30 protein-coding genes and 1 pseudogene are annotated in these 43152 nt (G+C 62.0%); 11 read left to right on the forward strand and 20 right to left on the reverse strand.

Annotated features, from left to right (window positions below):
- Window positions 1-32: 32 nt before the first annotated feature.
- The 6 genes from HMPREF3120_RS06890 to HMPREF3120_RS06915 form a co-directional block, all read right to left on the reverse strand.
- Window positions 33-806, reverse strand: a complete 774-nt coding sequence (locus tag HMPREF3120_RS06890; protein ID WP_070451621.1) for a type 1 glutamine amidotransferase — start codon at window positions 804-806, stop codon at window positions 33-35.
- Complete coding sequence (locus HMPREF3120_RS06895; protein WP_070451622.1) at window positions 799-2085, reverse strand: Mur ligase family protein; 1287 nt, start codon at window positions 2083-2085, stop codon at window positions 799-801. The genes HMPREF3120_RS06890 and HMPREF3120_RS06895 overlap by 8 nt, the downstream gene beginning before the upstream one ends.
- Before the next feature lie 10 nt (window positions 2086-2095).
- Window positions 2096-3079, reverse strand: coding sequence for an exonuclease domain-containing protein (locus tag HMPREF3120_RS06900; protein ID WP_070451624.1), 984 nt, complete (start codon window positions 3077-3079; stop codon window positions 2096-2098).
- Window positions 3080-3092: 13 nt separating this feature from the next.
- Window positions 3093-4298 carry a hypothetical protein gene (locus HMPREF3120_RS12155; RefSeq protein WP_070451626.1) on the reverse strand — a complete coding sequence of 402 codons (1206 nt, stop codon included), beginning with the start codon at window positions 4296-4298 and terminating at the stop codon, window positions 3093-3095.
- A 59-nt stretch (window positions 4299-4357) separates the two neighbouring features.
- Complete coding sequence (gene leuA, locus HMPREF3120_RS06910) at window positions 4358-6169, reverse strand: 2-isopropylmalate synthase (protein ID WP_070451628.1); 1812 nt, start codon at window positions 6167-6169, stop codon at window positions 4358-4360.
- A gap of 147 nt (window positions 6170-6316) precedes the next feature.
- Entirely contained in the window at window positions 6317-7147 is an 831-nt protein-coding gene (locus tag HMPREF3120_RS06915) for a DMT family transporter (protein ID WP_070614348.1), read from the reverse strand.
- Window positions 7148-7238: 91 nt separating this feature from the next.
- On the opposite strand from HMPREF3120_RS06915, the gene HMPREF3120_RS06920 reads away from it, so the two are divergent.
- Together HMPREF3120_RS06920 and HMPREF3120_RS06925 are read left to right on the forward strand one after the other, a co-directional pair.
- A complete protein-coding gene (locus HMPREF3120_RS06920; RefSeq protein ID WP_070451630.1) occupies window positions 7239-8504 on the forward strand; it encodes an aspartate kinase in 1266 nt (421 codons plus the stop codon).
- Between the two features lie 13 nt (window positions 8505-8517).
- Window positions 8518-9546, forward strand: a complete 1029-nt coding sequence (locus HMPREF3120_RS06925; RefSeq protein WP_070451632.1) for an aspartate-semialdehyde dehydrogenase — start codon at window positions 8518-8520, stop codon at window positions 9544-9546.
- Window positions 9547-9549: 3 nt separating this feature from the next.
- Here the strand turns inward: HMPREF3120_RS06925 and HMPREF3120_RS06930 are convergent, their stop codons facing one another.
- From HMPREF3120_RS06930 to HMPREF3120_RS06965, 8 genes are read right to left on the reverse strand one after another with little or no spacing between them, the layout of a single operon-like run.
- A complete protein-coding gene (locus HMPREF3120_RS06930) occupies window positions 9550-10980 on the reverse strand; it encodes a YkvI family membrane protein (RefSeq protein WP_070451634.1) in 1431 nt (476 codons plus the stop codon).
- Between the two features lie 9 nt (window positions 10981-10989).
- Window positions 10990-11529, reverse strand: coding sequence for an RNA polymerase sigma factor (locus tag HMPREF3120_RS06935; RefSeq protein ID WP_070451636.1), 540 nt, complete (start codon window positions 11527-11529; stop codon window positions 10990-10992).
- 12 nt (window positions 11530-11541) lie between these two features.
- Window positions 11542-11853, reverse strand: a complete 312-nt coding sequence (locus tag HMPREF3120_RS06940) for a Na+/H+ antiporter subunit G (protein ID WP_070451638.1) — start codon at window positions 11851-11853, stop codon at window positions 11542-11544.
- Window positions 11853-12119: a cation:proton antiporter gene (locus tag HMPREF3120_RS06945; RefSeq protein ID WP_070451640.1), complete on the reverse strand. Its 267-nt coding sequence runs from the start codon at window positions 12117-12119 to the stop codon at window positions 11853-11855. Before HMPREF3120_RS06945 ends, HMPREF3120_RS06940 begins: the two co-directional genes overlap by 1 nt.
- Complete coding sequence (locus tag HMPREF3120_RS06950) at window positions 12120-12557, reverse strand: monovalent cation/H+ antiporter subunit E (RefSeq protein ID WP_070451642.1); 438 nt, start codon at window positions 12555-12557, stop codon at window positions 12120-12122.
- A complete protein-coding gene (locus tag HMPREF3120_RS06955; RefSeq protein WP_070451644.1) occupies window positions 12557-14062 on the reverse strand; it encodes a monovalent cation/H+ antiporter subunit D family protein in 1506 nt (501 codons plus the stop codon). Before HMPREF3120_RS06955 ends, HMPREF3120_RS06950 begins: the two co-directional genes overlap by 1 nt.
- A complete protein-coding gene (locus HMPREF3120_RS06960) occupies window positions 14062-14523 on the reverse strand; it encodes a sodium:proton antiporter (RefSeq protein WP_070451646.1) in 462 nt (153 codons plus the stop codon). Before HMPREF3120_RS06960 ends, HMPREF3120_RS06955 begins: the two co-directional genes overlap by 1 nt.
- A gap of 3 nt (window positions 14524-14526) precedes the next feature.
- Window positions 14527-17436, reverse strand: a complete 2910-nt coding sequence (locus tag HMPREF3120_RS06965; RefSeq protein WP_070451647.1) for a DUF4040 family protein — start codon at window positions 17434-17436, stop codon at window positions 14527-14529.
- Window positions 17437-17557: 121 nt separating this feature from the next.
- On the opposite strand from HMPREF3120_RS06965, the gene HMPREF3120_RS06970 reads away from it, so the two are divergent.
- The 3 genes from HMPREF3120_RS06970 to HMPREF3120_RS06980 all read left to right on the forward strand — a co-directional run bounded on the left by HMPREF3120_RS06970 (window position 17558) and on the right by HMPREF3120_RS06980 (window position 28780).
- On the forward strand, window positions 17558-18964 hold the full coding sequence (locus HMPREF3120_RS06970; RefSeq protein ID WP_070451650.1) for a hypothetical protein: 1407 nt from the start codon (window positions 17558-17560) through the stop codon (window positions 18962-18964).
- A 139-nt stretch (window positions 18965-19103) separates the two neighbouring features.
- Window positions 19104-25391, forward strand: coding sequence for a G5 domain-containing protein (locus HMPREF3120_RS06975; protein WP_083284820.1), 6288 nt, complete (start codon window positions 19104-19106; stop codon window positions 25389-25391).
- Between the two features lie 170 nt (window positions 25392-25561).
- The gene (locus tag HMPREF3120_RS06980; RefSeq protein WP_070451652.1) at window positions 25562-28780 is read left to right on the forward strand and encodes an alkaline phosphatase; all 3219 of its coding nucleotides are present in this window, start codon (window positions 25562-25564) and stop codon (window positions 28778-28780) included.
- 6 nt (window positions 28781-28786) lie between these two features.
- Here the strand turns inward: HMPREF3120_RS06980 and HMPREF3120_RS06985 are convergent, their stop codons facing one another.
- The 6 genes and pseudogenes from HMPREF3120_RS06985 to HMPREF3120_RS07005 form a co-directional block, all read right to left on the reverse strand.
- Complete coding sequence (locus HMPREF3120_RS06985; RefSeq protein WP_070451654.1) at window positions 28787-29518, reverse strand: hypothetical protein; 732 nt, start codon at window positions 29516-29518, stop codon at window positions 28787-28789.
- A 1771-nt stretch (window positions 29519-31289) separates the two neighbouring features.
- Window positions 31290-31535 (reverse strand): annotated as a pseudogene (locus HMPREF3120_RS11740) (leucine zipper domain-containing protein); the annotation flags it as partial.
- 97 nt (window positions 31536-31632) lie between these two features.
- Complete coding sequence (locus HMPREF3120_RS06990) at window positions 31633-32469, reverse strand: ABC transporter ATP-binding protein (protein WP_083284822.1); 837 nt, start codon at window positions 32467-32469, stop codon at window positions 31633-31635.
- Complete coding sequence (locus HMPREF3120_RS06995) at window positions 32466-33380, reverse strand: siderophore-interacting protein (RefSeq protein ID WP_070451656.1); 915 nt, start codon at window positions 33378-33380, stop codon at window positions 32466-32468. Before HMPREF3120_RS06995 ends, HMPREF3120_RS06990 begins: the two co-directional genes overlap by 4 nt.
- Complete coding sequence (locus tag HMPREF3120_RS07000) at window positions 33377-34984, reverse strand: ATP-binding cassette domain-containing protein (RefSeq protein ID WP_246815438.1); 1608 nt, start codon at window positions 34982-34984, stop codon at window positions 33377-33379. Before HMPREF3120_RS07000 ends, HMPREF3120_RS06995 begins: the two co-directional genes overlap by 4 nt.
- Window positions 34981-36585 carry an ATP-binding cassette domain-containing protein gene (locus HMPREF3120_RS07005; RefSeq protein WP_070451673.1) on the reverse strand — a complete coding sequence of 535 codons (1605 nt, stop codon included), beginning with the start codon at window positions 36583-36585 and terminating at the stop codon, window positions 34981-34983. Before HMPREF3120_RS07005 ends, HMPREF3120_RS07000 begins: the two co-directional genes overlap by 4 nt.
- Before the next feature lie 50 nt (window positions 36586-36635).
- Here HMPREF3120_RS07005 and HMPREF3120_RS07010 point away from each other — a divergent pair, with 50 nt between their 5' ends.
- The 6 genes from HMPREF3120_RS07010 to HMPREF3120_RS07035 all read left to right on the forward strand — a co-directional run bounded on the left by HMPREF3120_RS07010 (window position 36636) and on the right by HMPREF3120_RS07035 (window position 43128).
- Window positions 36636-37235 carry a TetR/AcrR family transcriptional regulator gene (locus HMPREF3120_RS07010; protein ID WP_070451658.1) on the forward strand — a complete coding sequence of 200 codons (600 nt, stop codon included), beginning with the start codon at window positions 36636-36638 and terminating at the stop codon, window positions 37233-37235.
- A gap of 36 nt (window positions 37236-37271) precedes the next feature.
- Window positions 37272-38297, forward strand: a complete 1026-nt coding sequence (locus HMPREF3120_RS07015) for an ABC transporter substrate-binding protein (protein WP_070451660.1) — start codon at window positions 37272-37274, stop codon at window positions 38295-38297.
- 71 nt (window positions 38298-38368) lie between these two features.
- The gene (locus HMPREF3120_RS07020) at window positions 38369-39316 is read left to right on the forward strand and encodes a FecCD family ABC transporter permease (protein ID WP_070451662.1); all 948 of its coding nucleotides are present in this window, start codon (window positions 38369-38371) and stop codon (window positions 39314-39316) included.
- The gene (locus HMPREF3120_RS07025; RefSeq protein ID WP_070451664.1) at window positions 39313-40308 is read left to right on the forward strand and encodes a FecCD family ABC transporter permease; all 996 of its coding nucleotides are present in this window, start codon (window positions 39313-39315) and stop codon (window positions 40306-40308) included. The genes HMPREF3120_RS07020 and HMPREF3120_RS07025 overlap by 4 nt, the downstream gene beginning before the upstream one ends.
- A gap of 479 nt (window positions 40309-40787) precedes the next feature.
- A complete protein-coding gene (istA, locus tag HMPREF3120_RS07030; RefSeq protein WP_083284823.1) occupies window positions 40788-42425 on the forward strand; it encodes an IS21 family transposase in 1638 nt (545 codons plus the stop codon).
- Window positions 42426-42582: 157 nt separating this feature from the next.
- A complete protein-coding gene (locus HMPREF3120_RS07035; protein WP_246815439.1) occupies window positions 42583-43128 on the forward strand; it encodes an ATP-binding protein in 546 nt (181 codons plus the stop codon).
- The last annotated feature ends 24 nt before the right edge of the window (window positions 43129-43152 follow it).

A 43152-nucleotide genomic window follows, 5' to 3' on the forward strand; every position in this document is an offset into this window, starting at 1 on the left:
TGAAAAACACCAACCACGGGGCAATGGACCAACTATTTGGCGAGGCGTTCCCGACGTAGTTGGGCAACATCCTCGAGATCAAGCGGAGCCAACTCCGCAAGCGGCACGTCCAGCGCGCGTGCAATGAGCAAATCCGCCAACTGCGGGTTTCGCGCGAGCGCCGGACCGTGCATGTATGTGGCGATCACGCTGCCCTGCACCACGCCATCCACTTTCGCGTCTGTGCGTGTGGCGGTGCTCGGTGCTGCGGTTGCGGCAGCACCAGCACCGGCAGGCACACCGTTGCCGACGCCGCGCGTCACCACACCCAGCGCCTCCGCCTCAGGGCCGAGCACGGTGGCGCCCATGTGGTTCTCAAAACCAGTTAGCGGCTCGGTCAGTTCGGCGGTGATGCCGGCCTGCGTCGGCTCGGACAGGAGTTCGCCCGTCGCGCGGGTATCCAACGGCGACGTGGTGATGTCCAGAAGCCCCACGCCCTCAACCTCCTCGCCATGCGCACGGAACGTATGCCCCAACACCTGCAAACCGGCGCACACCGCGAAGACCGGACGACCATCAGCGGCAGCCGCCTGCAGCCCCGGCGAGGCGTTCAGGCGGGCAGCGGCGATCAACTGGGCGGAGTCCTCGCCGCCGCCGAGGGTGTAGATGTCACAGGTGGCGGGGATGTCGTCGTTAAGCAAAAAGCGCTCGATGTGCACATCGAAACCACGCAGACGCGCACGCTCACGCAACACCAACGCATTGCCATCATCGCCGTACGTGCCCAACACGTCGGGCAACACAAGACCAATGGTGAGTTTAGGCACGGTAATCCTCCTGCTTCGACAGCGCGCGGCGCAGATTCAGCAACGCCGTGTAGTTGGCCAACACCTCCACGCGACCCGGAGGGCAGGCACGAATCGCCTCCACAGGGTCGGGGATGCGCTCGTGGTCAATGCCGCCGTACGTCAGGCGCACCGCAAGGTCAGTGGCGCGCTCGCCGGCGGCGACGACGTGGGTGTCGCCGAAATCCTCGAACTTCACGTCCCACAGCCACGAGACGTCCTCGCCGTCGCCCTGCTTGGCGTTGACGGCGATGACCACGCCGTCGGCGTCGCGGTCGATCATCGACAGTGCCTCCTGCCAGCCGGCGGGATTCTTGGCCAGCAGCAGGTGGATGTCGTGTTCGCCGAGGTGGACGGTGGTGTAGCGACCGGCGACGTTGTCCACTTCGCTGGCGGCGCGCACCGCGTCGTCGAGCGGCACCCCGAAGGCCTCGACGGCGCACGCGATGGCTTGGGCGGCGTTGCCCCGGTTCGCGCGCCCGGGCAGTTTCAGGTCGAGTACCGCCGCGCCTTGAGGGGTTTGCAGGGCGTTGTCGGTGACGGTGTACTGCGGGGTGGGGCGGCGGAATTCGCGGCCGTCGGGGAGTGGTTCGACGGCGTACCAGTCAGTTTCTTCGTCGTGCGTGACGGAGGAACGCACGATGTGCCCGCCGGAGCGTGGGTTGGTCACGGAGTCGCCGAGCCAGCCGGCGCCCGCGGCGACCCAGATGACGTTGGGGTGGTCGTAGGCGATTGAGGAGATGAGCACATCATCGCAATTAGCGACGACCACCGCATCCGGATGCGCCATCACCGCCCCACGTAGCGCGCGTTCGATGGAGTTGATCTCGCCGACGCGGTCCAATTGGTCGCGCGTGAGGTTCAGCAGGACGAACGCTTTCGGCTGCAGGCGCTCGGCAACTTTGGGGACGTGCAGTTCGTCGCACTCGAGCACGATGGCCTCCGCGTCTTTGCCGGCGAGGAGGGCGGAGATGATGCCGGCGTCCATGTTGTCGCCGCCGTCGTTGGTGGCCACGGTGTGTTTCGTGCGCACGGCGCCGGCGAGCATGCGGGTGGTGGTGGATTTGCCGTTGGTGCCGGTGACCAGCACGGTGGGGCGGCCGCCGCCGAGGGTGGCCATGATGTTCGGGTCGATCGCGCCTGCGACGAGGCCGCCGATCATGCCGCCGGCGCCGCGTCCGGTGGCGCGGGAGGCTGCGGTGGCGAGGTTGGCTGCGGTCGTCGCTAGGCGTGCCCGGGCTCGGGAGATGGGTCCTTGCATGCGCACAAGGCTACTCTGCGGGGGTCATGTCTCCTAGTAGGCGGACGAATTCGTCGCCGGAGACGACGGGGATGTTTTTGCGGTCGGCGTGCATGGCTTTGCCGCGCAGTTCGGCGCCGTGGAGTTTGGCGTCGGAGACGGCGACGGAGGTTTCGCGGGTGAGTTTTTCGCGGTAGGTCAGGCCGGCGCGCATGGCGGCGTCGATGAGGTCGTCGGGGTTGCGGGTGATGTCGTCGGAGATGACGAATTCCATGCCGGGTTTGAGCCCGTCGTTGCCGAGCGTGCCGGGGTTGGTGGTGAGTGCGGGGGCTTTTTCGGCGTCGACGCGTATGGCGCTTCGTTGGAGGCCGAATTTGTCGCCGGTGAGGTCGGCGGGGTTGCAGGTGGCGGGGTTGTCGGCCATGTGGAGGTACATGGCGATGAGTTTGAGGGTTTGTTCGCGGGAGAATTCGGCTTCGGGGGTGTGCGCGCGCTCAAGCGATGCGGTTGCGGGTGGGGATGCGACGCCAATCATGTTGGCGACTGCGTTGATGCGGGTGTCTGTGGGGATGTGGCCATTGCGTTGCGACGACGCCAGCACGTCCACAATCATCTCCGGCCGCGGCACGTGTCCGACGCGTTGGCGTCGTTTGTTGCCTCGGCCGCGGCGTGAGCGGTTGGCGCGGGCGGCGGCGTTCATGGCACGTTTCGCCTCGGAGACGATGAAGCCCCAGGTGGTGGGGGCGTCGTGGACGATGAGGGTGCGGCCGTCGAGAAGTTTGTCCAGCGTGCGCAGGTGGCGGGAGAAGCGTGGCGCTTGGGCGAAGTCGTGTGGGGTGAGGCCGTGGGTGTGGGCGGGGCCGGGGTCGGTGCCGGGGTTGATCACGGCGTGGAAGTCTTCGCCGATGCGGCCGGAGGCGTCGAAGGTGACTGCGTCGATGGTGAGCAGGCGTGCGGTGGCCGGGTGGATGCCGGTTGCCTGCACGAATACTGCGACGAAGGGGTAGTCACTCATTGTTCAGAGGGTACTACGGCTCGGTGACCTCATACAGCGGGCGGTCGAGCGGGGCGTTGGATCGGACTTTGAAGCCGCCGATGGAGTATTCGTATGGGCGTGGGTCGGGCGCCGGGGCAGGTGCGGGTGCGGGGGCAGGAGCCGGTGCTTGCTCTTGTGCCGGAGCGGGTGCGGGTGCGGGCGCAGGCGCCGGGGCAGGTGCGGGAGCGGGCGCAGGTGCCGGTACGGGCAGTTGCTGCTGCGGGGTGGGCACGCGCACGGCGGGGGCGCTTGGCGCGGGTGCTTCGGAAGGCTCGGGCGATTCCGATGACTCCGACGCCTCCGACGGTTCGGACGTCTCGGGCGTCTCCGACTCAGACGATTCCGACGATTCCGACGTGGTCGTGTTGGTGACGGTTTCGGGGAAGGGGGAGACGGAGCTTTGGTCTTCGCGCCAGGATGCGCTGATCATGGTGGTGCCGACGACGGTGACGGCGACGGCGATGACGGCGGCTCCGGCGGCGACGAGTCGGCCGGCGATGCCACTGTTGCCTGCGGTGTCGAGTTCGGCGTTGTCTTCGGTGTCGGCGGCGAGGGCTGCGGCTTCGGCGTCGACGGTGGCGAAGAATCCGGTGTCGTTCTCGCGTGGCAGGGCGGGCAAGAATGGCAGGGGTGAGATGTTGAGGTCGCCGGTGTGGGGTGCGGCGTCGATGGTCAGCGTGTGTCCGTCGGCGGTGCCGCGGGCGACGACGGTGAGGTCGCGCGCGGTGAGGTCGGCGATCGTGTCGGCAAGCTCCGGGGCCTCTAGCTTTGCGACGACCCGCCCATCGACCGACACGTCCCCATCCGGAGCAATGACGGCGAGGACTTGGGCGGGGTGCTGGTCGGTCTCGTACGGGCCGACCGCGTACGTCTGGCCGCTGGGGAGGAGGACCCAGGGGGCGCGGGGTGGTTCGTTGGTGGGGATGGAGAGGCTGGGGACGGCGAGGTCGAGGACGATGTCGTTGCCGTCGATACGCGCGCGCACTTGGGGTGCGAAGCCGTGGCGGGCGATGTGGTCGAGGTCGGCGCGGCGTCCGGCGCTGAGCGTGCCAACCACGGCGTCACCGCGCAGTACCTCGAACCCGCCTCGGTCGAGGGGGTTGAGGGTGGCGGTGAAGGGGGTGGCGGTGGGGTCGTCGATACGCGGTTGCTCGATGGGGACGTCAAATCCCCCACCGGGTACCGCGTACGTTCGCATCCGTTCTCCTCACCGCCTGTAAAGGTGTGCCCAAGTATAGACCTCTTGGGCAGGGCGGCCTAGTTCTTGACGTAGGAGCGGTTCACAGCCGACACGATCGCTTCGAGGGAGGCACGTGTGGTGGAGCCGGCGATGCCTACGCCCCAGGCGGAGGTGCCGTCGACGTCGGCGTAGATGTAGCAGGCTGCGTCGGCGTCGTCGCCTGCGGTGCGGGCGCGCTGCGAGTAGTCCTGCACTTCGAAGTCAATGCCGATTTGCTCGAGTGCGTTGGCGAATGCCGCGATGGGGCCGTTGCCGGAGCCTTGCACTTCTCGACGAGCCCCCTCGTACGACACCACCGCCGACACGCGCGTGTCTTCGCCCTCTTCTTCGGCGGCGTCGATGCGGTAGGACGCCAGGTCCAGCGGGGTGTCCAGGTCGAGGTACGTCTGAGCGAAGATGTCCCACATGTTCTTGGAGTTGACTTCGCCGCCTTCGGAGTCGGTGATGTTTTGCACCACGGCGGAGAATTCGGGCTGCATGGCCTTGGGCATGTTGATGCCGTGGTCGGTCTTCATGATGTAGGCAACGCCACCCTTGCCGGATTGGGAGTTGACGCGGATGACGGCTTCGTAGGTGCGGCCGACGTCCTTCGGGTCGATGGGCAGGTAGGGCACTTCCCAGGTGGTGTCGCGCAGTTCGTCCCAGGTGACGTCTTCGCTGGTGGCGTCGGGGCGGACGGTTTGGGCGAGCGCGTCGAGGCCCTTGTTGATGGCGTCTTGGTGGGAGCCGGAGAATGCGGTGAAGACGAGGTCGCCGCCGTATGGGTGGCGCTCCGGCACGCGCAGTTGGTTGCAGTATTCGACGACGTCGCGGATGCGGGTGATGTCGGAGAAGTCGATTTGGGGGTCGACGCCTTGGGTGAGCATGTTCAGGCCGAGGGTGATCAGGTCGACGTTGCCGGTGCGTTCGCCGTTGCCGAACAGGCAGCCTTCGATGCGGTCGCCGCCGGCGAGGTAGCCGAGTTCGGCTGCGGCGACGCCGGTGCCGCGGTCGTTGTGGGGGTGCAGTGACAAGATCACGGCCTCGCGGTTGGCCAGGTTGCGGTGCATCCATTCGATGGAGTCGGCGTACACGTTGGGGGTGATCATTTCCACGGTGGCGGGCAGGTTGATGATCATCGGGTTGTCGGCCGTGGCGCCCATCTTTGCGACGACCGCGTCGCAGACCTCCTTCGCAAACTCCAACTCGGTGCCCGTGAAGGATTCGGGGGAGTATTCCCAGCGCCAGTTGGTGTCGGGGTAGTCGGCGGCGATGGTTTTGATCAGTTCGGCGGCGTCGGTGGCCAGGGCCTTGATCTGGTCGCGGTCCTTGCGGAACACCACGCGGCGTTGCAGTTTGGAGGTGGAGTTGTAGAAGTGGACGATGACGTTCTTCGCGCCTGCGCAGGCTTCGAACGTGCGGCGGATCAGGTGCTCGCGGGCTTGGACGAGGACCTGGATGGTGACGTCGTCGGGAATCATGTCCTTTTCGATGATCTCGCGCACGAAATCAAAGTCCGTCTGCGATGCGGAGGGGAAGCCGACCTCGATCTCCTTGAACCCCATTTCCACCAGCAGGTTGAACATGCGGCGCTTGCGTTCGGGGCTCATGGGGTCGATCAGGGCTTGGTTGCCGTCGCGCAGGTCAACCGCGCACCACTGTGGCGCGTGCGTGATTTTCTTGTCGGGCCAGGTGCGGTCCGGCAGGGTGATGTCTTCTACCTCTTGGGCGAACGTCAGGTAGCGCTCGACTGGCATTTGGGAGCCGCGCTGCTTGTTCCAGGCGGGTTGGCCTTCGTTGCGTGGGCCGGAGGGGGTTTGGATTTCGCGGGGTGCAAAGAAGTCGGACATTGTTTGGTTCCTTCATTGTCGGGGGTGGGGGTGTCCACGGCCGGCAATGAGAAACTCCGCGACGGGGTGCCGGCCGTGTTAGTGGGCCTGATTCCCGCCGCGGCGTAGAAGGAGAAGCGTCCGTTGCGACATGCGTCACACCCTACATCACTTTATGGAAACGCGTGTGAGGAATGCCGCCGAGATGAGCATCACGCTTATCGACGACCCCACCAACACGTACCCCAACACCGACTGGTGCCTGAAGCTTTCACCCAGCAACGTCAGACTGAGCGAGAACGCCAGCAGGGGTTCGACGATCTTGGAGGCTGGCAGGGAGGTGGCCAGGTTGCCGGCGGCGAAGGCGTATTGCTGCACGATGGTGCCGGCGGTCGCCGCGACCAACATGGCCCACAGTTGCCAGGAGGCGAGCAGTCCAGAGATGCCGCCGTGGACGAACGCGTCCACGGCCACCTTGGAGAACACGGCCTGGAAGCCGAACATGGCGCCGCAGATGATGCCGTCGATGAGTGCGCGGGTGTTGGGGCGTCGTCGAGAAGCAATGGCCAATGCGAGTATGGAGACCACCGCACCGACCCCCACCACGGTGGCCCACTCCCAGGTCGCGGGCTCGCGCTCGCCGGGGATGGGGCGGCCGAACACGATCACACTCGCCACACTCGCGGTGAGGACGATCGCCCAAAACGCCTCCGCCTGGTGCATCCGGCGATGCTCCGCGCGCGCCGAAAACACCAGCGTGAGCATGAGGGAGAGCGCCAGGATCGGCTGCACTACCAGCAGGGTGCCAAACGCTAACGCCGCGGCCTGGAAACCGTAGGCGAGAAACGCCAGCCCCATCGACGCCCACCACGCCGGCCGACGCATGGATTTCACTACGGAACTTCCGTCGCGCATGATCCGGTGGCGCCACACGGTGCCCGCCGCCATCGTCGCCGCGGAAAGCAGCGCGAAGACAACGGCGAGAAAAATACTATGCACGGTGAATGATATTAGCGAGAGACGCCAACCAACGCTTTTGGGACGCTATTCTTGACCGTTGGAATGCACGAAGGATCCGTGGGAGGCTGACATGGCACTGATTGTCCAGAAATACGGAGGATCTTCGTTAGAAAGCGCCGAGCGCATCAACGCGGTCGCCCGGCGCATTGTGGAGACGCGCCGGGCAGGAAACGATGTGGTGGTGGTCTGCTCGGCAATGGGTGACACCACCGACGAACTGCTCGACCTGGCAGCACAGGTCAACCCGACCCCGCCGGCACGCGAGATGGACATGCTGCTCACCGCAGGCGAGCGCATCTCCAACTCGCTGGTTGCCATGGCGGTCGACGCGCTGGGGGAGAAGGTGCAGTCCTTTACCGGCTCCCAGGCCGGCGTGATCACCACGGAGCGCCACGGCAACGCCCGCATCATCGAGGTCACGCCCGGGCGTGTGAAGGAAGCTATCGACGAGGGCAACATCGCCATCGTCGCCGGCTTCCAGGGCGTGAACCGTGAAACGAAGGACGTCACCACGCTTGGCCGCGGCGGCTCCGACACCACCGCCGTCGCGCTCGCCGCCGCATTGAACGCCGACGAGTGCGAGATCTACTCGGACGTCGACGGCGTCTACACCGCAGACCCGCGCATCGTGGCCGACGCCCGCAAACTGGACAAGCTTTGCTTCGAGGAGATGCTCGAGCTGGCCGCCAGCGGTTCCAAAATTCTTGTACTGCGCAGCGTCGAGTACGCGCGTGCCTTTAACGTGCCCCTGCGGGTGCGCTCGTCTTACAGCAACGACACCGGCACCCTGGTCGCCGGAGCATTGGAGGATATCCCCATGGAAGAAGCAGTTCTCACCGGTGTGGCCACCGACGATTCGGAAGGCAAGATCACCATCCTGGGCATCACCGACGAGGTGGGCGAGGCCGCCAAGGTGTTCCGCGCGCTCGCGGACGCTGAGGTGAACATCGACATGGTGATCCAGAACATCTCCAACATCGAGGACAACAAGACGGACATCACCTTCACCCTGCCGAAGGCCAGCGGCGCCGCCACCATGGAACTGCTGCGCGCCATGCAGGTCAACGAAGGTTGGGACGACATTACGTACGACGATGAGATCGGCAAGGTATCGCTCGTCGGCGCCGGCATGAAGTCCCACCCGGGCGTGACCGCTGATTTCTGCGACGCGCTGCGCGACGCGGGCATCAACATCGAGATGATCACCACCTCCGAGATTCGCATCACCGCCGTGGTGCGCAAGGCCGACGTGGCCGAGGCGGCGCGCGCGATCCACTCGAAGTTTGACCTCGGCGGCGACGAGCCGGCCGTGGTGTACGCAGGCACTGGACGTTAAGGAGTTTTTGTAGATGACCACGCTTGCTGTTGTTGGCGCGACTGGCCAGGTTGGCCGCGTGATGCGCGACATCCTCACCGAACGTAACTTCCCGGCGGATAAGGTGCGCTTCTTCGCGTCGCCGCGCTCTGCCGGCAAGACGATTGAGTTCCGCGGCGAGGACATCGTCGTCGAGGATCTGACCAAGGTCACGGAGGAGTCCGTCGCCGACGTGGACATCGCCCTGTTTTCCGCCGGTGGTTCCACGTCGCGCGAGTGGGCGCCCGTGTTCGCGGCGGCCGGTGCGACCGTGGTGGATAACTCCTCGGCGTGGCGCAAGGACACCGACGTCCCGCTCGTTGTGTCTGAGGTGAACCCGGAGACGGTGAAGAACCTGGCCAAGGGCATCATCGCTAACCCGAACTGCACCACCATGGCCGCGATGCCGGTGCTCAAGCCGCTTCACGACGAAGCCGGGCTGCGCACCCTTCGCGTCTCCTCCTACCAGGCCGTTTCCGGCTCTGGCCTCGCCGGCGTGGATACGCTGGCGAACCAGGTCGCCGAGTTGGGAGACCCGCACGTGCTGGTGCGTGACGGTGTGACCGACAAGAACAGCGATTTCGGCCCGTACGTCGCCCCGATCGCGTTCAACGCCCTGCCGATGGCGGGCTCGATTGTCGACGACGGCACCTTCGAAACCGACGAAGAACAAAAACTGCGCAACGAATCCCGCCGCATCCTGGGCATCCCGGAACTCAAGGTCGCAGGCACCTGCGTGCGCATCCCGGTGTTCACGGGGCACACGATGGTGGTGCACGCGGAGTTTGACAAGGAAATCACCCCGGAGCGTGCCGCCGAGGTGCTCGAGGGCGCGCCGGGCGTGCGCGTCGTCGAGGTGCCCACCCCGCGCGAGGCAACGGGTATCGACGACTCCCTTGTCGGCCGCATCCGCCAGGACCAGACCATCGACGGCAACCGCGGCCTTGTGTTCGTGGTCTCCGGCGACAACCTGCGCAAGGGTGCCGCGCTGAACACGATCCAGATCGCCGAGCTGCTGGTCTAGCCGCTAGAGGCGGCGCTCCTCTTCCTCGCGCTCGGCGGCTTCGGCTGCCTCCTCGGCGGCGATCATGTCGTCGACGGTGCTGTCGTTCCACGGCTCGTCCGGGTTCGCCTTGTATTCCTCGGCCGACACGGGCTCCGTGTAGGAGATGTAGACCAGGTCGGAGGGGCTTTCGCGGTCTTCTTCGTCGTAGTCGATCTCGTCGTCGTCGAGAAGCTCTTGCGCAACTTCCTCCTCGAGTGCCTCGACGAGTTCCTCCTCATCCACGTTGGACTTGGACGTGATGTACTCGAGTTCGCGTTCCTCGTTCTTGGTAAAGCGCTCGCTCGGGTCCATCTTCTTGCGCGTCAGTTCCAGGGCGCGGCGGCGACGGTCGCCTTCCTTGCGCAGTTTCGGGATGCCGCGAAGCCACGCCAGGGTCATCACGGTGATCAGCAGGATGCCCAGGTAACCCAGGATCGGGTAGACGGTGGACACCAGCGACTGGAAGCCCACGAACGACAGGGCGAAGCCAATCAGGCAGGCGGCGACGAAGATGAGGCGGAATCGTTCTTCGCGGCCGCGGGCGAGGCGCTTGCCCAGGGCGTAGAACATGCTCAGCGAGGTGGCGAAGATCATGCCGAAGATGACTAGGGCCATGATGGTGCCCATGGTCGGGTTGAGTTCGGTGATCAGGGTCAGAAGCGGCATGTCGTCGCCTTCGACGGTCTCGATCTTCACCAGCAGCGACAGCGCCAGCAGGATCAGCATGACCAGGTAGCCCACGCCGCCCAGCAGGCCGCCGAGGCCGGCAGCGCGGGTGTCCAGTTGGTTACCGCCGATGACGATGGCCATGGACGTCACGCAGATGATGTTCAGGCCCGTGTAGTTCAGGGCGGCGACCCACCAATTCGGCAGTGACGTCTCCACGTTGGATGCGGCGATGTTGAGGGCGTCCCAGTCGGGGTGGCCGTTGACCAGGGTCCAGCCACAGCCGACGATGACGAAGATGAGCAGGAACGGGGTCAGCGCACCGATAGCGCCGGTGACCTTGTCCACGTCCAGCATGCCGAAGCCAAGCGTCATCAGCAGCATGAGCACCGCGCCGATCCACACGGGCAGGCCGAACTGTTGGTTGAGGTTGGCACCAGCACCGGCGAACATGACAAAGCCGATGGAGAACAGCGTCACAATGGTGGCGATGTCCAAGATCCAGCCCATGACTTTCGACGAAATCATGCCCAGCACTTCCATATGCTCCTTGGCTTGGAAGAACGAGCCGAGCTGGAGGATGGTTACGCCTGCGATCAGCATGAGGGCGGAGGAGAGGATCGCTCCCCACAGGCCCTGGGTGCCGAAGGCGGAAAAGTACAGCATGGCCTCCTGGCCGGACGCGAAGCCTGCGCCGACCACGGTGCCGATGAACGCGGCAGAGATAAGTAAGGCTTTTTTCAGCATGTAGATAATTTACTCGGTGCCAGCGATGATGTCGCGACGGGCCCGCGCAACCCGGGACCGGATGGTGCCCACACGCACGCCTGCGATCTTCGCGGCTTCCTCGTAGGTATAGCCCAGGACCTGCGTTAATACGAGTGCTTCGCGGCGTTCGGCGGGGAGGTCGTCGAGAAGCGAGCGCGCGTCGATGACGTCACCCCACGTGTTGGGGTTGTCGGGGCTGGGGTCGGAGGCGGCGACGGTTTCGTATTCGGCGGCGGACTTGCGGGGGCGTGCCATGTCGTGGCGGACGGAGTCGACCCAGGCGCGCCGCGCGAGCGAGAGCAGCCACGTGCGGGCGGATGAGCGTGCCTGGAAGCGCGGCAGGGAGCCGAGGACGCGCAGGTAGGTCTCTTGGGTGAGGTCGTCGGCGTGTTGGGGGCCGGCGAGGTGGGCGAGCAGGCGCCATACGTCGTCTTGGGTGAGGCGGATGAATTCGGTGAGCGCGGCTTTGTCACCGCGGCCGGCGCGTAGCGCCAGTTCGGTGATGTAGCCTTCGTCGTTCCTGCTCACAACCTGTAGAGATTACAGTTTGTCGGACACCGTCACGCCGTAGAGGGAGCGGCCCATGATGAAGGAGGCGACGGAGCCGACGATCCAGACGCCGAGGATGGCCAGGATGGCGCGGATGAAGTCGTTGAGGTCGAAGCCGGTGGTGGACCAGGAGTAGATGAGTTTCGCGATGACCAGGATCGGAAACGCAATGACTACCAGGGGGCCGAGCAGGTTGACACGCGTCAGCGCGTCGGGGGCGCGCAGTTGCAGGATGGTGGCTGCGATGACGCAGATGGTGGCCAGGATGACCAGGGCTGCGACGATGATTTCGGGGATGGTCATTAGCGGCGTCCTCTCGAGATGATGCGGGCCATGGAGATCGTTGGGACCACGCCGCAGACGATGCCGGCGAGGATGGGGATCTCGTAGGCGATGGAAGAGGTGTTCCACAGCGTCCAGACGAGGAAGATGGCGATCATGCCGTAGAAGATCATGTCGGCCATGACGGCGCGCGACAGTTCGTCTTTGGTCAGGATGACTGCTGCAAGGGAGATGAGCAGGCAGATGGCCATGATGATGAGGCAGGCCTGCATGATGGTGACAAACATTTAGTTCATCCTTTCTGCGGGCGGGACGGTGTCGTCGTCAGGCGTGGGGCCCTGGTCGACGTAGGGCTCCCAGGTGACGGTTTTCGGGTCGATGGGGCTATTGCGTAGCGACGGCCGCACGTGCTCCTCCATATCCGCCAGCCCAGCGATGATGTCTTCCGGGTCGGAGCCGAACGCGGCTTGCACCAGCAGGGTGATGGGGCCGCCGGGCTCGGTGGGGTGGCGCAGGCCCATGGAGAGGGTGCCTGGGGTGGCGGTGATGGAGGTGGTGAACCAGAACACTTCCCAGTCGGTGTGCAGGCGCATGGGGTAGTAGATGACAATCGGTTCGATTTTGGCCGCTGGGTTGAATGCCTTGAACACCGCGTCGAAGCCGGCGGCGAAGATTTCTTTGATGATCCAGCAGGTGTAGCCCGCGGCGTGGATGATGCCTCGCATTAGTTATCGCCTCCGATGGAGTCGTCGCCAAGTACGGCGCTGGTGTAGGCGTCGACGTTGAGCAGGTCGTCGACTGCGGTGGTGGTGACCTCCCACATTTGGCCGGCGAAGATGAACATGCCGAGCGAGAGGATCATGAGCACCGCGGACGGCAGCATGAAGCTCACTCGCACGTTGAGTGCTTCGGGGTAGTGCTGCATGGGCCGGCCCCAGAAGACGCGTTGCCACAGGCGCATCATGGACAGCAGGGCGCCGAAGGAGGCGACGATGATGGCGGTGATGGCCACCCAGGAGCGCCAGTCGCCGGGTGTTGCGGCGGCGAGCACGATGGTGACTTTGCCGAAGATGCCGGAAAATGGCGGGAAGCCGACGATGGAGAACGCGCCGGCGACGAAGACCGCAGACGTCCATGGGTCGCGCCGCGCGATGCCGGAGAGTTTGGCCATGGTGCCGGTGCCGTAGGTTTCTTCGATCGCGCCGGAGTTGAGCACCAGTGCGGCGATGGTGATCATGTGGTGCAGGGTGTAGAGCAGGCCGGCGGCCAGGGCGTAGCGGGCGTCGTCGTTAGTGAATGCCAGCATGATGAGGATGAACGGCATGCCGTTGACCATCTGGTAGGCGAGCACGCGGCGCATGGTGGATTCCGCCAGGCCTGCGTAGCCGCCGATGATCATGGAGATGACCATGACCACAATCAGCAGGGTGTTCCAGCGCGGGTCCATGTCGAACATGATCACCCAGATGCGGAAGAGCATGTAGACGGCGACCTTGGTGTGCAGGCCGGAGAACAGGCCCATCACGGCGGCCGAGGTGGACGGGTAGGTGCGCGGCAGCCAGGTGTAGACGGGGAACACGCCCGCCTTCGCAGCAATCGCGATGACGACGATGCCAGTGGCCACCGTCGCCGGGCCGTTGCCCGCAGCCACACCCTGCAGGGAGGCGAGGTTGACCACGCCGGTGACCGCGTAGAGGTAGCCCACGCCGAGCACCAGCATTGTCGACGCCGCCAGGTTGACCAGCACGAACATACGCGCCGACAGCAGGCGGTGGCGGGTGCCCGACATGGCGATCAGGCCGTAGGAGGGCAGGAGGCAGACCTCGATCATGACGAAGAAGTTGAACAGGTCCGCGGTGAGCAGCGCGCCGCACACGCCGGTGATCAGCACCAGCGACAACGGTGTGTAGAAGCGTGCTTGGGTTTCGCCGACGGCGATGGCGAACCAGTTGGAGGTCAGCGCCACGATCATGGTGGTCACGATCATCACCGCGGAGAACGTATCCGCGGCGAACGAGATGCCAACGCCGCCTTGGTACAGGCCGATGACGTGGGCGATCGTGCCGTGCTCAGCGGTGTAGAGGTAGAGCCACACGCCCATTGCCAGGTTGATCGCCGGGATGGCGATGGCGAGCGTGTTGTTGAGCTTCCTCCAGGGGCTCAGCGCCGTGACCGCGGAGACGATCAGCGGTAGCGCAACGAAGATAGGCAGGATTGCGTCGACGGCCATTAGTCTTTCACCTTCAGATCATCGTTGGTGACGTGGCTGATCTCGCGTGCGCGGATCTCTTCCAGCTTCTTGGGGTTGAGGCGCGCGTTGCGGCCGGCGGTGGACAGCGCGGAGGGGCTGAGCCACATCTTGGAGTAGCCGGCGTCGGTGCCGGTGGGTTGCTCGGCGGTGTCGTCGTTACGCCCGAGCGATGCGAGCATAAGCAGGATCGTGGTGGTTGCCATTGCGATGACGATGGCGGTCAGCACAAATGCCTGCGGCAACGGGTCGCCCATGTCCTCGAAGGGGACGCGGGAGGGGAATGCTTCGCCGCGCCAGGAGCCCACGCCTGCGGCGAGCAGGGTGAGGTTGGAGGCGTGGCCGAATAGGGACATGCCGAAGACGATGCGCACCATGCCGCGTTGGAGTACGAGGTAGATGGATCCCGCGACGAGGACCGCGATGGTAAGTGCCATGACCATGGGTTAAGGCTCCTTCGTGATGACCGGCTGCGGGTCGTGTGCCGGGTTGATCGGGTCGGGGTGTGCGTCCACCGGGTTTTCCGGCGGTAGCGGCTCGGGGATGGACGGCAGTGGGTTTTCGGCTTCGTCGCGCGAGTAGTCCAGGTCGGACAGGTCGGCGCCGGGGCGGAGGTAGCCGCCGAGTGCGTTGATGGCGGCGGTGACCATGCCAAGCACGGCGAGGTAGATGCCAAAGTCGAAGATCAGGGAGGTGGTCATGTGTTCGCCGGCGATCTCGCCGTGGATGGCGTACATGAAGCCGCCTTCGATGAAGCCGAGGAAGCCGGAGGAGATCGCGATGATGATGCCCCAGCCGGTCAGGCGGATTGGGGTGAAGTTCTTCACCACGTCGGCATCCGAGCCGCGGGAGAGGTAGTTGATGGCGAATGCGGTTGCCATGACCAGAGCTGCGACGAAGCCGCCGCCTGGTGCGGTGTGGCCGCGGAAGAAGATGAGCACCGACAGTACGACGAGTACCGGGGCGACAAGCGCGGCAGCCTTGCGCAGTGGGATGGAGTTGAGCTGCGATTGGCCGAACGGGCGCGGGCGCGTGCCGGCTTCGAAGAGGTGGCGCGGCATGGAGGCAACCACGGCGGCGATGACCACGGCGGCCATGCCGAGTACGGAGAGTTCGCCGAGGGTATCGAAGCCACGGAATTCCACGATGATCACGGCGACGATGTTGTCGGCACCGGTGACGTCGCCGCCTTCGGTGAGGTACCACTCGGCGAGTTCGGAGCGGCCGCGGCGGCCGGTCAGTCCGTAGACGCCGAAGAAGGCAACGACGCCGGCGAGCAGTGCGAATACAGCAGCAAGTGCTTTACGACGAGGCTTCGTCTCCGGGAAGACGCGCGGCTGGTAGCGCAGTACGACCAGAATGACCACGACGGTGAGTGCCTCGACGAGGAATTGGGTGAGCGCCACGTCCGGGGCGCCGAGCATGAACATTTGCAGGGTCATGCCCACGCCCACGGTGCCCAGCAGTACGGCGGAGGCCAGGCGGGAGCGGGTGAACACCATGCCAAGGACCGACATGGCGATGATGGCGAATGGGATGAGGTCCCACCACACGTCGAGGCCTTCGGCGCGGTCGGCTGGGGTCACACCGTCGATGCCGTCGGTGAGGCCGATGACGCACAGGCCCATGGCGGTGACGGAGGCCAGCAGTGGGAAGAGGTGGCGTGACGGGTTGAAGCCGTCGGCCAGCTTGCCCAGTTGCTCGCCGAAGTCGGACAGGCCGCGGGTGATCCGGAAGAGAATGTCGGGGCCGTCGGCAGGCAGCAGTTGCTTGTTGCGCAGTGCCGCGAAGACGGGTTTGCGGAAGGCTACGGCGAAGATCACGCCGGCGACCAGGACGATCAGGGAGACGATGAACGGCGGGGTCAGGCCGTGCCAGATGGCGAGGTGGGTGGTGAAGGTGTCGTCGCCAGTAATCGCGCGCACGCCTGCGGAGACGGGGTTGTCTACCCAGAACAGCATGAACGGCAGGACGACGGACATCCAGCCCGGCAGAGCCGCCGGCAGCCAGAGGGCGACGGGAGCTTCGTGGACGTGCGACATGTCCTTCGGGCCGTCCACGAACGCGCCGAAGACAATCTTCAGCGAGTACAGGAACGTCAGGAACGCGGCGAAGCCGGCGATGATGAGCAGGGCCATGCCGTAGGGAGCTTCGTGGAAGGCGTCGAGGATGGATTCCTTGGACACGAAGCCGAACAGCGGTGGAACCGCGGCCATGGAGGCGGCCGCGACCACGGTGGAGGCGAACGTGAACGGCATCTTGTCGTAAAGCTTGCCCAGGCGGCGCATGTCGCGGGTGCCGGCCTCGTGGTCGACCACACCGATGAGCATGAACAGCGAGGACTTAAACAGTGCGTGCGCCAACGTGTGGGTCAGCGCGGCAGCCAGGCCGATGGGGGAGCCGACGCCGATAGCGGCGACGATCCAGCCCAGGTGCGACACCGTGGAGTAGGCGGTGAGGTGCTTCAGGTCCGTCTTGGTGATGGCGAAGCACGCCGACATGATCGCCGTGAACAGGCCGACGATGACCAGCAGGTAGTTCCATGCGGCGACGTCGTGGAAGATCGTCGAGAAGCGCAGCAGCAAGTACACGCCGGCCTTGACCACGGCGGCGGCGTGCAGGAACGCGGACACCGGGGTGGCGGCAGCCATGGCTTCCGGCAGCCAGAAGTGGAACGGGAACTGCGCAGCCTTGGTAAACGCGGAGAACGCGATGAGCAGCGCCACGACAACGGTGACGCGGTTGTCGCCCCACACGTCCGCGGCCAAAATACCCGCCAGGCGCGTCGTGCCTGCCTGGATGGCGGCGACCGCAAGGCCCGCCAAAAGCGTCAGGCCACCGAAGAAGGTCAGGATCAGGGTGCGGTACGAACCGGCCTCACCAGACGAGCCAGATCGGGCGATCAGCATGAACGACGCAATGGAGACGAGTTCCCAGGCGATGAAGAGCAGCACGGCGTCGTCGGCAAGCACAAGCAACAGCACGGACAGCGTGAAGGCCGTCATGATGGTGTAGAAACTCGTGTTGCCCTGCCTTGCTGGCAGGTAGGCGGCGGAGTAGACGAACACCACACCGCCGATGACCAGCGCAAGCAGTGCGAAGAAGATGCCTAAACCGTCGGCGCGCAGTGCGAACTCGATCGCGGAGCCGGTACCCATCACATCGCGCGCCCACACAAACGACCACAACAGGTCGCTGCCTTGGGAAACGTCGGTGAAGTTGGTGCCCAGCACACCTGCGGCAGCGAACAGCAGCACTGCGAGCGGGTACCCGGCTTTCCTGTCCATGACTCGCACCAGCAGCGGTGAAAGCACCACCGTTGCTGCAACGAGCCCGATGACGAGGGGGAGAGTCATGGTGAACCCTTTTCAAAGGTTTGTAAGGGATTGGCAATGAACGTTAAAGACAGTATCAAGCTGCATAAGCGGGCGGTGCGCCTCCCGCAGAACACATGTGACTGGTGATAAGAACAGTTGCATGAAATCGGACAACGCGTTGCGGTTGGTGTGTGCTCTGTTAGCGCTGGTGGTTGGCGTGTTTATGCCGTTGTCCCCGGCGTCCACGTGGGCGAACGCCGCGCGCGATGCGGAGGTGTCCGGCGCCCCGCAGGTTGGTGCTGACAATCTTGGGGATGCACGCCGTGCGGCCGGTGAGGCTGGCCAGCAGGCGAAGGTGCTCAAGGAGGGTGCCGGCAAGTTGGCCGAAGGTGTTGGTGAGGCGCAGGGCCAGACGCAGCAGCTTCTCGACGCCCTCGCTGCCGCCCAGACCGGCTCCCAGCAGTTGTCCGACGGCATGGTGCAACTCCAAGCCGGTACCGGCCAGTTGGGCGCGGGCGCGACCCAGTTGGCGGACTCCATCGGCGAGGTGGTCAACCAGGTCACCGGTTTTGAGGCGGTGCGCGGCCAGGTGGTCGGCGCGATTGACCGCTCGCTCGCCGAGTTGAAGGACGCGAAGGATCCGGATGCGGTCCAGGCCCGCGACTCGCTCAAAGGTCTGCGCGAGCAAGCCCAGACGGCCCAGTTGCCGCCGGATGTGGTGGCGAAGATGAACCAACTGCGCGACGGTTCCCGCGACCTTGCTAACCAGCTCGCCGTTCCGGGGTACAGCTACCACGACGGTATATATACAGCCACCAACGGCGCTGCCGAGTTGGCAGCGGGCCTGCGCGAGTTGCAGGGCCAGACCGCACAGGCCACTGGCGGTATCGACGAGTTGGTCGCCGGCGTGCAAAAGATCGACCAGATGGCAGGCATGAACGCCGACAAGGTCTCCGCGGTGCGTGCAGCACTTCCGGTGCCCGCGGCCGCGCCGGGTAGCCCGGGTGCGGAGCAGACCCGTTCGACGCTTGCGCCTATTGCCGCGATGTTGCTCGCGGCGATGGCAGTGCTGGGCGGTACGGCACTCGCAGCAGCATTTTGCCTATCGACGCGCACCCGCCGGTGGATCATCATCCCCGGCGCAATCGTTATCGCGGCGGCCGGCACCATCCTGGCCGGTGTCCTCGGCGCAGGTTTCGGCGCACAGGAGTACGCGGTGGTGGCTGCTGGCCTGCTGGCTGGCACGCTCGCCTCAACGGGGTTGGCGGCAGTGCTGATGCGCCTGTGCGGCCCTGCGATCGGGTTGGGGGTCGCCGCGGTGGTTGCGCTGGCGCAGACCGGTCTCGTCGGTTGGGTCTGGCGCACCGCCACCACCGCGCAGGTGGACGCGGTGTGGGCAGCGCTTTCGCAGGCCGCTCCTATGCACTGGGCAACCACCGCCGTGTCCGCCGCCGGCAATGGCGGCGATTACCGCGGTGTGGTCGCAGCATTGCTGCTGTCCGCGTTGCTCGCCGCAGCGGGGCTGGCGGGGGTATGGCGCCGAACCGCCGAGCAAACCGTCACCTAGACATGCGTCCAGTACGCCTCTAAAATGTGATGTCATCTATTGCTTAGCTGTTCCAGCTAGGCAAAGGTCACAACTTGAATACCTGATAACGAGGTTGCTTTCGCAGCCCACGTTCAGTGTCTCGACAGAGGAGTATCACATGGCCGAATCATCTCGGCGTTTACGTAAGTCAACCTCAACGGGCATCGCAGCCTCGTCCGTTATCGCGCTCGCCCTTGGCGGCCTGAGCGTCGTCGCCCCTGGCCCACTCGCGCCAGAGGCTGCTGCCGCCACCCTCAGCGGCGGCATCCGCGACAAGTCCGGTGCGGTGGAGAAGGACGCCCAGAAGGCCTCCGACCTGCCGGCCGGTTCGTGTGTTGTCTCGGAAACCACTCCGGAGGGCAGCCAGGCTGGTTTCAGCTGGTATACCTCTGAGCCGTCTGCGTCCAGCCCCAACAAGAAAGCCTGGGGCTTGAGCGTCTCCTTTGATAACTCGAAGGACCGCACGTTCGCTGATTGGAGCTTTACCAATAACGGCAGGATGGGCACGTACCTCGATGCGGCTCAAATTCCCGCTATGAATGCCGGTCAGACCCTTGTTGACAAGGTGGTCACGCACAAGGCCGACGAAATCCTCGGTATTACTGCTTCTGGGCCACAACGACCCCTGAATCTCAATGCGAAGCTGACCGATGCGAAGGTCAAGCAGTTCGCTGAGGCCACTGCCACGAACCCGGTACGTTACGCCTGGCAGGGCAACTATAAGCAGGAAAATCCCGACCCAAAGACTAGGGCCACCAGGGGAGGCAGTGCAGCCTTTACGGCCGTCGTGAACCCGTGGCCGAGCGAGAACATCGAATGTAACCCCATCACGGTGTCGTGGGAGAACTTCGAAAAGCACGTCATCGTCCCTGGTGACGAAACCAAGGTCGGCAAGATCAACGTTCCTGCAGTTGCGAACGGCGGCACGGATGACTCCATGTCCCGCATGGTCGTGGAGGCCTACGACGGCAACGGCAAGTTCATCGGCACCACCGACCCAGCAGCATCCGGCGGTACCAAGAACCTGCGTATCGCGGACAACGGCGATATCTTCTTCACCTGGCCCGAGTACCGCGGCACCGACCTTGCAACTGATAAGAACGTGCACTTCTCCGTTCTGGCGAAGCCGCGCAGCGTGGACCAGCTTCAGGACGCTGGTGAGAACAACAATGAGTTTGGCACCACTCAAGTCTTCGACAGTTCCAATTCGCTGACGCGCTACAACAAGGCGAACGTCATCGACTCCAAGGCGTTCTCCCTGGATGACACCGAGTACCACACCCCGAAGTACGACAAGACCGACGCGTCGATCATCTCCGGCGTCGATAGTGCGACCGGCCCGCTGGCTACCGAGCCGCAGAAGGTCACCTTCACCCAGGTCCCAGACTTGATCAAGGACCTGGAGAAGAAGAAGGCTGACGGCGGTTTCGAGGCCAAGGTCTCGCTGGACGAGAAGTACGTCTACGACGGCTGGACCGTCGAGATGGACGAAAACTACAACGTCACCGTCACCGCTCCGGAAGAACCGAAGCCAGGCAGCTTCGCGCGCCCTGTGGTCACGGTGGAGTATTCCAACGGTTCCACTGACAAGCTGGAACTCCTCGTCGTGGTAGACCCGAACAACACCCAGGTCACGGACCTCGTGCGCCCGAGCCTTTCCAAGGGCAAAATCGGTGAGGATCTCACCGCTCAGGTGGGCACCAAGTCCATCATGAAGGGCCACAAGCCAGTCCACCCAGCTAAGTTCGAAATCGACGAGTCCACTGTTCCTGCTGGCTGGACCGTCACCGTTGATGCGACCGGCAAGGTCACTGCGAAGGCGGATGACTCTGTTGCACCGGGCACGATCATTACTCCGAAGGTCAAGGCAACCTACCCGGACCAGACCACGGATGAGATCGAGACTCAGTTCCAGGCGATCGTGGACATCAAGATCCCGACCTACGACACTGTGACTGGCCAACCGAACGCGAGTGTCAGCCTCACTCCAGAGATCCCGGAACGCGGCCTGAGTGGTAATACGACCGATGAGGCCCCGACGCGCTACACCTTCGAGGATGGCACGAATCAGACCACCCTCACCAGTAAGGATGGCAAGACCTGGACCGTCTACGTTGATGAAAAGACTGGCGAGATCACGACCACGATTCCGAAGGGTGCGCAGGAAGGCGACATCCTGAACGTTCCGGTCCAGGCTCACTACAGCGATGAAGGCAAGCAGAAGCCTCAGACTGTTGTTGGCACTGTCGTCGTTATCAAGGATGACATCAAGGCGAACTACAACGTCCAGGTCACTGCTCCAGGGCAGGAAGTGAAGCACCAGGTTGCGGACACGCCGGACGGCTCCACGTTCTCCTTCGGAAACAAGAATGGCAAGCCGGTTCTTTCTCAGGACGTCAACGGCTGGAAGTACACCATTGACCCGAAGACCGGTGAAGTTTCCTCCACCCCGCCGGCGGGTGCTAAACCAGGTGACAAGAACACCGTCACGGTGACCGTTAACGCGCCGGGTGGTTTGACCACCCAGGCCCCGGTCACCACTGTGGTGAAGCTGACCAACAATTGGGAGTCTGAGCCGGTTGTTCCGTCGCAGACGGTCTACCCGGGTGGTACGGCGACCTCGCCGATTGGCGTCGAGAAGCCTGCAGAGATCAACCTTCATCCGGACAAGCCGTTCACCATTGATCCGAATGGCAAGGGCCTTGAGGCAACGGGTGAGAACAACGAGTTCGGCAACCCGACCTACAAGGTGAAGACGGCTAACGGCGACTGGATCGTCGGCCTGGATGACAAGGGCAACGTCATCTCCACCGCGCCGGAGACCGCGAAGCCGGGCGACAAGATCGACGTTCCGGTCATCGTGACTTACGAGGACGGCTCGAAGGACAACACCACCGCGACGGTCAACGTCATCGACGTTCCGAAGCGCGAGGTTCCGTTCCAGGTCGATTACAAGTACGACGACACTGTCCCTGCCGGTACCTACAAGGTTGAGACCAAGGGTGAGCCGGGCAAGGAAAAGATGAACCTGGACGGCACTTGGGAACGCACCCAGGAGCCGAAGAACGAGGTCGTTGTCATCGGCACCAAGCCTGCCGAGAGTGCCAAGGACGTGACCTGGAAGTTCCCGATTCCGTACCCGACTGAGGTTCGCGAGAACCCGGACCTCAAGCCTGGCGAGATGAAGACCGTCCAGGAAGGCGAGAACGGCGAGAAGACCTACACCGCCAAGTTCACCTCCAAGGGCTCTGAGGCACAGGTTGCTGAGGAAGAGACCACCAAGGAAGCCAAGCCGCGCATCATCGAGTACGGCCCGGGCATTGCTCCGAGCGAGCTCGTGACCACTGTGAAGAAGCCAGTGCCGTTTGATACCGAAGTCGTATTCGACGACACGCTCGCTGCGGGTGAGCAAAAGGTGGATCAGGAAGGCAAGCTCGGCGAGGACACCGTGACCTCCACGCAGAAGCTTGTCGACGGCAAACCTTCGGGTGACCCGGTCGTGAAGACTGAGCGCACCGCGGAGCCGACGAAGCAGATCATTCGCGTCGGTACCAAGACCACCGGTGAAACCAAGAAGACCGTCGACTCTGAGGTCCCGTTTGGTGTGAAGATCGAGTACGACCCGAACATGCCTGCTGGCAAGTCCGAGGTTGTCACCGAAGGCAAGCCGGGTAAGAAGACCACCACGGTGACCCAGAAGGTCACCAACTCCCAGCCGGATGGCGAGGCCACCGTTGAGGAGAAGATCACCGAGCAGCCTGTCGATCAGGTGATCAAGGTCGGCACCAAGCCGTCCGAGACCTCTGAGAAGGTCGAGTGGAAGGCGCCAGTTCCGTTCGAGGTTGAAACCCGTCCGAACAAGGATCTGAAGCCGGGCGAGATCAAGATCGTCCAGAAGGGCGAGCCGGGCGAGAAGACCTACACGGCCAACTTCACCTCCAAGGGCGACGACTCTTCGGTCACCCCTACGGAGAAGCAGACCAAGGATCCGGTCAACGAGATCATCGAATACGGTCCGACCGCTCCTGACCAGACGCTGACGTCGAAGACGACCCGCGAGGTCAACTTCGAGACCGAGTTCATCGTGGACAACACGGTGCCGGTCGGCCAGACCAAGGTCGAGCAGGAAGGCGAGAAGGGCGAGGAACTGATCACCTCGACCCAGAAGATCAAGGACGGCAAGCCAGACGGCGAGCCGAGCATCACCGTCGAGCAGACCAAGGCGCCGAAGAAGAAGATTGTCCGTGTCGGTTCCATGACCGATGGCTCGTACGAGCTGGAAGAGAAGCTGCCGATTCCGTTCGACACCGTGATCGAGTACGACCCGGAGATCCCTGCCGGCGAGTACAAGGTCGTCACCGAGGGTAAGCCTGGTGAGAAGATCACCAAGATCACCCAGAAGATCGTGAACAGCAAGGTCGTCGAGGCAACGCGTGGCAGCGAAACCACCACCACCGAGCCGGTCACCAAGGTGATCAAGGTCGGCACCAAGCAGGCAACTGCTACCGACAAGGTGGAGTGGAAGGAGCCCATCCCGTACCCGACGGAGCTGCGCCCGAACTCGGAACTCGCTCCGGGTGAGGTTCGGGTTGTTCAGGAAGGCAAGGACGGCGAAGCCACCTACACCGCAACCTTCACAGGTACCAGCGGTGAAGCCACCAAGACCGAGGTCACCGATCGCACCGAGCCGACTCCGCGAATCGTCGAGTTCGGCCCAGGCCTTGAGGACGACAGCGTGGTCTCTTCCACGACCCGTTCCGTGGAGTTCGGCACTGACGTCATCGAAGACCCGAACCTCGAAGAGGGCAAGCAGGTCATCGAGCAGGGCGAGTTCGGCGAAGAGGTCGTGACATCGACGCAGAAGCTTGTCGACGGCAAACCGTCCGGCGATCCAGTCGTCGAGACGAAGCGCACGAAGGAGCCGAAGAACGCGGTCATCCGCATCGGCACCAAGAAGCCTGCGAATCCGACGCCGCCGACCGATGAGCCGGAGCAGCCGACTCCGCCGACCGACGACCCGACCCCACCGGTCGAGCCGAAGGAAGTCGAGCTTCCGTACACTACGAAGATCATCTACGACGAGACGCTTGAGCCTGGTCAGGAAATCGTGGACCAGGAAGGTGCAAACGGCAAGGTCGAGGTGACCGTCGAGAATGGTCAGCCTTCGGTGAAGGTCGTGAAGGAGCCAGTCGAGAAGATCATCCGTGTTGGCACCAAGCCGCCGGCTGGTCAGGAGTGGAAGGAACGGATTCCGTTCGAGGTGAAGGTCAAGCTTGACCCCACCATCCCGGCGGGTGAGCACAAGGTTGAACAGGAAGGTAAGCCCGGCCTGGTTCAGCACAACTCTGACGGCACCGAAGAGACGCTCGTTGAGAAGCAGGATCACGTCATCCTCATCGGCACCAAGCCGGCCGACCCGACTGACCCGGAAAACCCGGATCAGCCGACGCCTGAAGGTGAGCTCGATATCAACGTCCGCTACACCACCCGGATCGTTTACGACCCGAACCTGAAGCCAGGCGAGGAAGTCGAAGACGTTGCTGGTAAGGACGGCCGCTACACCATCAAGGTTGTCGACGGCAAGCCTGTCGCCGAGATGGTGGAGAAGCCAGTCGAGCGCGTTGTCCGCGTTGGCACCAAGCCGCCGGCGGGCACCAGCTGGACTGAGGAGATCGCCTACGACTACGAGGTCATCGAGGACTCCGAACTTGAAGCTGGCAAGCACGAGGTTGTGCAGCCGGGTAAGCCTGGCGAGCGCATCCACCGTGAAGACGGCAGCTTTGTCGAGGTTCCTGCGCAGAAGCTGATCATCAAGGTTGGCACGAAGAAGCCGGCTGATCCGAGCGAGCCGACCGACCCGTCGACGCCTGCCGATCCGAAGGACCCGCAAGGCTCTTCCGATAAGGCGAAGCGCTGCGTGGCCAACGCGTTTGCGAAGAACAGCCCGATCCTGTGGCTGCTGCCGATCGGCGTCCTCGCCGGCATTGGCTACGGCGTGAACGAGGTGTTCGGTCCGCAGATCCAGAAGGCATCCGCGGAGCTCAACGCTCGCTTCCAGGAGTCCATGCCGAAGCACGATTGGGGCCACGGTAACCGCGGCCGCCAGTGGGAGCAGCCTGAGTGGGCTCGTGAACTGCAGATGAAGGCAGACGCCATCAACCGCCAGTTCGCAGGCTACGGCGAGCAGCTCCAGCCGCTGGGCATTGCGCTCGGTGTCATCGCCGCAGCCAGCCTCACCGGTGTGCTGATTGCACAGGCCTGCCGCGAAGAGGGCTTCGACAACGGCATGACGGTGCTGGGTTCCTCGGAGCGTGTGACGTCCTCGGGCGAGACGGGCTCGTCGTCAAGCAAGGGCTCATCGGAGAACGCAGGTTCGTCGGAGAACGCAGGCTCCTCCAGTAAGTAGTCTGAGCGCGTAAGCGAAGGGCGGTACCAGGTTGGGTGCCGCCCTTTTCGCATCTGCCGTTACCTAAAATTCACCTGAGCGTTCCTTATTAGAAATTTGCTGTGTTTAGCGTGTGCAGCGGTTCAAAAACCGTTTCATATTCTTCGGCTTCTCGTTATAAGGAACCCAACATGCGTTTCTCGTTAAAAGCAGCTACCGCAGTAGTCAGCGCTTCTGCGTTGGCTATTGCGAACCTGCCTACCTCCCTCGCACAGTCGGCGGAGCAGTCCTTCAACGGCAAGGACACCTGCATTTCCATCGATTCCAACGGCAACATCGTCGCCCCACAGCCGGGTGACTGCACACAGTTCGGCAAGGGCGGCCAGGGCAACACCGACGCCCAGGCACGCAACGTCATCTTCATCCTGGGCGACGGCATGGGCCACCAGGAGATCACTGCTGCTCGTAATTACCTCAAGGGCGCTAACGGCCGCTTCGAGGGCCTCGACGAGCTGACCGCGGCAGGTGCTTACACGACCTTCGCCGTGGGCAAGGACGGCAAGCGTCAGTACGTCACCGACTCCGCCGCGTCCGCAACGGGCTGGTCCACCGGCACGAAGACCTACAACGGTGCGCTATCCATCGATATCACCGGCAAGCCGCACGAGAACCTGCTGGAGATGGCGAAGAACGCCGGTATGCGCACCGGCAACGTCTCCACCGCGGAGATCCAGGATGCGACCCCGGGCGCGATGCACTCGCACATCTCCAAACGCGGCTACTACGCGCCGTCCGGCGACGCGAAGCCGGTCAAGGGTGCTGAAGCTCGCGAAAACGGCGGTCTCGGCTCCATCTCCGAGCAGATCATCGACACCCGCGCCGACGTCACCCTGGGCGGTGGCCGCAAGTACTTCGACGCCGAGGTTCAGCAGGGTGGCGAGAACCGCAACCCGTTCCTGACCGACAAGAACGACGGCGGCGTCGACTGGGAGGCCGGCAAGTCCGTCCGCGAAAACGCGATTGCCAAGGGCTACCAGGTTGTCGACGACAAGCAGGGCCTCGAGGGCATCACCGTCGCGAACCAGGACCAGCCGGTGCTCGGCCTGTTCCACGACAAGAACATGACCCGCAAGTTCGAGCAGACCGTGCCGGTGAAGTCCGACGGCACCACCGAGCCGGAGGTCTGCAAGGAAGCTGATCGCGGCGACGAGCCGTCCGCAGCCGAGATGACCAAGAAGGCTATCGAGCTTCTCGACGACAAGAGCGCCGACAAGGGCTTTTTCCTCCAGGTCGAGTCCGCCTCCATCGATAAGGCGGACCACGCAGCCGACGCCTGCGGCATGATCGGCGAGACCCAGCAAATCGACGAGGTTATTAAGGAAGCCCTCGACTTTGCCAAGGCGGACGGTGAGACCATGATCGTTGTCACCGCCGACCACGCGCACACCGCGGAAATCATCCCGGACGGCCGCCCGTCAGTGTCCGCCGTAACTCGCCTGAAGACGCCGAAGGACGGCACCACCATGTCCATCGGCTTCGGCACCCAGCCGTGGCTGGATGAGAACGGCAACCCGGTCTTTGACAAGAAGGCCAACGGCGACCCGTTCGACACCCCGAACTTCTCCATGATGCACACCGGCACCCAAGTGCGCATCGCAGGCTTCGGCCCAGGCTCCGAAAACGTCAACGGCCAGCTCGACCAAACCGACGCCTTCTACGCGATGGCCAACGCGCTCGGTCTCAACGGTGGCACCGAGGGTGGCCAGGAGCCGTGGAAGATCAACAAGGACAACAAGGTCATCTCGCTGGCCAACCGCTCCAAGGCGAAGCCGGGCGACCAGCTCTGCTACCTCGTCTCCGCAGGCGAGGCACCGAAGGTCGGCGACTGTGCACAGTTCGGCACCGAGGGCCAGGGCATCGACAACGCCAAGGCGAAGAACGTCGTCCTGCTCATCGGCGACGGCACCGGCGACTCAGAAATCACCGCTGCCCGTAACTACCTCAAGGGCTCTGCAGGCCGCTTCGAGGGTCTCGACGACCTCGACTACACCGGCTACCTGACCACCTTCTCCCTGGACAAGGAGACCGGCCTGCCGAACTACGTCGGTGATTCCGCTGCAACCGGCACTGCATGGAACTCCGGCGTGAAGACCTACAACGGCGCGGTCGGCGTGGACAACGCCGGCAAGCCGGTTGCCACCCTCGGCGAGATCGCAAAAGCCAAGGGCCTGAAGATCGGTAACGTCACCACCGCCGAGATCCAGGACGCCACCCCGGCAGCCTTCGCTGCACACGCAATCAAGCGTTCCTACTACGCACCGTCCGGCGACAAGAAGGTCGCAGAGGGCGAGCAGCTGCGTGAAAACGGCGGTCTTGGCTCCATCTCCGAGCAGATCGTTGACCTGCGTGCAGACGTCACCCTCGGTGGCGGCCGCAGCTACTTCAACACCGAGGTCGTCCAGGGCGGCCAGTGGGGCGAGAACGGTAACACCTGGACCGCAGGTAAGACTGTCCTGGAAAACGCGAAGGACAATGGCTACCAGGTTGTCACTAACGCCTCCGAGCTCGACGCGATCGCAGAGGCAAACGCCGACAAGCCGGTCCTCGGTCTGTTCTCCGAGGGCAACATGCCGCGCACGCTGAACCAGTCCATCCCGACCACTGACGGCGGCGATCTCGAGCCGGCCACCTGCGTGGCTAACCCTGAGTTCACCGAGGAGACTCCGCGTCTGGCAGCCATGACCTCCAAGGCGCTCGAGCTGCTGCAGAACGACAAGGGCTTCGTGCTCCAGGTCGAGTCCGCCTCGCCGGACAAGGCCGACCACCAGGCTGACGCCTGTGGCCTGATCGGCGAGGTCGGCCAGCTCGACGAGGCCGTCCAGGCTGTTCAGGATTGGGTGGAGAAGACCGGTGAGGAGACCCTGATCGTCGCCACCGCCGACCACGCTCACACCGCACAGATCACCTACGAGAACCAGAACACCGCTGGTCGCGTCACTCAGCTGACCACCGTTGAAGGCTCCACCATGGCCGTCAACTTCGCCACCTCCAAGACCAACGAAGACGAGGATGCGCTCGGCGGCCAGCAGCACACCGGTGCGCAGCTGCGTGTCGCAGCCTCCGGCCCGGGTGCCGCGAACCTCACCGGCCAGATCGACCAGACCGACCTCTTCTTTGCCAGCCTGAACGCGCTGGGCATCGATCCGGTCAACCACAATCTGACCTTTGAGAACAAGATGCAGCCGGTGGAGGAGACCACCGCGGGCGACTCCGCCGCCGGCTCCTCCGTCGACTCCCCGGCGCTCATCGCCACCCTGGCCATTGCAGGCATCGCGGGCCTCATCTCCCTGATTGCCCTGCTGGCACCATTTGCTGTCGACGGCGCCCTCGGCCCGATCGCGAAGTTCTAGCCAGAACTACATGCCCAGCATCGGCAGTTTGATGCCGAAGTGGGGCAGCGCGAAGAACAGGCCTGCGATTACCAGCAGCGCCGCAATTACCCCACCGACAATGGCCGGCACGTTCACGTCCGCCTTGGCGGTGGGGTATTTCACGTCCGCTCGCATGCCCTTGGTGCAGGTTTCGGCGGCGGTGGCGTCGGCGTCGTCGATAAGCATGCGCTTCGCGGCGACCTTCCCGGACGGGGTCTCCGTCCACGCCTTGTACACGTCGCCATCCTTCGCGGTCAGCGGCGTCTCCGTGCGCTTGGTATCCTCCGGGCCAACGCGCCACGAATCCGTGTCAATCGCCTCCAGCGTGCGATTCACAGTCGGCTCCGACTCCTTCATCGTCTTCTGCGCATCCGCATACTTTGCGACGAGACCCTCCGGCAACACCTTGCCAAACTCCGCCTTCTCACCCTTGAGCGCCTTCTCGTTCTCCGCGACAACGCCCGGGTAGACCTGCTCGATCGCCGCGATGAGATCGCGAGCCTGCTCGTAGTCACCGATCGCCTTGGAGTCGTCGAACCACGACTCGATGAAACGCTTCTCGGCCGGCGCAAGCTTCACGGCGCACACGCCGTCCTTGTCCTTCGCGACGACGGTGGCGGCGTTCGCCGGGGTGGCTGCGCCGGTCGCGGCGACAGCGCCGAGTGCGAGCGTTGCTGCGGTTGCGTACGCGGCGATACGGGTGGTGGTGCTGGTCATGGTTTTCCTCCTCGGAGTGTGAGTGTGTGTACGGGCTGTACCACCTCAGTGTCCAGGAAGACGTGTTGCGACAGCGTTAACGCGCGATGGTGGGGGCGTTGCCGGGTAGGATCCTGGGCGAAAACACCGTGTCAGAAGCAATGTGATGAACCAGGGGTGAATGGAAATTTCACAAATGCAGTTAGCCGCTTTGCTAGGCAATGGAGTTTCTCCATTGGAACCATCACCGGTCGATTACATTTTTATGTTGCTCACGTTGGTGGCTGTGGTGCTACTAGTTACCAGCTTGGTTGTATTTTTCAGGCAACTTAACAGACGACCTAACAGACGATGGTCGGATGTCTGGATCGTGCTCTTTCTGGTGTTCATACCCGTGGTAGGGCCGTTGGTGTATCTGCGGCATGTGCGGTCCAGCAAAAAGAGCGACAAAAAATCGTAGATGTGTGAGGCAAGGCCTAGTTTTGGGTTAAGCGTGGGGGCGTGGCCTGGGCAAAATAAAGAGTGGCCCCCGCATCCCACTGAAGGGATGAAAGGCCACTCAAGTTTGAAGCGCGCAACCACTTGCGCTTTCCGGGACTGCGAACTTAATCCCAGCCGGCTCGAGAGGTGGTGGGTTTTAGCCCAAATCCCTCGAGAACCCCAGTATAGAACTGACATCAGTTAAATCAAGCATTTTCTGATCCAATCGTCACAATATTGACTTTGCCTTGCTGAATGTCAGCGAAACTGTCTAATTCGAGGGCTCGTCTCAGCCGACCAGCAACTCGAGCTTTCGGTGTATTTCGGACTGTTGGGTCCATTCGACCATGCCGGCGTTCGTAGGCGATGGAACTAGCAACAATATCTGCCAGCTGAATAAAGTCACTAGCCTCTGAATTGAAATCGTATGCTTCAAGAATGTTGCGACCGGTTATTTGGTAGCAGTGTCGTGACTATCCGGTAGCGCTTCAGTGAGTATCCGGTAGCGGCTCAAATTGCATTCGGTGATGGTTCCCGTATCCGCTTCATTCGGGTGCGGCTCGTTCCGGATGAAGTCCGCTTTTGAAATTGGAGCTATGCCGCGGAAGCCTCTACTGTCGGCGCGACTCTTCGGCACTAAATTGAACCCAGCCCGGTTGCAGTTCACCTCGCTTCAGGAGCGGCCCAAGCCCATCCTTGATGCACGACGCTTCGGGGGAGTTGGTACCGGTGCTCCGCGTACTTGGTACTGCAGGGCGCTTTCATAGTTCATGCTTCAAGTACCGTGTTTCGGTGAAGCTGTGACAGCGCGACCTGTCATAAGAAGGAGACGCCTGGAGCCTGCTCGCGAACTGCACCGCTGTCTCGATTCCAGGCCGACAACAGTGGTCGTGGGACTTTCTGGGGAGCCCGGGCCCCGAGCGTTCTCAGCACCGAAGACTCGCTGGACCGTTGTGGGCAGTTGCGAATAACGCTGACGGAGAGCCGGCTGCAACATAGCGGACACCGAAGCCGCATAGAAGTCTTCACCATGCGCAAGGACACCCCCAGTGGCCTGCTCGAACGAGTAATGCCTGCAGCCGGGGTCATACAGTCGGCCCGGCTCGGCTGTCCAGGTACCAACTACTCGGAACGCGGCAGTACCGAGCCCTCGGAGCGCCGGCATCAAACCCGCCCCTGTCAACGCGGCCATCCCTGGATCCTTGACAGACCCGCCGCCCGTGCCGAGCCTAGGCGAGCCTCCGCTACCGGATACTCACTCAGGCGCTACCAGATACTCACCACACCGCTACCATTTCAGTCTTCTAAACAGTGTGCACCGCAGGCTGATGATGCGATGCTCGCGTCGTTTCGCCAGTCGTGCCGGTGATGAGTGTGGGCGTGAACAACGGTCTTGAAAGGTGTCACCCGCCCGGTATCTTCTGGCCCATTTAGAAGCGGTTGCAGGTGAGACTTGGAAACGTTCAGCAGCTCGACGGATCAACCAACCATCATCAACTATTAAAGAAGCCAGGCGTTTACGTCCGATTGGGGTCAAAGGTGCGTGAGCGTGGGACATGAAGACCTCCGGTTAAGGATAGGAGATGTGCTAAACCCCATCCTGCCGGAGGTCTTCACTTTATCTCGAACGTTCACAACGTCCCGAGGAACTACAGCTAGCTGAACTGAGGCAGGGGTATCACCATGGGCGAACCTGTCTCCGGATCAGGAGCGATCCTGCATGGCAGTTCATAAACGTGTTCGATGAGTTCCGCGGTGATGACATCTGCCGGCGGCCCGGAAGTGACAACCTTGCCGTCTTTCATGACAATTAGGTGTGTCGCGTACCGGGCTGCCTGGTTAAGATCGTGCAGCACTGCGACAATGGTGCGACCCATGTTGCGTCTCAGCCGCTCGAACAAGTCCAGCAAGCCGTATTGATGTGCGATGTCTAGAAAGGTTGTCGGTTCGTCTAGGAGAAGTATCGGTGTCGCTTGTGCGAGCACCATTGCCACCCAGACTCGCTGCCGTTGACCACCTGAGAGCTCATCAACCTGGCGGCCAGACAGGTCCGATATTCCAGTCGCAGCCATCGCTTCGACCACAGCATCGTCATCAGCTTTTGACCATCGGCCGAAAATCCCTAGATGCGGATGTCGACCACGTGCTACCAGGTCCTCAACACGGATACCCTCGGGCGAGAAAGAGGACTGTGGGAGTAAGCCGAGTCGTGTCGCAAGACGTCTGGTGGGGACATGCGCAATGTCGGCACCGTGTATGAGGACGCGGCCCTGTTCGTATGGCAGAATTCGCGAGATGGCGCGGAGCAATGTCGATTTTCCGCAGGCATTCGGGCCGATGATTGCTGTATACCCACCTTCAGGAACTATGAGGCTGAGATCCTCTGAGATAACACGTCGGTTGTGTCCGACAGTGAGGCTCTCGACCTGGATCGCTGTATTTAGTGTCGAGTGTTGCCAACTCACGGGTGTGTCTCTTGTAACGATCTTCATTCGTTTCTCCACGGCTTGATACTCATTTGTCCCATTCCTTGAACAGCTAGCGCGGGCTCTTCGGCAGCATCAGCGAGTAACTCGACGTCGACACGTGTATCTGGGTCGGTGAGGTCAGCCTTCTGTTGCATGGCGGCAAAGTATGCTTGCTGAATCCTTTCGTCGCGGGAAGTGCTATCCCTTCCTTTCTTCCAGTAAGCCGCCGCGAAAAGGTGATCCCGTTCATGCCCACTGTCGGTCAGGCAGCGGCGAGCCATTGCAACGTTTGCCGTTTCGGCGGCAATCCAAATCTGGACTCGTCGCTCTACGGTGCTGCCGGCGAACGTTGAGGACAGCCCTTCTCGGAGTTCCTGAGGTGTCCAAGCCGTACCGACGCGGAGAGCCAACTGCAGGCCGGGATGTTTCGGAAGAAGTGCTGTCACGTCATCTGCGTTGTGGACTTGTAACAAGGCGTTAACCCGGTGGGTGCTGGGGATCGCACGGAGAATTGTTGCTATTGCGGGGAGTGCGCTCGCGTCAGCGACTAAGAGGTGATCGTCGATACCATCGCCTATAGCGAACTCACGTCGTACAGCGTGGATTTCTGTGCGGTTGCCTGGTTTCACCTCGCTGAGCCAGTGCTTCATCATCCCGCCGGAGTGACGAAGTATGTCTACCTCGATCGTCTCTGGCGATGGTCTGTTCGCTACAGTCATGGCGCGGAGCAGCATGTTTCCCTCTCGACCGGGAATTGCGAGTTTTATAGCGTCCGCCGGGAGGGTCGGTGAATAAGCAACAAGCTCGGGTGCAGTGAGTGTCACACGCACGTAGCTGGGCGCGATCTCTTTGACACCGACTATTGTCGCCTGGCCCGAGATTGGGGCCATTGCCTGTTGCGTCATTTCCCGGATGAGGCTCCTGATGCTGCTCATGTGAGATCATGCCCTTTCAATATGACGGTGTGCTCTGGTTGCCAGATTCGTGCGTCGCGGTGGCTGACGAAAATGAGTGTGCTGGTGAGCTTGGTGAGAGCATTGACGACTTGTTGCTCTGTTGCCTCGTCGAGAGCGGAAGTGGCCTCATCAAGGATGAGAATAGGGGCATTCTTGACCAGTGCGCGGGCGATCGCAACTCGCTGTCGTTCCCCGTGGGAGAGTAATTGTCCGTGGACGCCGACCAGTTGATGGACGCCGAGCGGATCGCGAGTGACTACCTCGCCCAGGCCGGCCCTGTTCAGAGCGTCGATAATGTCATCCTCTCGGGCACCCGGATTCCCAAGACTTACGTTTTCAGCCAGCGTTCCTGTGAAGACTATAGGGTCTTGCGGCACATAGGCGACGTGCGAGGTGATTTGCTGTTCGGTAAGCTCTTTGAGCGGTACGCCTCCGAGAGTGATTGTTCCCCGCACTGGGTCGTCGAACCGCATAAGCAATCCCAACAGTGTGCTCTTTCCTGAGCCACTGGGACCAGCGAGGTGTAACCGGAGGCCTTCAGGAATGCTTACCGTCACACTATCAAGCACAGGCGGCTGGGTAACGGAAACAACCTCAATGTCATGTCCGTCAGGAACACGGCTAGTTTTGCTTGGGTGCACCGGCAGGGTCTGTGCTGTAACGACCGCTCGGTATGCAGATGAATGCGCACGTAATTCGTTGGCTGTGATGCCTAGGAGCGCTAAGTCGTCGAGAGGGGCGCCGGCGCGCCCAGCCAGTATCAGCAGCGCTAATGCTCCAGTCGGCTCGGAAAACCCGCCTGTGCAGATGAGGTAGATCACTATGCCCGCGAGCGGAGTGAAGCTTGCAATCGCGGATATGAACGTTGCAGGCGCTGCAGCACGGTTTGTTCGTGCCATTGCCTGCTCCTGACGGTTCCAGACCTGTTCGACGCGGAGTAGGGCCTTATTTGGGCCTGCCGCGGTGCGTAGCAGATCGAGGTGTTCGACTAGTTCGATAGTCGCCGCGGTTGCTTCGTGCTCAATCGCGTGTCTCTCGGAATCGGCGCGTGCCAGGCGGCGCTGAGCGAATGTTTGCGTTGCTAGAGCGGCGATGAGTAGCGTTGCCAGGATTGCCGACTCCCGGAGGCCGCTGACGACCCAAACAGCCACGACTAGCAATGTTGGCAGGAGGGGGGTGACGATGAGAGTCTGCAGTTGGTGCGCGGGAACCCCCATCAGTGACGGGATGCTGCGTCCTGCGACCGACGTGATCAGTGCGCGATGGTCGGCAGTGAACCATGCTAGCTTTGCGCGGGCGAGGGAATGCCCAAGCGAGGCGTAAAGGTCACCCGCCAGCCGTGCCCCTCCTAGGTATCCGGCACGTGAGACCAGTACCGTCACAACGACCGAAACCGTCGCTGCCGCGATCACCAACAAAGCACTGCCCTTATCCCGGACCGCAAGAGCCAAAACTGTGTAGGCGACCGCTTCGATGAGTGCGACTAGAGCCCAGCCTGCACCAGCCCTTACTAATCTGCTGCGAGCTGCATGGGCAATCTGAGTAGTTGCCACGTAGTGCTGACATTCTCTAAGGCTCATCATGCTCTGCCCTCTTGCAAACTCGCCGCAGGATTGAGTAAGTGCCGATTATCGGCACGTGCTGCGAGATGCAGATCGTGGGTCACGATGACGATGGTTTTCCCTTCCACGTGCGCAAGGAGTTCGAGCTCTTTCCATACGCGTTCCGCCATGGTGTCTTCGAGTGCGCTCGTCGGCTCGTCCAGCAGAATTACTTGCGCCGGGGAAAGGAATGCGCGGGCAAGCGAGAGCCTCTGTTGTTCTCCGCCCGACAGTGTGCTCGCATCGGTGTCAAGGGGTACGCGGAACTGTGCGCGGCGGAGGGCTTCAATGCAGGCGCTGTCATCAGCATTTGGAAGTACCAGTCGTAGGTTCTCGCGAACAGTCGCCTGAAAAACAGCAAGACCCTGAGGGATTAAGAGTACGGTTTCGGCCCGTACGTTCTCATCGAGTGAGGAAATGTCGGTGCCGCCAATTCTCACGCTACCGACATGGGGACGCTGCAGCCCGGCAAGTATGCGCAGGAGGGTACTCTTCCCTGCTCCGCTCGGACCGATGATCGCGGTGACGGTTGACGCCTCAAGGTCCAGGGTGAGTCCCTCGAAGAGCCCGCGCTTATTAGCAAATGCGGCGAGATGGTCAACCTTGATGCTTGGGGTTTTGGTGACGGTATTCACCGCTCCATGTGGCAGCGCAGGTTCCGAGAGTAACGCTCCAATTCTGGAAGAGGCCGCGTACCCACTGCCAACATAATCTAAACCGTGTCCGAGTCGCAGTGCAGGAGTGACCAAGGCGAGACTGAGTAGCAACGTCGCTGCGAGAGTTGCTGTATCCCTGCCGTAACCCACCGCATACGCGATCGCATAACTGGCTACCGCTTGAAGGAGCGCGGTGGCGATGGCTGCCGGGGTCGCTACTCGTTGCACCCACGCGATGATGCCGCTGGCAAACCGCCTTGTTGCATCCGTATAGTCTGCTAGCGCTCCTTTGGCTATGCCGTAACTACGGAAGATATGGATGCCGCGCGCATAGTCATCGACCGCGGTTGTGATCTCACTCATGAGCCGGCTTCGTTCTGCGCCGTGCTTTGCCGATCTCCGTGGAATCACCGTCAGGTATACGGCAGCTGCGAGTAGGCCAGGTACTAAAGCAGCGAGCGCCGTCGGGCCGGCCAACATCAACAGGAGCAGGACTGAGCAGATAGGGATCACGATCACTACCGCCACCTCGGAAGGCAAATGGGCGATCATGTAGTGCAACGAAGCGATGTCTTCGGAAATTAAGCGCCGTAACTTGTCGACTGGGTAAGAGCCCAGGCGGTCAGATGGAAGGCGCAACAGGTGCCGAGTTATTTCACGGCGCAGGCGCGCCTCGAACTGACCCTCTACCGAGTGAGCGAGCCATGACGAGGCCGCTGACAGCAGTGCCGCAGCCAACCAAGCAACGCAGATCTTGGCGGCTAAATCCGCGGACGGCGCATCGATCATGCGTACGATTCCCCAAATCGCGACCAGCGCGGCTACACCGGAAAGCGCCGCCCCAAGAGCCGCAGCCGTGAGGCCGGGAACCGAGGGGCGCAGGGCCGGGCGGACGGCAGGATCAATCAAGAGAGGCTTGTTTGCCATGCTGAAAGTATACATGTATATTTAGGCTAGCCAAACCTTAGAAGGATGAAATGAGTAAGCTGGATCACGGTCGGATTGTGGACGAGGCGATGTCGGTCATCGAGGCTGACGGCGAGACCGCGCTCTCCATGCGATCGCTTGCCGCGCGTATGAAGGTCACACCCATGGCCCTCTACCGGTACTTTGATGACCGCGATGCGCTGCTACTCGCCCTCGTTGAACGAGTGTCGGAGGCGATCGAGCTCCCCGAGCTCACTGGTGCTCCAGCCGACAGGGCAGCGGATCTCGCTTTGTACCTGCACGATTTCCTTGTGCAACATCCGTGGATGATCCGCCTCATCTCAACTGGGCGGCTCGCAAGCCCGGCAGGGATGCAATTCCCTGAAGGTTTCCTCACTTGCGCGCTTGATGTCGGGTTCGATGACGAGGCAGCATTTCTGTTTTACCGCACGATGTTTGCCACGATTCTGGGACAAGCGACGATTACATCCGCGAAACAGGAGAACCCGTCAGGGTTGAGCCTGAGTCAAGCCAAAAATGAATCCCTGCGCAAAGTCACCGCTCTATTGCCGCGCTGGCGTGAACTGGATACAGCAACAACTCCTTGGCGGGTCTTTAGATTAACCGCCTCATCGCTCCTGACTAAATGACAATCATGTTTCCCAAAGAAGAAAGAAGAAAGAGTTATGCCCGAATCCCTCACCCGTCGTTTTTTACCCGCGCTCGCCGCGTTGCTGTCCGGTGCGCTTTTGCTTGGAGGCTGCGCTTCAGATGAGCAGCCTGAATCGGCAACACAAGAGCCTGTCAATAGCACCAGCACGGAGTTCCCGGTCACACTACACAACGCCTACGGTGATATCACGATCCCAACTAAACCGGAACGGGTGGCCGCCTTGGGGTACGCCGATGTTGCACTGGCTTCTGCAATGGGGGCGAACGTCGTGGTGGCTCCGGAATCATTCACGAAAATTGCAGGAGCAGGTGATGAGAGGAATCTACCCTACATCGACCCGCTCCCAGCAGAAACTACGTGGCTCAATCCGATGAGCATCAATGTTGAACAAGTCGCCGCTGCGAAGCCTGACGTCATCTTGGCCACTGCCGCTTTTACACTTGATGAGGCAATGTACTTGCAGCTCAGCGACATCGCACCGGTAGTCACCTATGAAGAAGCGCTTTATTCTGCCCCTAGTGAGGAGTCTGCCCAGCGAATCGGTCAGGCGCTTGGAGAGAGTGACGCTGCAGAGCTATTAATTCAGCGGGCTGACGAGGCCGTCGCGGAAATCCGAGCAGAACTACCCCACCTTGCTGGTGGTACTTTCCTGTATGGGCAAGCTCGTGACGGAGTGGTTGTGATGCTCGTGGACGAGGATAATGTTACCGCTCGTTTTATGCATCAACTCGGACTAGCTTCTCTTCCTGCTGTTGCCGAACTTGGTGGGCAAGGGTCCGTACCAGGTTCGATAGATGTGAGTTTTGAGCAGGCCCCACTGTTCAATGATGCCGGGGTGCTGTTCATGACATTCCAGTCCGATGCATTACAGGACAAGTTTGAAACTGACCCGATCGTGTCCAAGCAGCCCATCATGTCCGAGCGATACATGCCCGTCGGGCTCGAAGCTGCGACTGCTCTGCAGGACCCAAATGTGGCCTCCATACCGTGGCTGTTGAATGAACTGCGTCCGGGCCTCGAACTCATTCCTGCGTCGTGACGGTCTCGCTCGAGGGGGTGCCGCGGCTGCAAACAAGGAAGCTGAGGTTGCACCCCCTCGGAGCCAGTGTCATGGTGATTGCCTTGCTATGCGCCCTGACCGTCGCAAGCGTTCTCGTTGGTTCGCGACCAGTCACCCCTGCGGAGTTCTCAGAACTGCTCGCTGGTCACGGCACAGACGAACTGAAAACACTCGTGTGGGAAGTTCGTGTACCTCGAACACTCGCCGGGTTGCTCGTCGGTGTCGCATTGGCATGGTCGGGGGCGCTCATGCAAGGAATGACTCGTAACCCGCTCGCTGACCCCGGCCTACTTGGTGTCAGTTCCGGGGCGGCTTTCGCTGTCGTCATTGGCGTAGGCTGGTTCGGCCTACGGTCAGCAACCGCTATTGCGTTCCTCTCAGTCACTGGTGCGGCAGTCTTAACTACGATTGTGCTTGCAGTCGGGCTGAGGGGCAGGGCAAATGGGGCAACCCTCATCCTCGCGGGTGTCGCGTTCAGTATGACCACGTCAGGTATTCAATCTGCAGTCACCCTGTTAAATCCGCGGGCTTTGGACGCGATGCGCGCATGGTCAGCCGGATCCCTAGCGAGCCCAGACATCAATGTGCTGACCCACATCGTCCCAGTTTTCTTGACGGGTGGGACTCTCGCGTTTCTTCTGACACGCCAACTTAATGCTCTTGCGCTGGGCGACGATTTGGCACGCGCTCTCGGCTTGCACCCATTGCGTACTCGAGTTGGAACGGGTATCGCTATTGCTTGCATGGTCGGTGCGGCCACCGCTATCGCTGGGCCCATCGGGTTCATAGGGCTGATGGTTCCACACATCGTTCGGCCCTTCACGGGCCCCGGTATGGGCCGTGTCCTACTGGCCGGCACAGCAACTGGTGCCGCGCTAGTTCTCGCCGCCGACGTCATCGCCCGCATCGCACTCTGGCCTGGCGAGCTTCCTGTTGGTGTTGTCGCCGCAGCATTCGGAGCCCCCGTACTGCTAGTGCTGATCAGGAAGACCCGATGACGATCTTTTCCACTCCACAGGCGAGAAATCGATTGCAGTGGGGAATCTCACTCACCGTCTTAATCGTCGTCCTCATCGCTGCACTGCTTTCGGGCGACCTGCTACTCACTCCCGTGCAAGTTTGGGACGCAATTACCGGCCGTGCCGACTCATTTACGACCACGGTCGTGCTGTCGTGGAGGCTACCACGCGCACTCGTTGCGATTGTATTCGGGGCAGCCCTCGGTGCAGCGGGCGCGGTCTTCCAAACCCTGACCCGCAACTCTCTAGGCAGCCCAGACATCATTGGATTCAACGCTGGCGCCTACACTGGCGTGCTGATCTCCCTGATCATCCTCCCTGCGGCAGGGTTTGTCGTCATCGCGAGCGCCGCAGTCATTGGAGGCCTCGCCACCGCCGCGGCAGTCCTCATTTTCTCGGCGTCGGTGGGGACAAAAGGGCGTGGCTTTGTCCTCACGGGAATCGCAGTCAGTGCGCTACTTACTTCACTCAATACGTGGCTCCTTTACAAGACAGATACAGCAACCGCAACCACTGGGTCAATATGGGCCGCCGGAACTCTCGACAACACCCGGTGGCAGCACGCGACCCCTGCGCTGGTAGCGCTCATACTCGCTGCAACCGTCACCGCACTGTTCACTAGGAAACTGCACATTCTGGCACTTGGAGATGACCTTGCAACCTCACTCGGTCTCCGCGTCAGAGTGGACCGGGTAATCCTCATCATTTGCGCAGTGACACTCACTGCCATCACAACCGCTATCGCAGGCCCCATTCTGTTCATAGCACTCGCCTCACCTCACCTGGCCAAAACACTGCTGCCTTATGGACGACCAGTCCAAGCGGCAGGAATAACGGGTGCCATACTTCTCAGCTGTGCTGACTGGATTGCCGCACACGCATTCGCCCCGACTCAAATACCAGTCGGAGCCGTAACAGTTAGTTTGGGGGGAGGATACCTCGTTCTGACCATCTTGTTCCGAAGGCAATGAAATTGAAGGGGTGATATTTTTCCGCTATCTAATGCCTGGGTTTTGTTCAATGGTTAGGGCGCTTCGAGGGGTCAAGCGCGAAAAGACTCACACCGTGTTGCACTTCAAACTAGAACACGGCGCGCCTGGCATGCGGGTGCTCCAGAAGTAAGCCGGGTGGGGTGACGGCACGGCGCACCCGCCCGGCCCTCGTACCACTGACGACCATCGCAGCGCCCCAGAAGGAGCGTTTCATGAACCGCATCACCAGGCCGGGGGGTCGTGCCGGGTAACTACGCGTCCGATAGTCGAACGTGGGATTCCCAGGTGGTAGCTGATGCGGTGTGGTCCCCACTGGCGTGTGCTGTTGCGCGGTCGTATCTAGTAACACCGTGGTGAGTATCGAGTAACGCATTGGTGAGCATCCAGTAACAGTCCGGGGGAGGATTCTGGTGACCGCGTGACTTCAGGGCACGCGGCGTTACCAGAGGAGTCTGATTGTGACTGACTACCGGGCGGTAATGGATCAAGTGCTCAAAGGCTGGTCTGTCCGCCAAATCTGTTCGAGTCTGCGGTGCTCGCACACCACGGTGCAAAAAGCACGCGATGCGCTAGCGGAACACAACATCACAACGCGTGAGCAACTTCGTGGGGTTGCAGATCATGAGCTAGCGGACTGGTTCGTCGACGGGCGCAGCCATGCTCAGGGCGATTTCGTTCCGATCGATTTCGACGCTGTCGCCAAGGCGCGTATCGGGCGCAACAAGGTGACTTTGCAGGTGCTGTGGAGCCGCTACACCGCGCAGCCTGCGGGGCTGGGCCAGCGGTATTACAGCTACGAGCGGTTTCGCCAGCTTGTAGCCCAACACGTTGATGTAGCTGGGATAACCGCCAGGATCACCCATGCCCCAGGCCATACGATGCAGGTGGACTGGGCAGGCACGAAGATGCGACTGTTTGACCCCACCGGCGGGCAAGGCTCGAAGGTCAGTATCTTCGTCGCCTCGCTGCCGTACTCGGGCATGGTATTCGTCTGCGCGTGCGCTAATGAGCGCCAAGACGCGTGGCTTGCAGCCCATATACGCGCGTTCGAGTACTTCGGCGGGGTCGCCGAGGTCATCGTGCCAGATAACGCCTCGACAGCCTCGAACGCGATCAGTGCTGCGGACAGGAATCGCCGGGTCAACTCCACCTACGAGGAGTTTTTGGAGTATTACAACACCGCCGCGTTGCCGGCCCGTGCAAAACGCCCCAACAAGGCCAGCGTCGAAGCTGCAGTCAAGATCATCACCCAGAACGTCATCCACGCACTCGATGGCCACCAGTGCGACGGGATAGACGAGCTCAACGCAAAAATCACTGCCCTGGTTAATGGGATCAACGCTGCCGAACCGTTTCGCGGCAATGCGACGAGCAGGCGCGCATTGTTTGATCAGTTCGAACGCGACGTGCTCACCGCGCTGCCTGAAACACCGTGGCAGCGTACCGAATGGAAACGCGCCAAAGTCGCACCGAATTTCCACATCAGAGTGCACAACGCGCATTACTCGGTACCCCACCTACTGGTGGGCCGCACCGTGGACGTGCGTATCACCGGTGATAGCCTTGCCGTCTTCGACGCTGGGCAGCGTGTGGCCACTCACCAACTCGCACGTGCCCGTGGAGTGTACGTCACCGACACTGACCACATCCCGGCGAACATAAGTGACACCCGTGGGTTGTGGACAAGCGAGTACTTCCTGCGCGAAGCTGCCAAAATCGGGCCAGCCACCCGCCAAGTGATCTCCGAGCTCATCGAAGCCAAGGCGATCCCTGCCCAGGCGTACCAAGCGTGCCGCAACGTACTCAACATGGGCAAACACGCCAACAAGCCAATCCTCGAAGAAGCCTGCCGGCGTTTGGTGTCCACTGACGGCGCCAGGCGTTCTGTGTCGTATACCGCGGTGAAAAACATGATGGCCGCCGTACGCAAAGACACCTCCACACGCCCCACAGGCACCGATGTACCAACCGACCAATCAACCGGCAGACCCATTGACGGTGTGCCTGCCCCCGCAACCCGTGACACACGCGGCGCCTACCTCGGTGGTGCTGCCCAGTTCAGCCTCGAAAACCTCACCAAGAAAGGATCTGCATAACCCATGCCCCACCCACAGCCAGCATCAGCATCCGCCCGCTTCCTCGACGAATCAGTCCTGCCGATCTTTACCGACCTGCGCATGACCGCCTTCGGACAAAGCGTCATCGACATCGCCGCCGATCCTGCATTCGACGACTGGAGTTTCTTAAGACAAAGTGCTCTACGCACTCGACAAAGAGGTAGCGGCCAAGCGTGAGAGACGAGTCAACAAACTACTCAAAGCATCCCGATCGCCAAATCCCGATGCTTGTATCGAAGACATCACCTACACGCCCGGCCGCACCATTAACAAAGAGCAAATCACCCGACTCGCTCACTGCCAATGGTGCCAAAGCGCACAAAACATTGTCATCCTGGGCAAATCCTCCGTCGGCAAAACCTACCTCGCCCAAGCACTACTCACCGCGGCGTGCCGAAACGACTACTCCGCACGCTTCTTCCGCACCGACACACTCGCCAACCACCTCGCCGTGCTCAAACACGACGACCCAGCCCGCATCACATTCCTCGAAGACCTCCACCACACCGACGTGTTAGTCCTCGACGACTTCCTCACCACCCCAATCGATGCCGCCACCGCACACCAACTACTCAACATCCTCGCAGAACGCGAACCCCGCGGATCAACCATCGTGACATCCCAATTCACACCCGACGAGTGGTACAAATCCATCCCCGACGCCGTTATCGCCTGTGTCTGATCTGATGTAGGTGGTCCAGTTCGG

The sequence above is a fragment of the Corynebacterium sp. HMSC11D10 genome, from assembly GCF_001806995.1.
Taxonomy (GTDB): Bacteria; Actinomycetota; Actinomycetes; order Mycobacteriales; family Mycobacteriaceae; genus Corynebacterium; species Corynebacterium coyleae.

Coding starts and splice junctions, on each gene's coding strand:
- HMPREF3120_RS06895 (WP_070451622.1), bottom strand. CDS start 2,085: ATGCAAGGACCCATCTCCCGAGCCCGGGCACGCCTAGCGACGACCGCA.
- HMPREF3120_RS06900 (WP_070451624.1), bottom strand. CDS start 3,079: ATGAGTGACTACCCCTTCGTCGCAGTATTCGTGCAGGCAACCGGCATC.
- HMPREF3120_RS12155 (WP_070451626.1), bottom strand. CDS start 4,298: ATGCGAACGTACGCGGTACCCGGTGGGGGATTTGACGTCCCCATCGAG.
- leuA (WP_070451628.1), bottom strand. CDS start 6,169: ATGTCCGACTTCTTTGCACCCCGCGAAATCCAAACCCCCTCCGGCCCA.
- HMPREF3120_RS06920 (WP_070451630.1), top strand. CDS start 7,239: ATGGCACTGATTGTCCAGAAATACGGAGGATCTTCGTTAGAAAGCGCC.
- HMPREF3120_RS06925 (WP_070451632.1), top strand. CDS start 8,518: ATGACCACGCTTGCTGTTGTTGGCGCGACTGGCCAGGTTGGCCGCGTG.
- HMPREF3120_RS06930 (WP_070451634.1), bottom strand. CDS start 10,980: ATGCTGAAAAAAGCCTTACTTATCTCTGCCGCGTTCATCGGCACCGTG.
- HMPREF3120_RS06940 (WP_070451638.1), bottom strand. CDS start 11,853: ATGACCATCCCCGAAATCATCGTCGCAGCCCTGGTCATCCTGGCCACC.
- HMPREF3120_RS06945 (WP_070451640.1), bottom strand. CDS start 12,119: ATGTTTGTCACCATCATGCAGGCCTGCCTCATCATCATGGCCATCTGC.
- HMPREF3120_RS06950 (WP_070451642.1), bottom strand. CDS start 12,557: ATGCGAGGCATCATCCACGCCGCGGGCTACACCTGCTGGATCATCAAA.
- HMPREF3120_RS06955 (WP_070451644.1), bottom strand. CDS start 14,062: ATGGCCGTCGACGCAATCCTGCCTATCTTCGTTGCGCTACCGCTGATC.
- HMPREF3120_RS06960 (WP_070451646.1), bottom strand. CDS start 14,523: ATGGTCATGGCACTTACCATCGCGGTCCTCGTCGCGGGATCCATCTAC.
- HMPREF3120_RS06965 (WP_070451647.1), bottom strand. CDS start 17,436: ATGACTCTCCCCCTCGTCATCGGGCTCGTTGCAGCAACGGTGGTGCTT.
- HMPREF3120_RS06970 (WP_070451650.1), top strand. CDS start 17,558: ATGAAATCGGACAACGCGTTGCGGTTGGTGTGTGCTCTGTTAGCGCTG.
- HMPREF3120_RS06975 (WP_083284820.1), top strand. CDS start 19,104: ATGGCCGAATCATCTCGGCGTTTACGTAAGTCAACCTCAACGGGCATC.
- HMPREF3120_RS06980 (WP_070451652.1), top strand. CDS start 25,562: ATGCGTTTCTCGTTAAAAGCAGCTACCGCAGTAGTCAGCGCTTCTGCG.
- HMPREF3120_RS06985 (WP_070451654.1), bottom strand. CDS start 29,518: ATGACCAGCACCACCACCCGTATCGCCGCGTACGCAACCGCAGCAACG.
- HMPREF3120_RS06990 (WP_083284822.1), bottom strand. CDS start 32,469: ATGAAGATCGTTACAAGAGACACACCCGTGAGTTGGCAACACTCGACA.
- HMPREF3120_RS06995 (WP_070451656.1), bottom strand. CDS start 33,380: ATGAGCAGCATCAGGAGCCTCATCCGGGAAATGACGCAACAGGCAATG.
- HMPREF3120_RS07000 (WP_246815438.1), bottom strand. CDS start 34,984: ATGATGAGCCTTAGAGAATGTCAGCACTACGTGGCAACTACTCAGATT.
- HMPREF3120_RS07005 (WP_070451673.1), bottom strand. CDS start 36,585: ATGGCAAACAAGCCTCTCTTGATTGATCCTGCCGTCCGCCCGGCCCTG.
- HMPREF3120_RS07010 (WP_070451658.1), top strand. CDS start 36,636: ATGAGTAAGCTGGATCACGGTCGGATTGTGGACGAGGCGATGTCGGTC.
- HMPREF3120_RS07015 (WP_070451660.1), top strand. CDS start 37,272: ATGCCCGAATCCCTCACCCGTCGTTTTTTACCCGCGCTCGCCGCGTTG.
- HMPREF3120_RS07020 (WP_070451662.1), top strand. CDS start 38,369: ATGGTGATTGCCTTGCTATGCGCCCTGACCGTCGCAAGCGTTCTCGTT.
- HMPREF3120_RS07025 (WP_070451664.1), top strand. CDS start 39,313: ATGACGATCTTTTCCACTCCACAGGCGAGAAATCGATTGCAGTGGGGA.